The organism is Rhodococcus pseudokoreensis (assembly GCF_017068395.1).
GTDB lineage: Bacteria > Actinomycetota > Actinomycetes > Mycobacteriales > Mycobacteriaceae > Rhodococcus_F > Rhodococcus_F pseudokoreensis.
In genome coordinates this window covers 4,412,418-4,468,473 of sequence record NZ_CP070619.1, presented here as the reverse complement: position 1 = coordinate 4,468,473, position 56,056 = coordinate 4,412,418, and the positions used below count along the sequence as shown (strand labels likewise).

At 67.4% G+C, this 56,056-nt stretch carries 57 protein-coding genes and 1 pseudogene (2 of these 58 only partly in view); 26 read left to right on the top strand and 32 right to left on the bottom strand.

Annotated elements, in window-relative coordinates; genetic code table 11:
• The 7 genes from JWS13_RS25720 to JWS13_RS25690 all read left to right on the top strand — a co-directional run.
• Positions 1-1,326, top strand: the 3' portion of a protein-coding gene (locus tag JWS13_RS25720; protein WP_206008176.1) for a gamma-aminobutyraldehyde dehydrogenase. 168 nt of this gene lie to the left of the window's left edge; 1,326 of the gene's 1,494 nt are visible here — the last part of the coding sequence; its start codon lies off the left edge, out of view; the stop codon is at positions 1,324-1,326.
• 143 nt (positions 1,327-1,469) lie between these two features.
• The gene (locus JWS13_RS25715; RefSeq protein WP_206008175.1) at positions 1,470-3,395 is read left to right on the top strand and encodes an APC family permease; all 1,926 of its coding nucleotides are present in this window, start codon (positions 1,470-1,472) and stop codon (positions 3,393-3,395) included.
• Complete coding sequence (locus tag JWS13_RS25710; protein ID WP_206008174.1) at positions 3,392-3,988, top strand: short chain dehydrogenase; 597 nt, start codon at positions 3,392-3,394, stop codon at positions 3,986-3,988. The genes JWS13_RS25715 and JWS13_RS25710 overlap by 4 nt, the downstream gene beginning before the upstream one ends.
• Positions 3,989-4,310: 322 nt before the next feature.
• On the top strand, positions 4,311-5,726 hold the full coding sequence (locus JWS13_RS25705; RefSeq protein WP_241032596.1) for an amino acid permease: 1,416 nt from the start codon (positions 4,311-4,313) through the stop codon (positions 5,724-5,726).
• 142 nt (positions 5,727-5,868) lie between these two features.
• Positions 5,869-7,215, top strand: a complete 1,347-nt coding sequence (locus JWS13_RS25700) for a hypothetical protein (RefSeq protein WP_206008172.1) — start codon at positions 5,869-5,871, stop codon at positions 7,213-7,215.
• The gene (locus JWS13_RS25695; RefSeq protein ID WP_206008171.1) at positions 7,215-8,225 is read left to right on the top strand and encodes a glutamate ABC transporter substrate-binding protein; all 1,011 of its coding nucleotides are present in this window, start codon (positions 7,215-7,217) and stop codon (positions 8,223-8,225) included. Before JWS13_RS25700 ends, JWS13_RS25695 begins: the two co-directional genes overlap by 1 nt.
• Positions 8,226-8,265: 40 nt before the next feature.
• Complete coding sequence (locus JWS13_RS25690; RefSeq protein ID WP_206011722.1) at positions 8,266-10,437, top strand: serine/threonine-protein kinase; 2,172 nt, start codon at positions 8,266-8,268, stop codon at positions 10,435-10,437.
• A gap of 8 nt (positions 10,438-10,445) precedes the next feature.
• Here JWS13_RS25690 and JWS13_RS25685 read toward each other — a convergent pair whose 3' ends face one another.
• Positions 10,446-10,661, bottom strand: a complete 216-nt coding sequence (locus JWS13_RS25685) for a hypothetical protein (protein ID WP_206008170.1) — start codon at positions 10,659-10,661, stop codon at positions 10,446-10,448.
• Between the two features lie 212 nt (positions 10,662-10,873).
• On the opposite strand from JWS13_RS25685, the gene thiG reads away from it, so the two are divergent.
• Positions 10,874-11,641 (top strand): thiazole synthase, encoded by a 768-nt coding sequence (gene thiG / locus JWS13_RS25680; RefSeq protein ID WP_206008169.1) that lies wholly within the window; start codon positions 10,874-10,876, stop codon positions 11,639-11,641.
• Between the two features lie 56 nt (positions 11,642-11,697).
• Positions 11,698-12,507 carry an MBL fold metallo-hydrolase gene (locus tag JWS13_RS25675; protein ID WP_206008168.1) on the top strand — a complete coding sequence of 270 codons (810 nt, stop codon included), beginning with the start codon at positions 11,698-11,700 and terminating at the stop codon, positions 12,505-12,507.
• A gap of 1 nt (position 12,508) precedes the next feature.
• Here the strand turns inward: JWS13_RS25675 and JWS13_RS25670 are convergent, their stop codons facing one another.
• From JWS13_RS25670 to JWS13_RS25660, 3 genes are all read right to left on the bottom strand, one after another.
• Positions 12,509-13,402: a class I SAM-dependent methyltransferase gene (locus JWS13_RS25670; RefSeq protein WP_206008167.1), complete on the bottom strand. Its 894-nt coding sequence runs from the start codon at positions 13,400-13,402 to the stop codon at positions 12,509-12,511.
• A 467-nt stretch (positions 13,403-13,869) separates the two neighbouring features.
• Positions 13,870-14,175, bottom strand: a complete 306-nt coding sequence (locus tag JWS13_RS25665) for a helix-turn-helix domain-containing protein (protein ID WP_160097883.1) — start codon at positions 14,173-14,175, stop codon at positions 13,870-13,872.
• Between the two features lie 5 nt (positions 14,176-14,180).
• Complete coding sequence (locus tag JWS13_RS25660) at positions 14,181-14,537, bottom strand: type II toxin-antitoxin system RelE/ParE family toxin (RefSeq protein ID WP_206008166.1); 357 nt, start codon at positions 14,535-14,537, stop codon at positions 14,181-14,183.
• Between the two features lie 132 nt (positions 14,538-14,669).
• Between JWS13_RS25660 and JWS13_RS25655 the strand changes: the two genes are divergently transcribed.
• On the top strand, positions 14,670-14,975 hold the full coding sequence (locus JWS13_RS25655; RefSeq protein WP_206008165.1) for a type 2 periplasmic-binding domain-containing protein: 306 nt from the start codon (positions 14,670-14,672) through the stop codon (positions 14,973-14,975).
• Between the two features lie 37 nt (positions 14,976-15,012).
• Here JWS13_RS25655 and JWS13_RS25650 read toward each other — a convergent pair whose 3' ends face one another.
• Positions 15,013-16,011: a PHP domain-containing protein gene (locus tag JWS13_RS25650; RefSeq protein WP_206011721.1), complete on the bottom strand. Its 999-nt coding sequence runs from the start codon at positions 16,009-16,011 to the stop codon at positions 15,013-15,015.
• Between the two features lie 45 nt (positions 16,012-16,056).
• Complete coding sequence (locus tag JWS13_RS25645; RefSeq protein WP_206008164.1) at positions 16,057-16,932, bottom strand: LysR family transcriptional regulator ArgP; 876 nt, start codon at positions 16,930-16,932, stop codon at positions 16,057-16,059.
• A 72-nt stretch (positions 16,933-17,004) separates the two neighbouring features.
• Here JWS13_RS25645 and JWS13_RS25640 point away from each other — a divergent pair, with 72 nt between their 5' ends.
• The 5 genes from JWS13_RS25640 to JWS13_RS25620 all read left to right on the top strand — a co-directional run bounded on the left by JWS13_RS25640 (position 17,005) and on the right by JWS13_RS25620 (position 19,877).
• Complete coding sequence (locus JWS13_RS25640) at positions 17,005-17,625, top strand: LysE/ArgO family amino acid transporter (protein WP_206008163.1); 621 nt, start codon at positions 17,005-17,007, stop codon at positions 17,623-17,625.
• Positions 17,626-17,672: 47 nt separating this feature from the next.
• Complete coding sequence (locus JWS13_RS25635; RefSeq protein WP_206008162.1) at positions 17,673-18,254, top strand: hypothetical protein; 582 nt, start codon at positions 17,673-17,675, stop codon at positions 18,252-18,254.
• A complete protein-coding gene (locus JWS13_RS25630) occupies positions 18,254-18,658 on the top strand; it encodes a TIGR03668 family PPOX class F420-dependent oxidoreductase (protein ID WP_206008161.1) in 405 nt (134 codons plus the stop codon). Before JWS13_RS25635 ends, JWS13_RS25630 begins: the two co-directional genes overlap by 1 nt.
• 55 nt (positions 18,659-18,713) lie before the next feature.
• Positions 18,714-19,382, top strand: a complete 669-nt coding sequence (locus JWS13_RS25625) for an SDR family oxidoreductase (RefSeq protein ID WP_206008160.1) — start codon at positions 18,714-18,716, stop codon at positions 19,380-19,382.
• A 153-nt stretch (positions 19,383-19,535) separates the two neighbouring features.
• Positions 19,536-19,877: a hypothetical protein gene (locus tag JWS13_RS25620; RefSeq protein WP_087558615.1), complete on the top strand. Its 342-nt coding sequence runs from the start codon at positions 19,536-19,538 to the stop codon at positions 19,875-19,877.
• Positions 19,878-19,880: 3 nt separating this feature from the next.
• Here JWS13_RS25620 and JWS13_RS25615 read toward each other — a convergent pair whose 3' ends face one another.
• Complete coding sequence (locus JWS13_RS25615; RefSeq protein ID WP_206008159.1) at positions 19,881-20,531, bottom strand: maleylpyruvate isomerase family mycothiol-dependent enzyme; 651 nt, start codon at positions 20,529-20,531, stop codon at positions 19,881-19,883.
• Between the two features lie 141 nt (positions 20,532-20,672).
• Here JWS13_RS25615 and JWS13_RS25610 point away from each other — a divergent pair, with 141 nt between their 5' ends.
• From JWS13_RS25610 to JWS13_RS25600, 3 genes are read left to right on the top strand one after another with little or no spacing between them, the layout of a single operon-like run.
• The gene (locus JWS13_RS25610) at positions 20,673-21,539 is read left to right on the top strand and encodes a TIGR04222 domain-containing membrane protein (RefSeq protein ID WP_206008158.1); all 867 of its coding nucleotides are present in this window, start codon (positions 20,673-20,675) and stop codon (positions 21,537-21,539) included.
• Positions 21,536-22,381, top strand: a complete 846-nt coding sequence (locus tag JWS13_RS25605) for an MbnB/TglH/ChrH family RiPP precursor modification enzyme (protein WP_206008157.1) — start codon at positions 21,536-21,538, stop codon at positions 22,379-22,381. The genes JWS13_RS25610 and JWS13_RS25605 overlap by 4 nt, the downstream gene beginning before the upstream one ends.
• Positions 22,378-22,593: an SCO6045 C-terminal-like domain-containing protein gene (locus JWS13_RS25600; RefSeq protein ID WP_206011966.1), complete on the top strand. Its 216-nt coding sequence runs from the start codon at positions 22,378-22,380 to the stop codon at positions 22,591-22,593. The genes JWS13_RS25605 and JWS13_RS25600 overlap by 4 nt, the downstream gene beginning before the upstream one ends.
• On the opposite strand, the gene JWS13_RS25595 is transcribed toward JWS13_RS25600, so the two are convergent.
• Positions 22,565-23,536 carry an alpha/beta fold hydrolase gene (locus JWS13_RS25595; RefSeq protein ID WP_206008156.1) on the bottom strand — a complete coding sequence of 324 codons (972 nt, stop codon included), beginning with the start codon at positions 23,534-23,536 and terminating at the stop codon, positions 22,565-22,567. The genes JWS13_RS25600 and JWS13_RS25595 overlap by 29 nt on opposite strands.
• A gap of 122 nt (positions 23,537-23,658) precedes the next feature.
• On the opposite strand from JWS13_RS25595, the gene JWS13_RS25590 reads away from it, so the two are divergent.
• Positions 23,659-24,414 carry a GntR family transcriptional regulator gene (locus JWS13_RS25590; RefSeq protein WP_206008155.1) on the top strand — a complete coding sequence of 252 codons (756 nt, stop codon included), beginning with the start codon at positions 23,659-23,661 and terminating at the stop codon, positions 24,412-24,414.
• Between the two features lie 8 nt (positions 24,415-24,422).
• Here the strand turns inward: JWS13_RS25590 and JWS13_RS25585 are convergent, their stop codons facing one another.
• On the bottom strand, positions 24,423-25,124 hold the full coding sequence (locus tag JWS13_RS25585) for a phosphonatase-like hydrolase (protein ID WP_206008154.1): 702 nt from the start codon (positions 25,122-25,124) through the stop codon (positions 24,423-24,425).
• Positions 25,125-25,168: 44 nt separating this feature from the next.
• Complete coding sequence (locus JWS13_RS25580) at positions 25,169-26,311, bottom strand: TIGR03364 family FAD-dependent oxidoreductase (protein WP_206008153.1); 1,143 nt, start codon at positions 26,309-26,311, stop codon at positions 25,169-25,171.
• Between the two features lie 185 nt (positions 26,312-26,496).
• On the opposite strand from JWS13_RS25580, the gene JWS13_RS25575 reads away from it, so the two are divergent.
• Positions 26,497-27,306 carry a CPBP family intramembrane glutamic endopeptidase gene (locus JWS13_RS25575; protein ID WP_206008152.1) on the top strand — a complete coding sequence of 270 codons (810 nt, stop codon included), beginning with the start codon at positions 26,497-26,499 and terminating at the stop codon, positions 27,304-27,306.
• Positions 27,307-27,343: 37 nt separating this feature from the next.
• On the opposite strand, the gene JWS13_RS25570 is transcribed toward JWS13_RS25575, so the two are convergent.
• From JWS13_RS25570 to JWS13_RS25545, 6 genes are all read right to left on the bottom strand, one after another.
• Positions 27,344-28,453: a DUF6777 domain-containing protein gene (locus JWS13_RS25570; RefSeq protein WP_206008151.1), complete on the bottom strand. Its 1,110-nt coding sequence runs from the start codon at positions 28,451-28,453 to the stop codon at positions 27,344-27,346.
• Between the two features lie 70 nt (positions 28,454-28,523).
• Positions 28,524-28,898: a nuclear transport factor 2 family protein gene (locus tag JWS13_RS25565; protein ID WP_012690605.1), complete on the bottom strand. Its 375-nt coding sequence runs from the start codon at positions 28,896-28,898 to the stop codon at positions 28,524-28,526.
• Between the two features lie 162 nt (positions 28,899-29,060).
• The gene (locus JWS13_RS25560) at positions 29,061-30,470 is read right to left on the bottom strand and encodes an MFS transporter (protein ID WP_206008150.1); all 1,410 of its coding nucleotides are present in this window, start codon (positions 30,468-30,470) and stop codon (positions 29,061-29,063) included.
• A 74-nt stretch (positions 30,471-30,544) separates the two neighbouring features.
• On the bottom strand, positions 30,545-31,273 hold the full coding sequence (locus tag JWS13_RS25555) for an enoyl-CoA hydratase/isomerase family protein (protein WP_206008149.1): 729 nt from the start codon (positions 31,271-31,273) through the stop codon (positions 30,545-30,547).
• 4 nt (positions 31,274-31,277) lie between these two features.
• Entirely contained in the window at positions 31,278-32,477 is a 1,200-nt protein-coding gene (locus tag JWS13_RS25550; protein ID WP_206008148.1) for an acyl-CoA dehydrogenase family protein, read from the bottom strand.
• 19 nt (positions 32,478-32,496) lie between these two features.
• Complete coding sequence (locus tag JWS13_RS25545; RefSeq protein WP_241032298.1) at positions 32,497-34,068, bottom strand: acetate--CoA ligase family protein; 1,572 nt, start codon at positions 34,066-34,068, stop codon at positions 32,497-32,499.
• A gap of 326 nt (positions 34,069-34,394) precedes the next feature.
• Here JWS13_RS25545 and JWS13_RS45565 point away from each other — a divergent pair, with 326 nt between their 5' ends.
• Complete coding sequence (locus JWS13_RS45565; RefSeq protein WP_241032297.1) at positions 34,395-34,652, top strand: hypothetical protein; 258 nt, start codon at positions 34,395-34,397, stop codon at positions 34,650-34,652.
• Positions 34,625-35,668 carry an IS3 family transposase gene (locus JWS13_RS25535; protein WP_241032296.1) on the top strand — a complete coding sequence of 348 codons (1,044 nt, stop codon included), beginning with the start codon at positions 34,625-34,627 and terminating at the stop codon, positions 35,666-35,668. The genes JWS13_RS45565 and JWS13_RS25535 overlap by 28 nt, the downstream gene beginning before the upstream one ends.
• 7 nt (positions 35,669-35,675) lie before the next feature.
• Here JWS13_RS25535 and JWS13_RS25530 read toward each other — a convergent pair.
• A pseudogene (locus JWS13_RS25530) lies at positions 35,676-36,125 on the bottom strand (CoA-binding protein); the annotation flags it as partial.
• The gene (locus JWS13_RS25525; protein ID WP_206008147.1) at positions 36,122-36,955 is read right to left on the bottom strand and encodes an SDR family NAD(P)-dependent oxidoreductase; all 834 of its coding nucleotides are present in this window, start codon (positions 36,953-36,955) and stop codon (positions 36,122-36,124) included. The pseudogene JWS13_RS25530 and the gene JWS13_RS25525, both read right to left, overlap by 4 nt.
• Before the next feature lie 254 nt (positions 36,956-37,209).
• On the opposite strand from JWS13_RS25525, the gene JWS13_RS25520 reads away from it, so the two are divergent.
• Positions 37,210-37,839, top strand: a complete 630-nt coding sequence (locus JWS13_RS25520) for a TetR/AcrR family transcriptional regulator (protein ID WP_160097759.1) — start codon at positions 37,210-37,212, stop codon at positions 37,837-37,839.
• A 36-nt stretch (positions 37,840-37,875) separates the two neighbouring features.
• The gene (locus JWS13_RS25515) at positions 37,876-38,787 is read left to right on the top strand and encodes a DMT family transporter (RefSeq protein ID WP_206008146.1); all 912 of its coding nucleotides are present in this window, start codon (positions 37,876-37,878) and stop codon (positions 38,785-38,787) included.
• A gap of 505 nt (positions 38,788-39,292) precedes the next feature.
• Here JWS13_RS25515 and JWS13_RS25510 read toward each other — a convergent pair.
• The 13 genes from JWS13_RS25510 to JWS13_RS25450 all read right to left on the bottom strand — a co-directional run bounded on the left by JWS13_RS25510 (position 39,293) and on the right by JWS13_RS25450 (position 53,388).
• The gene (locus tag JWS13_RS25510) at positions 39,293-41,044 is read right to left on the bottom strand and encodes a sigma-54-dependent Fis family transcriptional regulator (RefSeq protein ID WP_206008145.1); all 1,752 of its coding nucleotides are present in this window, start codon (positions 41,042-41,044) and stop codon (positions 39,293-39,295) included.
• 190 nt (positions 41,045-41,234) lie between these two features.
• Positions 41,235-41,555, bottom strand: a complete 321-nt coding sequence (locus JWS13_RS25505) for a hypothetical protein (RefSeq protein WP_206008144.1) — start codon at positions 41,553-41,555, stop codon at positions 41,235-41,237.
• A complete protein-coding gene (locus JWS13_RS25500) occupies positions 41,552-42,922 on the bottom strand; it encodes an FAD-binding oxidoreductase (RefSeq protein ID WP_206008143.1) in 1,371 nt (456 codons plus the stop codon). The genes JWS13_RS25505 and JWS13_RS25500 overlap by 4 nt, the downstream gene beginning before the upstream one ends.
• Positions 42,923-42,969: 47 nt before the next feature.
• A complete protein-coding gene (locus JWS13_RS25495; RefSeq protein WP_206008142.1) occupies positions 42,970-43,296 on the bottom strand; it encodes a putative quinol monooxygenase in 327 nt (108 codons plus the stop codon).
• 96 nt (positions 43,297-43,392) lie between these two features.
• Complete coding sequence (groL, locus tag JWS13_RS25490) at positions 43,393-45,042, bottom strand: chaperonin GroEL (RefSeq protein WP_206008141.1); 1,650 nt, start codon at positions 45,040-45,042, stop codon at positions 43,393-43,395.
• A gap of 46 nt (positions 45,043-45,088) precedes the next feature.
• Positions 45,089-46,114, bottom strand: coding sequence for an NAD(P)-dependent alcohol dehydrogenase (locus JWS13_RS25485; protein WP_206008140.1), 1,026 nt, complete (start codon positions 46,112-46,114; stop codon positions 45,089-45,091).
• Entirely contained in the window at positions 46,111-46,854 is a 744-nt protein-coding gene (locus JWS13_RS25480) for an iron-sulfur cluster assembly protein (protein WP_206008139.1), read from the bottom strand. Before JWS13_RS25480 ends, JWS13_RS25485 begins: the two co-directional genes overlap by 4 nt.
• Positions 46,851-47,903: an amidohydrolase family protein gene (locus tag JWS13_RS25475; RefSeq protein ID WP_206008138.1), complete on the bottom strand. Its 1,053-nt coding sequence runs from the start codon at positions 47,901-47,903 to the stop codon at positions 46,851-46,853. Before JWS13_RS25475 ends, JWS13_RS25480 begins: the two co-directional genes overlap by 4 nt.
• A 65-nt stretch (positions 47,904-47,968) precedes the next feature.
• The gene (locus JWS13_RS25470) at positions 47,969-49,015 is read right to left on the bottom strand and encodes a zinc-binding dehydrogenase (RefSeq protein WP_206008137.1); all 1,047 of its coding nucleotides are present in this window, start codon (positions 49,013-49,015) and stop codon (positions 47,969-47,971) included.
• Between the two features lie 113 nt (positions 49,016-49,128).
• Positions 49,129-49,470: a propane 2-monooxygenase effector subunit MimD gene (mimD, locus tag JWS13_RS25465; protein ID WP_206008136.1), complete on the bottom strand. Its 342-nt coding sequence runs from the start codon at positions 49,468-49,470 to the stop codon at positions 49,129-49,131.
• Positions 49,467-50,573: an aromatic/alkene monooxygenase hydroxylase subunit beta gene (locus JWS13_RS25460; RefSeq protein WP_072942598.1), complete on the bottom strand. Its 1,107-nt coding sequence runs from the start codon at positions 50,571-50,573 to the stop codon at positions 49,467-49,469. Before JWS13_RS25460 ends, mimD begins: the two co-directional genes overlap by 4 nt.
• Before the next feature lie 51 nt (positions 50,574-50,624).
• Positions 50,625-51,668, bottom strand: coding sequence for an FAD-binding oxidoreductase (locus JWS13_RS25455; protein WP_206008135.1), 1,044 nt, complete (start codon positions 51,666-51,668; stop codon positions 50,625-50,627).
• 85 nt (positions 51,669-51,753) lie between these two features.
• Positions 51,754-53,388 (bottom strand): ferritin family protein, encoded by a 1,635-nt coding sequence (locus tag JWS13_RS25450; RefSeq protein WP_206008134.1) that lies wholly within the window; start codon positions 53,386-53,388, stop codon positions 51,754-51,756.
• 427 nt (positions 53,389-53,815) lie between these two features.
• Between JWS13_RS25450 and JWS13_RS25445 the strand changes: the two genes are divergently transcribed.
• Positions 53,816-55,273, top strand: a complete 1,458-nt coding sequence (locus JWS13_RS25445; protein ID WP_206008133.1) for a catalase — start codon at positions 53,816-53,818, stop codon at positions 55,271-55,273.
• A gap of 303 nt (positions 55,274-55,576) precedes the next feature.
• Positions 55,577-55,765 (top strand): hypothetical protein, encoded by a 189-nt coding sequence (locus JWS13_RS25440; protein ID WP_241032631.1) that lies wholly within the window; start codon positions 55,577-55,579, stop codon positions 55,763-55,765.
• Here JWS13_RS25440 and dmpG read toward each other — a convergent pair.
• Positions 55,748-56,056: the final stretch of a 4-hydroxy-2-oxovalerate aldolase gene (gene dmpG / locus JWS13_RS25435; RefSeq protein ID WP_206008131.1), read on the bottom strand. It continues 723 nt past the right edge of the window; 309 of the gene's 1,032 nt are visible here — the last part of the coding sequence; its start codon lies beyond the right edge, outside the window; the stop codon is at positions 55,748-55,750. The two genes, JWS13_RS25440 and dmpG, sit on opposite strands and share 18 nt — an antisense overlap.

Here is a 56,056-nt window from a genome sequence, read left to right as displayed (position 1 = left end):
CCGGGCTGGTCCCGCACCACCCCCGCCGAACGCTCGGACATCATGCTGCGCTGGGCCGAGGTCCTGCGGTCCCGCAGCACGGAGCTGACCGCCCTCGAGAGCCGCAACGGCGGCAAGGCGATCAAGCTGGCCGACGGTTTCGACATCCCCGGGGTGATCGACAACGTCACGTTCTTCGCCACCACCGCCCGCAATCTGGAGGGCAAGGCGAGCGGGGAGTACTCCGGCGATCACACGTCGTCGATCCGCCGTGAGGCGATCGGCGTCGTCGGATCGATCTCGCCATGGAACTACCCGCTGCAGATGGCGGCCTGGAAGATCCTGCCCGCGGTCGCCGCCGGCAACACCATCGTCCTCAAGCCCTCCGAACTCACCCCGCTGACCTCGCTGCTCTTCGCCGAAACCGCGAAGGAAGCCGGCGTTCCGGACGGCGTCGTCAACATCCTCACCGGGGCCGGGCGCATCGCCGGACAGGCTCTGGTCGAGCATCCCGACGTGGACATGGTCTCGTTCACCGGGTCGACGCCGGTCGGCAAGCAGGTCGCCGCGACCGCGGCCGGCAGCGTCAAGCGGGTCCATCTGGAACTCGGCGGCAAGGCACCGTTCGTGGTGTTCGACGACGCCGACATCGAGGCCGCCGCCCGCGGCGCCGTCGCCGGTTCGCTGATCAACGCGGGCCAGGACTGCACCGCCGCCACCCGCGCCTACGTCCAGCGCCCCCTCTACGAGAACTTCGTCCAGCGGGTCGCCGAACTGATGGACGAGGTGAAGGTCGGCCCCGCCGACGACACCGACACCGACATGGGCTCGCTGATCTCACTGAAGCAGCGCGACCAGGTCGCGGCGATGGTCGACCGGGCCCGCGACGCCGGCGCGAAAGTGGTTCGCGGCGGCCGCATCCCGGAACACACCCCGGCCGCGGGCGCGTACTACGAGCCGACGCTGATCGTCGACGCGACGCAGGGCTCCGAGATCGTCCAGCAGGAGATATTCGGACCCGTCCTCGTGTGCCTGCCGTTCGATACCGACGACGAGGCCGTCACCCTCGCCAACGACACCCCCTACGGTCTCGCCGCATCGGCCTGGACGCAGAACGTGTACCGGGCGCAGCGGGCCACCCGGGAAATCCAGGCCGGGTGCGTGTGGGTCAACGACCACATCCCGATCATCAGCGAGATGCCGCACGGCGGCTACAAGGCCTCCGGATTCGGCAAGGACATGTCCACCTACTCGTTCGACGAGTACACCAACGTCAAGCACGTCATGTCCGACATCACCGGAGAGGCGCACAAGGGCTGGCACGACCTCATCTTCGGCGGACACTGACCCCGAACACTTTTCAGCTACCCACCGGGGCGGGGTCGATCTCTTCTGCCGAGGAGGTCGACCCCCGGACACGATGGTCCCCGGCGCCCGCCGAAACCTCACACCAATGAGAGCGGGCACCTGAATCCCCAAGGAGGATTCACATGAGCACATTACCGGATTCACCTTCGGCGCCCGGATCCCCGGACGCTCCCGATCACAAACTGAAGAGAAGTCTCGGACTCTGGCAGCTGACGTTGCTGGGGGTCAGCACGCAGATCGGCTCCGGCTGGTTGTTCGCGGTGCTGTCGTCGGCGTCGGTCGCAGGCCCGGCCGCCATCCTGTCGTGGATCCTCGGCGCGGGCCTGTTCATCGTCGTGTCGCTGACGTGGATCGAACTGGGCACCATGTTCCCGAGATCGGGTGGGATCGTGCGCTATCCGGCGCTCTCCCACGGTGCGTTCGCCGGGTGGATCACCGGCTGGGGATACTGGATCGGCACCGTCTGCCTGCCCGCCATCGAAGCGCAGGCCGTCCTGACCTATCTCGGCGGCCGGTTCCCGCACCTCGGTCTGGTGAAGGTGGAGCAGGGCACCACCATCCTCGCCTGGCCGAACGGAATACTCTGCGGCATCGGTATTCTCGCGATCTTCTTCGCACTCAACCTGTTCGGCGTGAAGCTGCTGGCGAAGGTCAACACGTACGTGACGATCTGGAAGCTCGTCGTGCCGTGCCTGACGTTCATCCTGTTGTTCTTCGCGTTCAACTCGAGCAACCTCACCGTCGGCGGCGGCTTCCTCCCCACCGGCGCGGGCGGCATCGTGCACGCTCTCGCGATCGGCGGGATCGCGTTCGGCTACCTCGGCTCCCGGCAGGTGCTCGACTACGGCGGAGAAGCACGAAACCCCAAGCGCGACATCCCCTTGGCGATCGTGCTCTCCATCCTCATCCCGATGGTCGTGTACATCGGGCTGCAGATCGGCTTCCTCGGCGCACTCGACTGGTCCGACGCCGGAATCTCCGTCGGAGACTGGGCGGGTCTGCGGACCAGCGACTGGGCGTCGGCCCCGCTGTTCCAGGCCCTCGGTGCGGCCGGATTCGGCGCGTTCGCCACCGTCCTGCTCGTCGACGCCGCCATCTCCCCGGCGGGCAACGGCTGGGTCACCCTCGGCAGCGCCGCCCGGGCGTCGTTCGCGTTCGGCATCGACAAGTACGCCCCGAAGAGCCTCGCCAAGGTGAACCGGTACGGCATCCCGTGGGTGTCGCTCGTGGTCGCGATCGTGGTGAGCGCCCTCTTCATGCTCCCGTTCCCGAGCTGGTACCAGCTGGTGTCGGTGGTGTCGGTCTGCCTGGTGCTGAGCTACCTGATGGGCAGCGCGATCGCACCGGTGCTCCGCAAGACCGCACCCCACGCGGACCGCACCTGGCGGTTGCCTGCCATGGGGTTCTGGGCGCCCGCCGGTTACGCCGCAGGCCTGTTCATCGTCTACGCCGCCGGCTTCGCATCCCTCGCGCAGCTCCTGGTCATCGCGTTCGCCGGGGTGAGCATCTACGGCGCCTACACGTCGGTGAACCACGGCTGGGTGCGCAGGCCCGCCGGATGGTCCATCTCGGCGGTGTTCCTGGTCGCGTGGATCTACATCAGCTCCCGCGGCGGATGGTTCATGAACACCACCGAGGTGCAACGGGCAGGCAGCTGGTCGTTCCCGGTCTACTTCGCGGCGATGACCGCGGCACTGCTGGCCTTCGTGCTCGCGCTGCGGGTGGTGAGCACTCCGGCCGGCCGCCGCCACCTCGACGCCGGTGTCTGGCTGATCGCCACCCTCCTCGCGACGCTGCTCGTCTCCTACTACGGCGAATTCGGTCCCCTCGACGAACCGCCGCTCGCCGACTCCTGGGACCTGCTGGTCGTGATCGCGCTGGCCCTGGTCAGTTACGCGTGGGCCGTCCGCAGCGGTTTCCACACCGAACAACTCGACGCCGTCCTCGCCGATTCCGAATTCGCGGTCGAAGCCGCCGCACCCACCCGCACACCGGCTCACCGGGCGACACCGGTCGCCGCCGTGCACGAACAGGAGGTCAACTCGTGAAGGTTCTCGTCGTCGGAGGCACCGGCCGCATCGGCACGGCGGTGGTGGACGCCCTGACACCCCACCACGACGTCGTCGTCGCATCCCGCTCCACCGAGGTCGCGGTCGACCTCCGGGACCCCGCGTCCGTCACGGCGCTGTACGAACGGGTCGGGACGGTGGACGCGGTGGTCAGCACCGCAGGCATCACCCCGTTCCCCAGCTTCGGCGACACCACGACCGGCGACTTCCGGCAGGGTTTCGACGACAAACTGCTCGGGCAGATCGAACTGGTCCTGCGCGGCCTGCCGTTCGTCGCCGACGACGGCTCGTTCACCCTGGTCACGGGGGTGCTCGCCCGTGAACCGATCCGCTCGGGTGTGGTCGCGTCGACCGTCAACGGGGCCCTGGAGGCGTTCGTGCGTGCGGCCGCCGCCGAACTTCCGCGCGGCATCCGGATCAACGCGGTCAGCCCGAGCGTCGTCACCGAAGCACTCGACGTCTACGGCGACTTCTTCCCCGGATTCGCGCCCGTTCCCGCCGCCGAAGTCGCGCGCGCGTTCGTCAAATCGGTGGCCGGGATCCACACCGGCCGCGTCTACGAACTGGGGTAACTCCGGCAACCGTCAAACCTCACAATCTGGACCTCAGAGGCGCTCCGGAACTGGCACTGTGCTCCCCACCGCACCCTCCATACAGTGTTGTGCATCACATCAACAGTTCAGTTCGGTGGACCGTCCCCCCTTTCTCCGCCGGCACTGTTCTCCGTTCCAACCGCCGGTGATCCGACCCGGATCGCGATGGCGACCTGACGTTCCCGGTCAGCGCACAGTGGAGGAAAACGTGACTGCAACACCACCCCCGGCCCAATCCCAGGACTCCGACCAAGAGAATGGCACGGACTCCGGGCTCGGAAAGGGCCTGAAGAAGCGGCACATGAATCTCATCGCCCTGGGCGGCGTGATCGGTGCCGGATTGTTCGTCGGCAGCGGTGTCGTCATCGAGAGCGCGGGCCCGGCGGCGATCGTGTCGTTTCTCATCGCGGGGGTCATCACGCTCCTGATCATGCGGATGCTGGCGGAGATGGCCGTGGCCAGGCCGGTGGTCGGATCGTTCTACGTGTACGCCAGGGAAGCGCTCGGCAATCGCGCCGGATTCTCCGTCGGCTGGATGTACTGGTACTTCTTCGTCATCGTGGTCGCCGTCGAGGCCATCGCCGGCGGCCGAATACTCCAGCTCTACTTGCCGTCCGCGCCGCTGTGGATTCTCAGCCTCGGTCTTCTCGTGCTCCTGACCTGTACCAATCTCGTGTCGGCACGATCGTTCGGCGAGTTCGAGTACTGGTTCTCGTCGATCAAGGTGATCGCGATCGTCCTCTTCCTCGGTCTGGGCGCCCTGTGGATCACCGGGCTGTGGCCGGACTCGACCCCCGGAGTGGCGAACCTCGTCGATCACGGCGGATTCGCTCCGCTCGGCTGGGGCGCGGTGCTCGCCGCGGTCGTTCCCTGCGTCGCCTTCTTCACCGGCGCCGAGATCGTGACCATCGCGGCCGCCGAGTCCGCGGAACCCAAGAAGGCCGTCGCCCGGGCGATGCGCTCCATCGTGGTCCGGATCATCACGTTCTACGTCGGATCCATCTTCGTGGTCGTCGCCGTGGTGCCGTGGAGCGCCGAAGCCGTCGGCGTCAGCCCCTACGCGGCGGCCCTGTCCGCCCTGCACATTCCCGGGGTGGCCACGATCATGAACGTCGTCATCCTCACCGCGGTGCTGTCCTGCCTGAACTCCGCCCTGTACACGTCCTCGCGGATGCTGTTCGCCCTCACCCGCAACGGCGACGCCCCGCACATGTTCACCCGACTGTCGGGCGGCGGAGTGCCCCGCCGCGCCATCCTCGCCGGGACGGTGATCGGATACGCCTCGGTGATCGCGGCATTCGTCTCGCCGGATCTCGTGTTCTCGTTCCTCGTCAACTCGTACGGCGCCGTGGCGCTGTTCGTCTACCTCATGATCGCGATCTCCCAGGTCGCGCTCCGCCGGAAACTGGAGGCGCAGGATCCCGGCGCCCTCAGCCTGAAGATGTGGCTGTTCCCCTGGCTCAGCTACGCGACCATCGCGCTGATGGGAACCGTGATCGCGGCGATGGCCGTGCTCCCCACCACCCGTTCGCAGTTCTGGCTGAGTGTGGTGACGCTGGCCTTCATCCTGATCGGCTACGAGTTCCGCCGGCGCAGCCGCACCAGCGCCGAACGTCTCGACACCGTCACCCCGGTCGCGGAACCGGCCACGGACCCGGCCGACACGGGTGCGGAGGCGGAACAACTCGTCGGAGTCGTGACGCGCGAGCAACACTGACACACTGCTTCACCGAAGGGGCAGGGACCGCACCGGCGGTCCCTGCCCCTCTTTGTGCCCCCGATGCCACATCGGCTTTTTCCGGCACGACCCGCCGCGAATCGGGGCACACTTGCAGAAGACCTCGGCGGAGGAGGACACCGTGTTCCACCGCGGAGACGACGTCGTCACCGAAGAACACTCGCTCGACGAGTCGCTGCTCGTCGAGCCCGATTCCCGGCGGCGGCCGTGGCGGGAATTCCTCGTCTCGACGCCGGGACGGCTGTCCGTACTGGGAATCGCGCTCGTGGTCGCGGCGCTGGCGACCGGGGCGGTCACGTCGGCGGCGATCGGCGCCCGGCAACAACGCATCGATACGCTGCGGACGCACACCGAACCCCTCACCTACGCGGCCGAACGGCTCTACAGTTCGCTGTCCATCGCCGACGCCGCGGCGGCCACGTCGTTCATCTCGGGCGGCGTCGAGCCGATCGCCGTCCGCAATCGGTACAACCAGGCGATCGGGGACGCGTCGAATGCGCTGGTCACCGCGTCGAACGGGGTCGACTCGACCGACGCCGCCGCCCTCGGCCAGTTGTCCGAGGTGTCCCGGAACCTCGCCGCATACACCACGCTGGTCGCGACGGCCCGCGCCAACAATCGCTCGGGCAATCCGGTCGGCGTCGCATACCTCAGCGACGCCTCCTCGATGATGCAGGACACGATCCTGCCCGCCGCCGAGCGTCTGTACTCGGAGCAGTCGAGGGCAGTCGCCGACACCCAGGTCCTCACCGGACGGCTCCCCAGAGTCGCGTTCGCCGCCACCGTCGCCCTGCTCGTCGCGCTCGTCCTCGCGCAGGTGTATCTGGCGCGCAAGAGCAAACGCCGCATCAACCCCGGCCTGGTCGTCGCGTCGCTGCTCGCCGCCACCCTCCTGATCTGGCTGGCCGGCGCCGCCCTGGTCTCCACCGCGGCCACGGACCGCGCGAGAACCGAAGGGGCGCAACCACTCGCGACGATCACCCAGGCGCGGATCCTCGCCCAGCAGGCCCGGGCGGACGAGACCCTCGCGCTGCTGCAGCGTGGCTCCGACGAACAGTCCGAGATCGACTACGCCCGCCGTTCCGCCGACCTGGCCGACGTCCTCGCGGGGCTGCAGGGCGGTTCCCACGGACCGGGAGTCGCACAGCCGATCGACGAGGCGGTGACGGCACTCGGCGATTGGCGGCACGCGCACGAGATGCTGGAGCAGCGGCTGGAGGTGGGGGACTACCCGGGGGCGACGGCCATCGCGATCGGCCCCGCGGACTCCGCGTCCCCGGCCACGTTCGCGGCCCTCGACGAGGCGCTGCAGCACGGGATCGACAGCTTCCGCGGCGAGGAAGTCGACGGAATGACCGAGTCCTTTCGCTCGTTGTCGCTGCTCGCGGTCGGTAGCATGGTGATCGGCGTACTCTGCGGGTTCGCCGTCGGTGGGGGGATCTGGCCCAGACTGAACGAGTACCACTGATGACGCGGGTGAGGCGACCGAGACGACGGACGTGCCCGCGCGCCCTCCTGCTCTCCGCTGCCGTGGCCACCGTTCTGGCGGCCGGATGTGCCGCCCCGCAACCCCTCACCCCCATCGCCAGCGGCGACTACTCCGACCAGCCCCTGACGAACGGGCTTCAGATCCATCCGCCGACCGGCGACGTGCCCGCGGAGCCACCCGAACCCGACTCCTGCGGCGCGCTCGCGAGTCTGCGCCCGGTCACCGCGCCGGACCTGCGGGCGCCGGGAAGCGCGCTGGCCGAGATCACCGCACGCGGCAGGCTCGTCGTCGGGATCGACCAGAACACCAACCTGTTCAGCTTCCGGGACCCGACCACCGGCATGCTGATGGGATTCGACGTCGACGTCGCAAGTGAGATGGCGCGGGACCTGTTCGGCGACCCCTCCAGGGTCGAGTTCCGCCTGCTCACGTCCGGCGACCGTTTCGACGCCCTCGAGAAGAAGGCCGTGGATCTCGTGGTCAAGAGCACGACGATCACATGTGAACGGTCCGAACGCGTCGCCTTCTCCACCGTGTACTTCCAGGCGTACCAGCGACTGCTGGTGCCGAAGGTCTCCGGTATCTCCGGCCCGGAGGATCTGGCGGGCAAGCGTGTCTGCACCGTCGCCGACACCACCTCACTGGACACCGTTCGCCGGGTGCAGCCCGCGGCGACGATCGTGACGGTGCCCGACTGGGACGACTGCCTCGTGGCGCTCCAGCAGCGCCGGGCCGACGCCGCGAGCACCGACGACTCCATCCTGGCCGGGCTCGCCGAGCAGGACCCGAATCTGGAGATCGTCGGCCCGCCGCTGCAGTCGGAGCCGTACGGTATCGGGGTCAACAAGGGCAACGAGGATCTGGTGCGCTTCGTGAACGGGACGCTGGATCGGATGCGCGCAGACGGAACGTGGATGAGGCTCTACGACAGCTGGCTGACGGTCCTCGGACCCGTCACGGGACCGCCGACCGCCACCTACCGGGACTGAGGTGTCACCGAACGTGAGCGACGAGACCAGGCGAACCCCGATGGACGAACCGGAATCCACGCGGGGAGTGCGGTTCGACCCGTTCGCCGACGACGACGAGGACGAAGTCCCCTCGTCCCGCACGGAGCCGGATGCCGCCCACACCTCCGACCTGTCGATGCTGCTGACCAATCCCGTTCTCGCCGAGCACAAACGGTACTGCGACCGGTGCAAGCGGCCCGTCGGACGGTCCACCGCAGCCCGGCCGGGTGACACGGAGGGGGTGTGCACGCACTGCGGGACCGTGTTCTCCTTCGCCCCCCAGTTGGAGGCGGGCGAGTTGGTGGCGGGACAGTACGAGGTCCTCGGGTGCCTCGCCCACGGCGGCGTCGGCTGGATCTACCTCGCGCTCGATCACAACGTCAGCGACCGCTGGGTGGTCCTCAAGGGCCTGCTGCATTCGGGCGACCCGCAGGCTCAGGAGGTGGCTCTCGCCGAGCGCCGGTTCCTCGCCGAGGTGACGCACCCGAGCATCGTGAAGATCTACAACTTCGTCGAACATCCCGGGATGGACGGCAATCCCGTCGGCTACATCGTCATGGAGTACGTCCGGGGCCGGACGCTGCGGGACGTGCTCACCGAACTGAAGGAGGACGCGGCGCCCGACGACCCGAAGCCGAGGCTGCCGGTGGAGCATGCCATCCGCTACCTCCTCGAGGTCACGCCTGCGCTCGGCTACCTGCACTCGATGGGGTTGGTGTACAACGACCTCAAACCCGAGAACATCATGATCGGCGACGACTACGACCAGCTCAAGCTCATCGACATGGGCGCGGTCGCCCGGATCGGCGATCACGGATACATCTACGGCACACAGGGTTACCAAGCTCCCGAGATCGCCACCACCGGGCCCACCGTCGCGTCCGACATCTACACCGTCGGGCGCACGCTCGCCGTGCTGACCCTCGACATGCCCACCGCCGGGGGCTGTTACGTCGACGGCCTGCCGACCCCGGAGGCGGCGCCGCTGCTGGCGGAATACGAGTTCTACCAGCGGCTGCTGCTGCGTTCCATCCACCCCGACCCGGCCAAGCGTTTCGCGTCGGCCGACGAGATGTCGACACAACTCGAGGGTGTGCTGCGCGAGGTGCGGGCGCAGCGGACCGGAAACCCGCAGCCGGGACTGTCCCACCGCTTCAGCCCGCAGCGCACGACGTTCGGGACCGACCTCACGATCAGCCGCACCGACGTCTACGTCGACGGGCATCGCCGGAACGAGTGCATCAGCGCGATGAGCATCGTTCGGGCACTGCCGATTCCGCTGGTCGACCCCGACGATCCGGCCGCCCCGCTGTTGTCCGTCGTGCACAGCCGGCCACGGGAACTCCTCGATTCGCTGCACCGGGCGAAGGAGGTGGCGGCGAAGGAGGGCGTGAAGTCCACGAGCATCGAGATCCCGCTCGCCGAGGTGCGCGCGCACCTCGACCTCGGGCAGCCGCGTGACGCCGCCATCATCCTCGAATCCCTCGACCACGAACTCGAGGACACATGGCGCGTCGACTGGCACACCGGGCTGTGCGCCCTGGTGGGCGGCGACTTCGAGGAGGCATTCACCCGCTTCGATTCCGTCCTGACGGCGCTGCCGGGCGAGGAGGCCCCGAAACTCGCACTCGCGGCGACGTCCGAGATGTGGTGCGAATACCGCGCCGGCGAGAACCTCGGGCGGTGGCGCGGGACCGCCGAGAAGTACTACCGCACGGTGTGGCGCACCGATCACGGCGCGGTCAGTGCCGCGTTCGGCCTGGCACGCCAACTCGAGCACCGCGACGACCGGGTCAACGCGGTGGAGGCGCTCGACGAAGTGCCGCCGACGTCCCGGCACTACGCCGAGGCGCGGTTGACGAGTGTGCTGATGCTCGTCCACGATCGGCCCCTCGCCGAGGTGAGCGAACGGGATCTGCAGGAGGCGGCCCGCCGGGTCGAACTGCTCGCCCACGACGAGCGTCGCGCACTCCAGACCCGGGTGCTCGTTCTCGGCGTGGCCGTGGACTGGCTACATGCCGGCGGTGTTCCCGAGGCGACGAGGATCCTCGGTGTGCCGTTCACCGAGCGCGGCCTGCGGACCGGGGCGGAAGCGGCGCTCCGGGCCCTCGCCCGCAAGGCGCCCGAGCGCAGGCATCGGTACACGCTGGTGGATCTCGCGAATCTGATCCGCCCGACCACGTGGCTGTAGCGCCCGGATCAGAGTCCGCCGAATCCGACGGGCTCGCGGCCCCACCGGGCATTCCACGCCATCACCTGCATCCGGTCACTCAAAGCGTCACGGCTGCGCACCGTTTCGGCGAGCTGGCCCATGAGTTCGATGATGCGGCGCCGGGCATCCTCCAGTTCCGCGGCCAGGCGCTCCTCCTCCCTCGACCTCGCGATGCGGTTCCTGCCGGCGACCAACGTGTTCATGTCTGCTCCGATCGTGACGTCGCGGCATGTGCCACTCAGCTCATCTGACCGACAACTCTGCGGCATCTGGTACGGGTCCAGAAGATCCAGAAGAACGGCGAATCAGGGGTCCAATCTGGACCTATGACGCAGCACACAAGTGGCTCTGACGCCGGGGACGGTTCGACCGTAGGGTTCGGATATCCACTGAGATTCCGATCGGAGAGGTACCTATGCGCAATCAGACGGACGCACTCACGATCGCGGGCCGGGACTTCTCGTCGCGACTGGTCATGGGCACCGGGGGTGCGGCCAACCTGGCGGTTCTCGAAGAGGCGCTGATCGCGTCCGGCACCGAACTGACGACGGTCGCGATGCGCCGGGTGGATGCCGTGGGGAGAACCGGTCTGCTCGAACTGCTGGATCGGCTGGGCATCGCGTTGTTGCCGAACACCGCGGGGTGCCGCGGCGCCGCGGAGGCGGTACTGACGGCGCAGCTGGCCCGGGAGGCACTGGGCACCAACTGGGTCAAGCTCGAGGTGATCGCCGACGAACGCACGCTCCTCCCCGACGGGATCGAACTCGTCTCGGCAGCAGAACAACTCGTGGACGACGGCTTCGTCGTGCTGCCGTACACCAACGACGATCCGGTGCTCGCGCAGCGCCTGGTCGATGCCGGGTGCGCCGCCGTGATGCCACTCGGGTCGCCGATCGGGACCGGGCTCGGCATCTCCAATCCCCGCAACATCGAGATGATCGTCGCGCGCACGGACATCCCGGTCATTCTCGACGCCGGAATCGGCACCGCGAGCGATGCGGCGCTGGCGATGGAACTCGGCTGCGACGCCGTCCTGCTCGCCTCCGCGGTGACGAGGGCGTCGGACCCGCCGCTGATGGCGGCGGCGATGGCCGGGGCCGTCACGGCCGGACGCCGTGCCCGGGCCGCCGGGCGGATACCGAAACGGTTCTGGGCGCAGGCCTCGTCCCCGGTCGCCGTGTAATCGGGCGCGGTGTAATCGGGCGCGCGCGAACACCGACTCGGCTAGCGTGAACGCCCATGCGGGTACACCACCTCAATTGCGGCTCGTTCTCGTCGGCGCTCATGGGGCGGTTGGTGTGCCACGTGCTGGCATGCGAGACCGACGCGGGCATCGTGCTGGTCGACTCCGGTTTCGGACTGGCGGATGTCGCCGACCCCACCGGTCGCGTCGGCAAGTACGCGAAGCTGACCGGCGCCCGGTTCCGCGAGTCGGAGACGGCGGTCCGCCAACTCGAGAAGCTGGGGCTGAATCCCTCGGACGTGACCCACATCGTCGCGACGCACCTCGACTTCGACCACATCGGCGGGGTCGCCGACTTCCCGGATGCCACCCTGCACACCACCGCCGCGGAACAGGCTGCGTCGGAGCGGCGTTCGTCGTTCCGGGAGAGGGTGCGGTACCGTCCCGCCCAGCTCACCCCGCGCCCGGCGACGCACACCTATTCGGGGCCGGGCGAATCCGTGCTCGGTTTCTCCGGCGCCCACCCGATCGACGGGGTCGGCAACCGCATCGTGCTCGTCCCGATGCCCGGGCACACCCGGGGTCACGCGGCGGTGGCCGTCGACACCGGCGACCGCGGCTGGCTGCTGCATGCGGGCGACGCGTTCTACCACCGCAGCACCGTTGCCGCCCCCGGGCAGGTGCCGCCGGGAACGGCGGGTCGCGCGCTGCGGGTAATGGAAGAGCTGATCGCGGTGGACCGTTCGAAGATCCGCGACAATCACCGCCGGCTGCGGGAACTGAACAATCAGGTGGCCCCGCGGGTCCGGGTGTTCTCCGCCCACGATCCGACGTTGTTCGAGGAACTGGCCGCCGAGCGGGGCTGACTCAGCCGCCGTTCTTCACTGCCGTCAGGTAGGTCGCGCGGTCGGCGAGGTCCGCGAGTTCCTCGGGGAGTTCCGGCGCGGGCCTGCCGTACGACTCGGCCAGCGCGAACGGAGAATAACTCCGCACCGACCAGCCGTGCTCGGTCAGCCAGTGTTCCGGGTCGGCGCGCTCGTCGCCGTAGAACAACTGGGTGATGTCGAGGTCGCCGAACGGGTCCTTGTCGAAATACTTCTTCCTGATCTCGTCGAAACGTTTCGCGTCGGTGCCCGGCGCGAAGTTGTCCACGGCGAGGTGGCTACCCGGACTCGACAGTTCGTCGATCCGCTCGAACAACGCGTCGTGTGCCGCGCCCGGGAGATACGCCAGCAGTCCCTCGGCCGACCACGCGGTGGGCTCGGCCGGGTCGAGGCCTGCGGCGTCGAGCGCGGCGGGCCAATCGTCCCGGAGATCGACCGGCACCGCTCGGCGATCGGCCTTCGGCCGCGCGTCGTGCTCGGACAGCACTTCGCCCTTGAACTCCAGCACCTTCGGCTGATCGACCTCGAACACCGTCGTGCCCGCCGGCCAGTCGAGGCGATACGCCCGCGCATCCAACCCGGCCGCGAGGATCACCGCCTGCGACACGCCGTCCGCCGCGGCCGACAGGAAGAATTCGTCGAAGAACCGGGTCCGGAATCCCATGAAACCGGAGAACGGTGCGTCTCCCAGCGAGGACGGGTCGGCCAGCAGCCCGGTGAAATGCGGTTCGCCCGCGGCCTCCACGAACCACGGCGCGTAGTCGTCGCGGATCAGCGCATCGGGACGGCCGGTTTCCAGCGCCCGGAACGTCGCCACTCCCAGGGCCGTGAGCCCCACGCTGCTGACGATGTCCCAGGAATCCCCGTCGGTGCGCATGAATACCTCCCGATCGTGCCGAAGGGTCGGCCGTGACGACCGACCAGGCTCCCCGGCGATTCTACGCCGCAGCGCGCATTGCCTCTATCATGCTGCTGTGCAGCAGATTTCGCCGCCTATCTCCTTAGAAGCGCACGTATGGCGTCGACGACGTCCCCGGGCGCTTCCTCCGCCATGAAGTGGCCGGCGGTGACGGGTTCCGCGCTCCAGGCGACCAACGCACGGTCCGAGTGCTGACGTGGCAACGACACCGATCTTCTGCAGGATTCCACTGCAGTCGGTCCGAGTTGCTGCGTCAGCTGTACTGGCGCGCAGGAAGCCAGCGCCGGTGCAGCTATTGGTGGACGATGCACTGCGAGACGCCAGCTCTTGATCCTGCCGGAATAAACTGTTCACAGACAGCTTTCGGCGTGGCCGCGCCATATAGTCGTGACCCGGCACTGCTCCCTTCAAGGAGCCCTCTGTTATTACGCGATCTGGAAGCGCTCGTCGCCAAGTTCGACCTCGACGCGCAGCGCGCCGCCGACGGCTTCGACATACCGGCGCAACGTGTCAATCTGCACACGCTCGAGGTCACCGTGCTCGATGTTGGACACTCGGTTCTGCCCGACTCCGAGGCGCTCAGCCAGCTGCTTCTGCGTCATCGCCACCGATTCGCGCAGCTCCTGAAGTCGATACGCACGCACCTCGTCGATCATGCGGGCCTTATGCGCATCGACCGCGCCACGATCGACAGGTCGCTCGGCGAGCATCTGCTCGAGACTCTTTGCCATCGTGTTCACCTTCCTTCCAACTCCTCCAGATGAGCCGCGAAGCGGTCATCGGCAATCGGGATGTTGACCTTGTACCAGCTCTTCCACCGACCCGCCTTGTTGCCGGCAACCAGCAGAATCGCCTTCCGTTCCGGGTCGAACGCGAACAGCACCCGCAGCTCCGAGCGACCACTCGACCCCGGCCGCAGTTCCTTCATGTTCTTGTGCCGTGACGCCTTCACCGTGTCGACCAGAGGTCGGCCGAGCTGCGGTCCGCGGTCCGCGAGTAACTCGAGTGCGGCCACCACCTGCTCATACGACGACTGATCCAGTGCCAACAGCCACTCTTCGACCAACCCCACCTCTACGGTCCACTGCCCCACCGCACAAAATTATCATACAGGAGTGATATCACTTGAATATGATCCCAGCAGCTCGAAGGCGTGGGCAGAGGGTCGTGTCCGCGACACCGACATCCTGCGCCGCGACGACCACCTCGAACTCGACCCGGCCGGATGTGTGAGCGCGCGGCCGCCCGGGAATCCGAGGAGATCGCCCGCGCGCTCGACGACCCGGCGCTGCCCGCGTCCGCGCTCAACGGCGTCTTCATGCACACGTTCCACCGCTCGGGCCTCGCCCCCGAGCGAGAGGCGATCAGCCGGGAACTGATCACGCTGTCAGCGCGACACGGGTTCGTGAACTTCGTGGTACTCGGCTCGTCCGGCTGCAGGCGCTCGTGGCCGTATTCACGACGTGGTGCCGGGCGATGCGCGCGGCCGCGACGGGTGTGTCCGACGCGGACGCCTGCTGCCCGTGCGTGAGTAGCGAGTCCCTGGACTCCCTACTCACGCACGGGTGCTACTTGGCCCACTCCAGCAGGTCGTCGGCGGACCACGTGTTCACGACGCGGTCGGCGTCGACCCCGCACCGCATCGCGCGCTCGCATCCGTAACCCTGCCAGGCGAGTTGACCCGGGGCGTGCGCGTCGGTGTCGATGGAGAACAGGCACCCCAGGTCCATAGCCAGGTCGATGAGCCGGCTCGGGGGGTCGCGGCGCTCGGGACGGCTGTTGATCTCGACGGCGGTGCCGTGATCGCGGCAGGCGGTGAACACCTGCTCGGCGTCGAACGTCGACTCCGGCCTGGTCCCGCGCCCGCCCTCGACGAGCCGCCCTGTGCAGTGACCCAGCACGTCCACCAGCGGATTCTCGACGGCTCTGACCATCCGCCTGGTCATCGCGCCGCGTTCCGCCCGCAACTTGGAGTGCACGCTCGCGACCACGATGTCGAGTTCGTCGAGCAGATCCGGATCCTGGTCGAGCGAACCGTCGTCGAGGATGTCGACCTCGATGCCGGTGAGGATGCGGAACGGCGCGAGTTCCTCGTTCAGCTCGGCGATCACCTCCAGCTGGGACCGCAGCCGCTCCGCCGACAGCCCGTTCGCGACCGTCAGCCGCGGGGAATGATCTGTCAGAGCGCAGTATTCGTGGCCGATGAGCGCCGCACTGCGCATCATCTCGTCGATCGGACTGCCGCCGTCCGACCAGTCCGAGTGGGTGTGCAGGTCGCCCTTGAGCGCCTGACGCAGCGCGCCGCCGCCGATCGGCTCCGCGTTCTCCCGCAGTTCCGCCAGATAGACGGGCACCCCGTCGAGCGACTCCCGGATCACCGTCGCCGTCTTCGGCCCGATGCCCGGCAGGTCCTTCCAGCTGTCGGTGCGCCCGCGGACGTCCCGCTGCTCGTCGGACAGTTCGGCCACCACGTCGGCCGCCCGCCGATACGCCTTCACGCGGTGCGTCTCCGCCCGCGACCGTTCGAGCCAGAACGCTGTCTCGCGCAGGGCCTGCACCGGGTCCATCGGGCTGTCGGCGTCCATGACTCCAGTGTTGCGCCCACCCGGACGTCACCGCAACGCTTCGCGCGCCCCGTCCCGGACCGCCGTGGTGAGCGCCGCGAGAATGGGCGAATCCAGCTTCCACCGCTGCCAGTACAGCGGGACGTCGATCGGACGGGACGGGTCGAGTTCCACGAGACCGTGGTCGTCGCCGGTGTGCAATTCCGGCAGCAGTCCCCAGCCCAGTCCGTAGCGGACGGCGTCGGAGAACGCCGAGGACCCGGGCACGAAATGTCGCGGCGGCTGCAACCGGCGCCGCGTGAATCCGCGCAGGAACCGGGCCTGCAGTTCGTCCTTGCGATCGAAGTCGAGCATCGGCGCCACCGCGAGGGCATCCGCGGTCGGGCCGTCGGGGAGCCAGCGTTCGGCGTAGTCGCGGCTGCACAGTGCGCGGTACCGCATCGACCCCAGCTTCTCGACGGTGCAGCCCTGCACCGCCTCGGGGACGGACGTCACGGCGGCCATCACCGTGCCCTCCCGCAGCAGGGTGGTCGAGTGGAATTCGTCCTCCCGGTGCAGATGGAACAACGCCCGGTACTCCGGCGCCAGGCGGGCGAGAGCCGGAATCATCCACGTGGACAGCGAATCCGCATTGACGACGAGAGGCAGCGTGCTCGTCGCCGCCACTTCGGGATTGAGGGAAGACATGGCCTCACGCTCGAGGTGCGCCATCTGGCGGGCGAGTGTGAGCACGACGTGTCCGGAGTCGGTGGCCCGGACCGGCTTGGCCCGCTGCACCAGGACGCGTCCCACCTGCTGCTCGAGCGCCTTGATCCGCTGGCTCACCGCGGACGGCGTGATGTGCAGTACGCGGGCGGCGGCGTCGAACGTGCCTTCGTCGATCACGGCAGCGAAGGTGCGGAGAGCGGCCAGGTCCAAGTCCATATGAAGCGATGCTAATGGTAATGAAGGATAATTAGCTGGATTGATGACGATGGGGTTCGTAGCGTGGTTTCCATGCACCTCACCCCTGCCCTGCTCACGGCGGCCGCCGGCTTCGGCACCGGCCTGTCGCTGATCGTCGCGATCGGCGCGCAGAATGCGTTCGTCCTGCGACAGGGGATCGTCCGTAGGCACGTCCTGCCGGTGGTCGTGCTGTGCGCGGTGTCGGACGTCGCGCTCATCGCCGTCGGGATCAGCGGCATCGGGGCGGTGCTCGCCCACGCTCCGGCCGCGATCACCGTGATCCGTTGGGCGGGAGCGGCATTCCTCGTCTCCTACGCCGTGCTCGCCGCCCGCCGCGCTCTGCGGCCAGGAACGCTGGACGCCGCGATGGAAGTCGGATCGGCGACCCTCGCGACGTCGATCCTCACCTGCCTCGCGCTCACATGGCTGAACCCGCACGTCTACCTCGACACGGTGCTGATGCTCGGTTCGGTGGCCAACAACCAGGGCGATTCGGGGCGGTGGCTGTTCGGCCTCGGCGCCGCCACCGCGAGCATCACCTGGTTCCTCGCGCTCGGCTACGGCGCCCAGTTCCTGCATCGCGTGTTCGCCCGCCCCAACGCGTGGCGCGTACTCGACGCGGGGATCGCCGCGCTGATGCTCGCCCTCGGCATCACCCTCGTCACCAGCTAGTCAACATTTTGTTGACAGTACCCATCCTGTCAACCAATACTTGACACATGTCGGATGCCGCGCTCACCCAGCTGCTGTCGGACGCGATCGCCAAGGCGGACCCCGAGATCGACCCGGGGCTCGACCACGACCCCGCCGCCTACCTCGCGCTCGTCCGGCTCACGGCGCAGGCGCGGGAATCGGTCGACGAACTGCTGGTCTCCGCGATCGCCGCCGCCCGCTCCGCCGGCCACAGCTGGGACACGGTCGGCACCGCCCTCGGCATGTCGCGGCAGGCGGCGCAACAACGCTTCGGCAAACGCATCGGCGACGCCCCCGACCCGGACCCGGACGGCCGCACCCGCCGGCTCACCCCACTGACCGCGTTCAACGAGATGCGCATCCTCAACCACGCCGGCTCCTACGGCTGGCACTCCGTCGGATTCGGCACCCTGTTCCACACCGTCCGGAAGTCCGACGAACAGTGGGAGCACACCCGCGCGTCGGCTCTCGCCAGCCGCGAGAAACTCGAGGCCGACGGCTGGCAGAAGGTCGGGACGCTGTGGTTCCCGTGGGCGTACTTCAAGCGCCCGCTCGGCGTCCCCGCGCTCCCCGAACCGGTCAGCGGCGACTACCTGATGGAACCGTGATGGACGCCGTCGCACGATTCGCCGCCGCCCGCGTCGCCCGGCTCGCCACGGTCGGGGCGGACGGGGTGCCGCACCTCGTCCCGCTCGTCTTCGCGCTCGACTCCGACGCCATCTACTCGTGCGTCGATCACAAGCCCAAACGCACCACCGCCCTGCGGCGCCTGAAGAACATCTCCGGCAACCCGGCCGTCACCCTGCTGGTGGATCACTACGACGAGAACTGGGACCACCTGTGGTGGGTCCGGGTCGACGGCCGGGCCCGGATCCTCGACCCGGACTCCGAAGAGGGCACCGCCGCACTCGACATTCTGGCCGCGAAGTATCCGCAGTACGTCGACCGGCGCCCGGACGGACCGGTGATCGCGATCCACGACCTGAGGTGGCATCACTGGTCCGCCCTGTGAGTACTTGTTAACCGCCGGCGGTTAATAAGTACTCACGGGCGATAGCCTCGTGCGCATGCCCACAGCCCTGATCACCGGCGCCAGCCGTGGCCTCGGAGCCGCCATCGCCCGCGAACTCGCACCGACCCACGACCTTCTGCTCGGCGCCCGGTCGGCCGGGTCGCTGACCGGGATCCTCGACGAACTGCCGGCCGCCACCCCCTGGCCGGTCGAACTGACCGACTACGACGCGGTGGCGGCGGCGTGCGCACCGATCGACCGGCTCGACGTCCTCGTCCACAACGCCGGCGTCGCCGACCTCGCGACCGTCGCGGAGTCGACCGTCGAACAGTGGCGGCACACGCTCGAGGCGAACGTGATCGCGGTGGCCGAACTGACGCGACTGCTGCTGCCCGCCCTGCGCGCCGCAGGCGGCCACGTGGTGCTCATCAACTCGGGTGCCGGCATCCGCGCGAACGCCGGCTGGGCGTCGTATGCGGCGAGCAAATTCGCGCTGCGGGCGTTCGGGGATGCACTGCGCCTGGAAGAGCCGTTACTGCGCGTCACATCTGTTCACCCCGGTCGGATCGACACCGATATGCAGCGTGCCATCGTGGCCGGCGAGGGCGACGAATACCGGCCGGAGAAATACCTGCAGCCGTCGACGGTCGCAAAAGCCGTGCGTACGGCGGTGGAGACGCCGCGTGACGCGCACCCCACAGAAGTCGTGCTGAGGGTGCGCTGACAGCTGAGAAACCTGCGTGAGATACATCACAGATTGATCTCACACAAAGGCCTTAAGCTGCTCACAATTAGTCGCCCTACAGTTCTACTCATCAGCAGAAGTCCCAAACGCGAGTCGGGTCCAGCGAACCGACTCCCAGGAGGTATCCCCACGATGAACACCGAACAGCGTATGCACAGCGACACCGCCGTCGCGGTCGACGGCGACGTCTTCGCGACGATGTTCACTCTCGATCTCGGTGACGGCGAGGTCGATCGGGACGCAGTCGAGCGGATTCATGGCGGCGACTTCGACGAGTGGATCGAGGCGGCAGCGCGGTCCGGTCTGTTCACGCCGCAGGCGGTCGCGGCCCTCGTGCAGTCGTGGCAAGAGAACCCGAAGGCTCTGTTCGACGCCCTCCTCGTCGATGCCGACGAGATGACCCACAAGCGCTACGCGATCATCTGGGACGCGCTCGACGACGCCGACACGTTCGAGAGCGTCGAATACGCCTGACGGTCAGAACGGCCACGCGGGGACGGGCGGCAGGCCCTCCCGCGTGGGGCGTCCGATGACCCAGGCCAGCAGTTCGGTGCGTGGAAGTTCCGGCGCCCGGACCTCCGGATGCCCAGCCGCCAGCGCGGGCAGCTCCGATTCCAAGGTGTGCTCCACGAAAAGTTCCGGCCAGTCGGCCGCCGTGTAGTCGAGGCCGAGGTCCACGTGGTGGATCTCGAGTTCACGCCATCGCAGCACCGGCACCTGACGCGCCGGGACCTGCTGACGCCAGTTCACCGGCGTCTCGTACAGATCTTCGGTGATCCCGCGCAGCGACTCGATCACCCGCCGTCCCGCGAAGCGGAAATCGGCCACCAGTAGTTCCGCCGGACGTCCGGCCCCCTCCTCGATCGCCGCTGCCCGTGCGGCCGGACCGCCCGGGTACATCTCGGGCGCCGCCTCGCCGGTGAGCACCCCGACGGCGAATCGGTTGAGCGCATCCGCGTTCCTCGCGAGGTGTGTGACGACGTGTCCCCGGCTCCACCCCGGTAGCAGCGACGGCCCCCGCGCCTGATCGTCGGTCAAGCCCGCGAGCGCCGCCTCCACCGTTCGCTGCGATTCGGCAACAGCATCGAGCAGTTCGACATACGACAGTGCGGCACCCGGTGACGTCATGCAGACGATGTTCCCACAGTCCACCCCGCGCCGATTCTCGGTAACGGTACGGTGACGATCGGCTTCCGGCGGGTGCATGTGGGACAATCGTACTGATACTGAGATCGACTGTTGGACAACATGGTTGAAAGGTGGTGTGTGATGTACAACGAATCCGCTACGTGGGGGATACCGAGCGAGACCTTCCTGGTGATCTACGTGGCCGCCGCCGTACTCTCGGTCGGGATTGCCGTGTTCCTCCGTTCCAGCTTCACCCCCTCCGCCGCGACCGCCTACGTCCGCCTCGATCCGGTGCAGACCGGCATGCTGACCAGCGACGATCGCGCCATCGCCGCATCCCTGACGCTGTTGCGGGGAGCCGGCATCATCTCCGACGACGGCACGATCCTGCGGGCGTGGGGTGTCCCCGACAACACCCTCGGGTGGTTCACGCGCGCCGTCTACGACGAACTCGCCTCCGGGCGCGGCGCCCTCGGCAACCTCGGGCTCCCGGGCCGGTTGCGGGCCCCACTCGACGAATTGCGGTTCACCCTGGTCGCGCAGGGACTGCTCACCGGACCCGAGCAGAAGACGTGGAACCGCCGGGCGACGATCCCGATCCTCGTCGTCATGGCCATCGGCGTCGCACGCCTCGTCGCCGGGTTCGCCGCGGGCAAGCCGATCGGATTCCTGCTGGTCGCGGTGGTGCTGCTCTCGGCCTCCCGCGAACTGGTTCGACGGACCGGCCGCCGGACGCGACAGGGGACGGCGGAATTGCAGCGACTGCGCCGCGAACACTCGTACCTGTCGCCGCGGATGCGCCCGTCCCTGACCGCATACGGTCCGACGCCGATCGCGCTGTCGGCGGCACTGTTCGGAATGGGGTCCGTCGCCCTGTTCTCGCCGGGGTTCGCGAGCGCGGCCGGCATCTCCGACAGCAGCAGCAACGGCGACGGTGGCAGCGGCGGCGATAGCTCTTCCTCCTGCGGCGGCGGAGGTGGCTGCGGCGGCGGCGGGTGCGGGGGATGACCACACTGATCGAGCCGGGCCTCGGCATCGGCTGGCGGCCGGAGATCTGCGGGATCATCAACCGACTCGACGGCCTGCGGTTCTGCGAGGTGATCGCCGAATCGCTGCCCGCCCGCCGACGCCGGGTCGACGTTCCCGACGAACTGCGGTCGCTGGGGGTTCCCGTCGTCCCGCACGGCATTTCACTCTCGCTGGGTGGTGCCGAGCCCGTCGAGCAGCGCCGGATCGACCACCTCGCGCGGTGCGCCGACGCGCTCGGTGCGCCACTCGTCAGCGAGCACGTCGCGTTCGTGCGCGCGGGTGGCCTCGAGGCCGGACACCTGCTGCCGGTGCCGCGCTCTGCAGAGGCCCTGGACGTGTTGGTGCGCAACGTCCGGCGCACGCAGGAGTGTCTGCCGGTGCCCCTGGCCGTCGAGAACATCGCGGCCCTGTTCGATTGGCCGGACGACGAGTACACCGAGGGCAAGTTCCTGGCCGAACTGGTCGAACGCACCGGGGTCCACCTGCTGCTGGACGTCGCGAACGTCTACGCGAACGCCCGCAACCGCGGCCGCGACGCCGCCGAGGAACTCCGTCGACTGCCCCTCGAACGCGTGGCGTACTGCCACGTCGCCGGTGGGTCCGAACGGGACGGCGCGTACCACGACACCCACACCGACCCGGTGCCCGTCGAGGTGCTGGACCTGGTCCGGCAGTGGGCAACCGGGGGCGCGCCCGCGATCATGCTCGAGCGCGACGGCAATTACCCGCCCGCCTCGGAATTGTTCGGCGAACTGGATGCGATAGCGGACGCGGCCGGCTTCGAGCGGATCACCCGGGGCGCCGAATGGAGCTGGCCGTGACAGGGCTGGCCGATCGGCAGGCGGCGCTGGTGCGAGCCCTCGTCGCGTCGGGGGAACCACCCGAGGGATTCGACCGCGACGCACTAGAAACCGCATCGAAGGCATTGCTGCGCAAGCGGTCCGGTGGGGCCGGGGAGTCCGGCACACTGCCCGCACCGATGCGGCGGCGCCTGCTCAGCCTGCTCAGCCTGCTCGGCCCGCGACGAAGCTGAGCAGCAACTCGTTCACCTCTTCGGCCCGTTCCTGCTGGACGAAGTGACCGGCGCCATCGAGGAGGTGGATGCCGCGCAGGTCGGGAACGGTGTCGCGCATCCGGTCGAGGGCCTGCGCACCACTCATCGCGAGGACGGGATCGCGTGCACCGGCCACGAACAGCGTCGGCACCTCGATCTGGGCAACCCGGACTCTCGCGGCGCGTTCCCAATTGGCGTCGTATGCCCGGTACCAGTTCAGGCCGCCGGTGAATCCCGTCCGGGTGAAGACCTCCACGTAGTGCTCGAACTCGTCCTCCGTCAGCCACGACCACGGCAGGGGTGGGGCGTCGGGCAGCACGTCCAGGTACCCGTTGCCCTCCGACGGGTGCTGCCAGATGTCCAGGTAGCGGTAGTCGCCCGACAAGGCGTAGAACAGCCGCTGGAGGAAGCCGCGGGGGTCGCCGTCGAGTTCGCGGTCGGCGACACCCGGTTCCTGGAAGTAGTGGATGTGCAGGAAGTGCTTGCGCGCCAGCGACGCATAGAGCTCCGACGGGCGCAGCGGGAACCGGTCGGGCATGTAGGGAACGGCCAGCAGCACCAGCCCGGACACACGTTCGCGGTGTCGCAGCGCGACGGTCCAGGCCACCGGAGCGCCGAAGTCGTGGCCGACGAACACGGCACGGCCGAGTCCGAGGGCGTCGAGCAGGCCGATCAGTGCGTCCGACACCCGCTCGTTGGTGTAGTCGTCGATGTCGCGGGGCACGTCGGTGCCGCCGTAACCGGGCATGTCCGGGGCGATCGCGCGGTACCCGGACGCCGCGAGGGCCAGCATCTGGTGCCGGAAGCTGTAGCCGAGGCCCGGGAACCCGTGGCACAGGATCACGGGCGGACCGTCACCCAGTTCGCTGATCTGCCAACGGAATCCGTCGACCGTGACCGATCGCTCCGTCGACGTCGCCATGCTCCGAATCCCTCCACCGGCTGGAACGCGTTCTCGCAGTGTACCGTAACGGCGACGCCACTAGAATGCACCTGATTCGCAGTGGTAACCGTCGACCGACCGGGGAAGTGGGGTGATGCGCAATGGTGGAAGCACGCTCCCGTCACGAGTTCGTCGCGGTTCAGCTCCGGAAGCGCATCATGCAGCGGCAGTACGCGGTGGGCGAGTCGCTGCCGAGCGAGAGCATGCTGTGCGCAGAATTCGAGGTGTCGCGCGGCCCGGTGCGCCAAGCCCTTGCGACGTTGAAGAACGAGGGGCTCATCCAGCTGTCCCAGGGCAAGCCGGCCGTGGTCCGCAGCCACGACATCACGCAGACCCTGGACACGTTCACGCCGTTCACCCAGTGGGCGCACCGCACCGGACGCACCGCGGGCAGCCGCACACTCGAGATCGCCCGACGCCGGGTGTCCGAGCCTGCCGCCCGCGCACTGGGAGTGGCACCGGACGACTTCGTCGTCGAGGTTCTCCGCGTCCGCCTGCTCGACGGCGAACCGACCATGCTCGAGCGGAGCACGTTCACCGACCGCGTCGGTTCCCTGCTGTTCGAGTTCGACATCGACTCCGGGTCGATCACCGACTACCTCACCTCCCGCGGCGTCCGATTCGAATCGATGGAGCACGTGCTCGACGCCGTCGCCGCCGCCCAGGCCGAGGCCGAACATCTCGGCATCGCCCCCGGCAGCCCCTTGCTGCGGGAACGCCGGACGTCGCGGGACCAGCACGGCGACACTTTCGAGTACGCCGACGACCGGTACCGGCCCGACCTCGTCGCCTTCAGCATCGTGAACGCCCGGACCGTCGACCCGCGGAGTCCGTCGGGCGACAGCAACGGTCTCTGATCGGCGGATCAGGCGCTGCGCAGTCGGTCGAACAGACCGGGCAGGTCCGCGACGCTGTCGAGGACGTGGGTGGCCCCGGCCTCGGACAGTTGGGGGGCGTCGTGGGCGCCGGTGAGGACGCCGACGGAGGCGAGCGCTCCGGCGCGCAGGCCGGTGGTGATGTCCGACGTGGTGTCGCCGAGCACCACCATGGACTGCACGGATGGGGCGCCGGCGCGAATCAGCGCGGTCAGCGGCATATCAGGGAAGGGGCGGCCGCGGACGCCGTCACCGGGGCAGAGCACGACGTCGGCGACGTTCTCCCAGCCGAGCGCGCGGATGATCGACATCTGCGTCTCGTGGGCGAACCCGGTGGTGAGCGCCGTCTTGATGCCCTGCTCTCGGAGTGAGCGGAGGAGTTCCTCGGCGCCGGGAACGGGGCTGCACCGGCCGTCGTCGACGAGTTGCGCGTAGCAGCGTTCGAATTCCTTGTTCGCCGCCTGCGCCTGCTCCTCGTTTCCGCCGCTGAGGTGGCGGAAGACGACGATCTTGGATTGGCCCATGGTGTCGGAGACGTACTCGAGCATCCGCTGCCGGTCGTCGTCCGTCTTCGACAACCCGGCGTGTGCGTCGGCTGCGAGGAAGGACTGCTGCACCAGCCCGCTGTCCTCCACGGTGGTGCCTGCCATGTCGAAGACGACGAGACTGATGTCCCGGTGATGTGTTCCCATTGTCGTGTTCCTCTCGGTGTTCGGTGAATGTATGTGTGGGATAGCTAGTTCGCTGGTACGGACTCGCGACCGAAGACGTGGTCGATCCGGTCCTTCGCCAGACCCATGCCGGTCGTCATGCCGATGCCGGTGGTGACGGTGACGATGTGCACCCCGTCGATGGGCTCCTCGATCAGGAACTCGAAATCGGGGGCCGAGCCGTACACGCCCTGCCAGCGCTCGATGACGGTGACGTCCGGGATGCCGAACAGGGCGGCGGCTTCGCGGATCAGTACCTCGAACCCCTGCTCCGACTGGAACGGCTCCGCCGAGACATCACGGATGTGGGTGTCGCCCAGCAGGATCGAGCCGTCGGGCTGCGGGGTGTACATCTGGTGGAGGTCGAGGTCGGCGTAGTCGGGGTGTTCGTCGCGCAACCGCACCGCGAGTGCCGCCGTCGCGGGCAGATCCGCGAAACCGCGGTACCGCACGAGCGACCATCCGGTGAACAGCGGTCCGGGCAACGGTGCGGTCAGCGGCATCCTCGCGCGCAGCATGTGCAGTCGGCACCGCAGGAGCCCCCGGCGCTCGGCCTGCTCCGGGAACAGTCGGTCGATGTCGTGGTTGACGGTGACGAACACCGTCCCCGCGCGGAGTTCACCCCGTGAGGTGCGGACCACTCCGGGATCGAATCCGGTTGCGGCGGTGCGCCAGAAGAAGTCGACGCCAGACGCCTCGAGCCAGCGTGCGACGGCGGGCGCCGCTTCCCTCGGGTCCACCTGGAGGTCGCCGGACAGGTACATGCCGCCGACGACGCGACTGCCGGAGACGGGGAGCGCGGCGAGGATCCGGTCGCGCGGCAGCAGTTCCACCTCGGCCGGTCCGCGCCTGTCCGAGAACTTGGTCATGACGGCCATTTCGTCGTCGTGCCGTGCCACACAATAGGTTCCGGACTCGGAGATCCAGAACCCCGCCTTGCGTGACAGATCGAGCCAGTGCTCCCGGCCGGCCAGCGCGTAGTCGCGGGCGACACCCGACTGGGCGGTGATGCAGACGTGGCCGAAGTTCTGAACGGATGCGCCCGCGACGCGGTCGGCATGATCGATCACCGCCACCGACAGTCCGCGATCGAGCGCGTGGTAGGCGTGCGCGAGACCGAGGATTCCGGCACCGACCACCACCACGTCGTAGCGTCGTTGATGTGTCATGAATTCCACCTTGGCCTCCGAATGCTCAACTTGTCAATACAAGTAGTTCGAATTCACGACAGGTATATATAAGTTCTCTCCGTTCACCATCCGTTGCCGGCCCGTGCGGGCGCGCCGGGTGGCACCGGCAGGCAGTTGCTGCGAAAATTGCCTCTCGCGTCCACCCACCGCAGAGGGGCGAATTGATGAGTGGTGCTTCCGGATCCAGTTCCGTTCCCGTCTACGAACCGGAGTCGCCCGGCGACCGCTTCGGACCCCTGATCGAGCGCCGCGACGACGCCGACTTCCCGTTCTACGACGGGACCCCCACCGCGCTCTCGGCGCGGCAGTGGATCCTGATGTGGGCGTCGGTCGCCGTCGGTTTCGCGGCCCTGGTCCTCATCCCGCAACCCGGTAACCTGGTGGCGCTGATTCCGCGGATCCTGTTCGTCGGCATCCCGCTCGCCGTGCTGGCGATGGTGACGCGCGAACATTGGACCGCGCTGTTCCGCAGGGTGCGCGGCCGCGACATCCTCACGATGATCGGGTTCGCGCTGCTGAACCTGGCCGTCACGTTCGCACTGGCGTTGGTCGTGCAGGCCCTGTTCGGGGTGGCGTCCAACAAGGCCGTCGACAGCGCGGGCGAGGGCGGTGCGCTCGACACGGTCGCGTTCTACGTGGGAACCGGAATCCAGTTGGTCGGTGAGGAAGTCTTCACCGTCATCCCGTTCCTCGCACTGATGTACTTCCTGGTCACCAGGGCGAAGCTGTCCCGGAAGACGGCGATCGTCCTGGCCTGGCTGATCAGCGCAGTCTGGTTCGGCGCCGCACATCTGCAGACCTACGACTGGAACTTCGCGCAGGCGTTCATCGTGATCGGCGGGGCCCGGCTGGTGCTCACGCTCGCGTACATCCGCACCAAGAACCTGTGGGTCTCGACGGGCGCGCACATCATCAACGACTGGACGCTGTTCACCCAGGCGGTCGTGGCGCACGCAGCCCTTCTCGCCCTCTAGCGGAGCGCGGGCCTCGCCCTCTAGCCGAACGCGGGCGTCAGTTCGGAATCGGGATGACGATCGGCGGCAGACCCGGTATCTGCACCTGAATCTGTTGCGGTGGAGCGGGCACCGGCGCGGGCGGCGGGTTGTACACCGGCGGCTCGGGTGCGGGCGGCGGCACGGCGACGGGTGCCGGCGGCGGGGGCGGTGGTGGTGGCGGCGGAGGCGGCGGCGGCGGCGCGGGTTCCGGGGAGGGGACGGGCGCGGGCCGGGGAGCGGCCTGCTGCACCACGGCGGGCGGCGAATCGACAACCGGCACCGGCGCCTGGGCTTCCACGGGAGCTACCGGATTCGGGCGCTCCGCGGGCTGCTGTGGGCCGGAGCCGATCGGCACCGTCGACAGCCCCCCGGTCATCAGGTCGACCACGGCCACTTCGGTCATCGCCAGGTTGGAGGGTTGGACGACGTACAGCCGGTCCTGCTGGAATGTCGGCCACGGATCGCCCTCGACTTCGGCGTCCTGGTTCACCACCGGGGACAGCAACGGGCTGCCGCGCATGCACCGGACACGGGGAACGCCGTGGTCGTCGATCAGCACGATGGTCCCGGCCTGGAGCACCGACTGGAATGCCGTCGCGTGGCCGTCGTCGAAGCCGTGATTGGTGACGCGGGTGTCCGCGCGGAGCAGGACGGGGGTGAGGGTCCGGACGTAATTGCGCACGTCGTCGACCTGGAACACACTCGACCAGGCGTCCAACCTCGCCGGATCCCCCTCGAGGTCGTCGACGAGACGCTGCCGGTCGCAGAGCACGCGGTCGGGGCTTCCGCCGTAGAGTCCGGCGCGGTCGCCGACCACCCGGATACCGGCGGCTCGGGGCTCGCCCGGCAGGTCGGTTCCGGGTGGGCCGAACGGAACCGTCGTCGGCGTCTGCGGTGGAAGAAGCACTTCCGTCCACGGAAGTTGTCCCTGGTCGGTGGCCCGATCGAGGTCGACCGGGTCGGGGTTGCCCCCGGAACCGGAGGAGCACGCCACGGTCACCGCCGCGGTCAGGGCTCCGAGAACCGCCAGCCAGCTACGCGGTGCGCGCCCGGGGCGCGTACCGGCACGAACGACTCGTCTGCGTCGGGCACGCCGTGCAGCCCGCCCGGCGTCGTCGGTGGCCACCCCGCCATCGTAGGCACAGTCGCCGATCGGCCGGGCCGTATTGCGGTGTGGTTGCCGGCCCGGCTTTCGGTCAGCTGGTGATCATGTCCTCCTGCGACCAGAACGCCCGCATCGACGTGATCTTGCCGTCGTCGTCGAAGGTCATGACGTCGATCGGCGCGATCTCGAGCTTCTGCTCACCGAGGTCGGTGACGAGGGAGAAGTGGAACGCCGCCGAGTTGCCGGCGATCTTCAGCGTCAGGAGTTCGCCGGTCTGCTTCAGCGGTTCGATCACCCCGTAGAACTCGCGCAGCGATTCCACCGAGGTCCGCGGCTCGGTGCCCACCGGGTCCTCCACGGTGGCGCCCTCGGCGTACAGCGCGACGACGTCGTCGGCGGTCCCGGTGGCCACCGCCTCGATATACCTCTCGACGGTCTTGCGGATGTCTTCTGCGGACGGTGCCATGATGCGACTCCTCAGTCGAATAGAACGTGTTCTAGCCGTGAGAGTAGCGCAGCACGCCGCCGGCGGGGAGCCCCTTCTCCCAGGCAGCGGGACATGGTCGCACAGGGGTCCGCCCCTGCCGACGGAAGCAAAAGTCGGCAGGGGCGGAGGAAAGGCGATCTCTCAGGTTCGCGGCGCGGACGCCTCCTCCAGCTTCTCCAGCCGCGGAGTGCTCGTCCCCGTCACCGGCGCCGCGGACACGGACGACACCTCTTCCAGCGACTTGCCCTTGGTCTCGGGCGACATGAAGAAGCAGATCACGAACGCGACCGCCGTCAGGACCGCACCGAACAGCATCGTGGTGCCGGTGCCCAGCGAGGACATGCTCAGCGGCAGCAGGTAGGTGCCGGTCGCGGCGCCGAACCGGCTGACGGCGGTGGCGATTCCCACGGCCGTGGCCCGGAACTCGGTGGGGAAGAGTTCGTTGGGGTAGATCCACACCAGGATGCTCGGACCGCCGGAGATGAACGCGTACGCGCAGAACGCGGCGACGATGAACCAGAGCGGCCCGTCCGCCCACAACCACAACCCGGCCAACGGAATCACCATCAGCGCCAACGGAATCACCGCGATCGGGCGCCTGCCCCACTTCTCGACCAGGAACAGCGCGGGAATGGATCCGGCGACGATGAGTCCGATGATGACGGTCTCCACGATCAGTCCCGCGGAACCGTCGCCGGAGATCGAGAATCCGGACAGGATCGTGGGCAGGAACGTCAGCAGCGCGTAGAGCGGGGTGACGACCGCCAGATACAGGGCGCTGCACATGATCAGCCGCGCGAGGTACTGACCCCGGAAGTAGATCCTGATGTCCGCCTTCGGTTTGTCGGCGGTGTCTTCGACGGTGACCGTGCTCAGATCGAGCTTTTCGCCGTAGATCTGCTCGACCACGGCCTCGGCGTCCGCCACCCGGCCGTTCTTCAGGAGCCACCGCGGCGACTCCGGGATTCCGCGCCGCACGAGGATCACGATCAGACCCAGAACCGCACTCGACGCGAGCAGCAGGCGCCAGTGGTCGTTGCCGCCGGAGATGCCGACGACGAGTGCACCGACCACGTAGGCGGCGACGGCGCCCGCCGACCATGCGACGGCGGACATCCCGACCATCGCGCCGCGCTTCTTGGTGGGGGTGAACTCGGTGAGGAGCGAGGTGGCGATGGGGTAGTCCGCACCGATGGCCGCGCCGATGACGAAGCGCAGCACGATCAGCTGCCACGGCAACTGGACGAACACCGACAGCACGCACGCGACGACCAGCACCACCAGGTCGAGGGCGTACATCTTCTCCCTGCCCACCCGGTCGGTGAGGAATCCGAACACGGTGGCGCCGAAAAAGATACCGATCAGCGATGCCGCGCCGATCAACCCTGCCTCGGCAGTCGTCGGATGTAGCTGCTCGTGCACGCCGAGCAGGGCCACGCCGATGATGCTCATGACGTACCCGTCCAGGAATGGTCCGCCACAGCACGCGATCAGGAGCTTGGTGTGGAACCCGCGTTTGGCGGGTCTGTCCATCACGTCGAAGGAACTCATGTCGTCTCCACTACGTAGATTGGTGCCGTCACCCTCGGGGTGGCGGTCGAGTCGGCCACACTCGGCCGGTACCGCTAAGGGGTTGTCTTGTTCAGCGCCGAGTAGGCGAGTTGCTCGAGCAGCAGCGAAGCGTGGTGCGGGGCGTCTGCGCTGACGTCCAGCACCTGCTTGGTGATGCTCAGCGCCAGAGGCGAATACGCCGCGAGTTCGTGCGCGATGCTCAGCGCCTGCTTCACGTGCTCTGCCGGAGGGGCGATCTCGCTGACGACGCCCCAGCGTTCGGCGTCCGTGTGATCGAAGCGCCGACCGCGCAACACGAGGTCGCGGGCACGGCCGGCCCCGGCGATGCGGGTGATGCGGGTGACGCCGCCGGAGCTGGGGAGGATTCCGATGCCGATCTCCGGGAAGCCGAAGACCGCGGCGGGGTCGGCGACCCGGATGTCGGTGGCGAGGGCCAGTTCGAGGCCGCCGCCGAGGCAGTAGCCGGTGATCGCGGACACGGTGGGTTGCGGGAGCGCCGCGAGCGCCTCGTACACCGACCCGGAGGTCCGGTAGTACTCGGCGATCGCCTCCGGCGTCATCTCCCGCAGTTCGGTGACGTCCGCGCCGGCCGAGAACACCGAGTCGCCCCCGGTGACGACCACGGCCCGACTGGATTTCACCTCGGGCGAGCCCAGCGCGGCGAGCAGTGCGGCTTCCATGTGCGTGGACAGCGCGTTCCGCTTCTGTTCGCGCCGCAGGGTGACGACGGCGACGTCGCCGTCCCGGCGCACGTCGACGGTTCCGGTGTTCTCGGTCAGCATCGTGCTACAACTCCCCGGCCTCGTAGCGGAAGGACAGCAGGTTCTCGAGACCCCGCTTGTTGGCCTCGTTCGCGATGACCAGGCGCTGGATCTCCGACGTGCCCTCCCAGATGCGGTCGACGCGCAGTTCGCGCCACAGCCGCTCGACGGGGTAGTCGCGGATGTAGCCGCGGCCGCCGAAGATCTGGACGGCCCGGTCCACCACCCGGTTCGATGCCTCGGACGCGGCCAGCTTCACCGTCGCGGCCTTGGCGTGCAGAGTCTTTCGCAGGTCGGCATCATTCGGGTCGGCCTGGTCGAACTCCCACGCCACCTGGTGGGTGAGCGCCCGGTTGGTGGTGATGTCCACGACGGAATCGGCGATCATGCCCTGGATCAGCTGACGGTTGATCAGCGGCTCGCCGCCCTGCACCCGCTCCCGTGCCCAGTCGACGGCCAGGGTCAGCGCCCGCTCCGCCGCACCGATCGTGCGTGCGCCGATCATCAGCCGCTCCTCCGTGAACCAGTCGCGGGTGAGGTCGTGGCCCTGCCCGATGCCGCCGAGCACGGCGTCCGCGCCGACACGCACGTTCTCGAACGTGAACTCGGGGTGCTCGTAGACGAACGTGTGCGTGTAGCGGGGGATGTGCTTGATCTTCACGCCCGGGGTGTCGACGTCGATCAGGAAGATCGTCGCGGCGTGATCGGGTTCGACGTTGGCCAGCACGATGAGGTAGTCGGCGACGTCACCGACCGTGACGAACCACTTCTCGCCGTTGATGATGTAGCCGCCGTTGCCGTCGGGGGTCGCGGTGGTGCTCGCCGCGGAGAAGTCCGAACCGGCGTTGGCCTCGGAGATCGCGACGGCGTCGCGGCGGTCGCCGCGGGCACCGGGGATCAGGTAGCGCTCCCGCTGTTCGGGGGTCGCGTGGGTCAGCGGGTTCGCCGGCCGCCACACCGTGTCCCACAGCGCATTGGTGAGCTTGCCGAGTTCGTCCTGCACGACGGCCTGCTCGAGTACCGTCAGTCCGGCTCCGCCGTATTCGACGGGGGTGTTGATCGCCTGCAGTCCCGATGCGAGGACGGCCGCCTTGATGGTGGCGTGGGATTCGTCGGAGATCCCGTTGTTGCGTTCGCACTCGTCCTCGAACTGCATGATCGTGTCGGTCAGGGCGCGGGCGCGCTCCTTGAGGTCGGCGAGGCGGGGGCTGTATGCGAATTCCATGGTTCAGAACTTCCTTGTGTCAGTTGGTGTTCGATGAGTTCAGGACGATGCGCGCGTCGAGTCCGAGGGCTTGTTTCGGGGTGACGAGCAGGGGGTTGATCTCGAGTTCCGCGATCTCGGGGTGTGCGGTGGCCACGGCGGTGATCGCGGCAATGGCGTCCGCGGCGGCGTCGATGTCGATCGGCGGCCTGCCCCGCACCCCTCTGAGTAGGGCGGACGCCCGCAAGTTGTCGAGCAGGCCGCGGGCGGTCTCCGCGTCGACCGGCGCCAGTGCGAAGGACACGTCGGCGAGGACCTCGGTGAAAATGCCGCCGAGACCGACCATGGCGACGGGACCGAACCGCGGGTCGGTCTGGACCCCGACGATGAGTTCGACCCCCTCACTGAGGTCGGCCATCGCCTCGACGCAGTAGGCGGACGCGCCGAGCGAGGCGTCCATGCGGGTGAACGCATCGGCGAGTTGTTCCGCCGACCCCAGACCCAGTGTGACCCCGCCGGAGTCGGACTTGTGCAGCAGGCCCATCGCTTTCAGGACCACCGGGTATCCGACGGTTTCGGCCGCCGCCACCGCCTCGGCGCAATTCTGCACCAGGCGTGCCGCGGGGAATTCGACGCCGGCGTCGCGGAACAGTTCACGCGAATCCCAGTACGCGTCGGTGGTGACCGGTGCGGACGGCAGGCCGTCCGAGCTCACCTGATGTTGCGGCGCAGCGGTTTCGGCGATGACGCCGAGCGCTCCGGCCGCGTCCTCCACCGCGCGGAAGACCGGGACCCCGCTGTCGGCGAGCACCCTCGCCGCGGCGCTGTCGGGATGCATCGTGTGCACGACGACGGGTTTGCCGTGGGCGCGGGCCGTTTCCGCCATCGCACGGGCGGTCTCGATCTCCTTGCGCGCCAGGTTCTCGCCGTAACTGCCGTAGCCGCCGAAATATCCGGTGAGAAGGACGGAATCGACCGCCGGACTCTGCAGGATGGTGTCGAGGACCGAGACGAACGAGGTGATGTCCTGTTCCCCGGCGCCCGCGAGGTCGACCGGGTTGGTCACTCCGGCGGACGGCGGCAACAGGTCGCGCAGTGCGCCGCTGATGGCGGCGGGGAACTCCGGAACCGTGAGTCCGGCGGTCTCCACAACGTCGGACGCGACGCCCGCGTGACCGCCGCCGTCGGCGACGACACCGACCCGGCGCACCTCCGCGGGTCCGTACCCGAGGAGTGTCGCGGCGACGTCCGCGAGTTGGCGCGGACTCGACACCCGGTACACCCCGGACGCGCGGCAGGCCGCGTCGATGACCGCGCTGTCGGACGTCAGCGATCCCGTGTGCGACTGCGCCCCGCGGATGGAGGCCTCGCTGCCACCCACCGTCAGCAGCAGCACCGGCTTCCCGGCGCGGGACGCCTGCGCGGCGGCATCGACGAACGCCCGCCCGTCACCGAAGTCCTCGCAGTACACGGCGATGAGTTCGGTGTCGTCGTGCTCGACGCACGACCGGATGAGGTCGGCGGCGCCGAGGTCCGCCTGGTTCCCCAGCGAGGCGAATCGGGAGAACCCGTGTCCGCGGGCCTCGAGGAACTGGCTGAGTTCGAGTGCCATGTTGCCGCTCTGCGAGAGCAGCGCGACGCGTCCGGCGGGCAGCGGGTTCGACGCCAGCGTTGGCTGTCAGCATGGTCGTGAGACACCTGGCAGTCGGCGTGGGGAGCGGAGTTCCCTGTGACCGATATCGACAGCTTTCCGATCGGGCGTGGTCCGACGGGTAGGCGTTCGTTTCCGATCGCGTTTCGGATCGAGGTGCTGCGCCGGTGGGACGAGTGCACCGAGCACGGCGCCAAGACACGACTGCTACGTGAGTTGAACCTGAGCAAGAACCACGTCACCGCGTGGCTTCGCGGGCGCGGGAGAGCGGACAATACACACAGGCGATGGTCGCCGCTGCAGAGAAGTCGAGGAACTGGATGGACAGTCGGGATCGGGCCGAGCTGGCGCGGCTGCGCCGGGAGAACACACGACTCAAGGCCCAGGTGGAACAGGCGGAGACCGCCCAGGAGATCCTGGGAAAAGCGTTCGAGCTCTTGCAGGGGATCACCAAGCGCTCGAACGAGGACCCCTCTGCGATCCCACCGGCGTTGATGAGCGCGAGCGAGTACGCGCAGTGGCTCGAGCGGGAGAAGCTGTCCTGATCGACACCGTCGGCGCGTTGCACCGGGACGCGGCGATACCGGTCACGGCGGCGTGTGCCCTGCTCGGTGTGCCGCGGTCGAGTTACTACCGGCGCACCCGCGGTTACCGGCACTACGTTCCGGTCACCGACCCGGTCCCGCACGTTCAGCGGCACCAGCCCGCCGCGTTGTCCGACGACGAGCGAGCTCGGATCATCGAGTTGATCCTGGCCGAGGAAAACACGGATCTGTCTGTGGTGCAAGTGTATTGGCGTTCTTTCGACGCCGGGCTCGTCGCGTGTTCGGAGTCGACGTTCTACCGGGTGGCGCGTGCGCAGAAGTTGACCGGGGACCGTCGCCGCACCCGGCGGACCACGACCGCGGCCCGCCGGGCACCGGTCGCCCAGGCCGGTCGGGCCGGGCAGTTGTGGTCGTGGGACATCACGATGTTGCACGGTCCCCGCAAGCAGGACCGGTATCTGCTGTACCTGGTGATGGACGTGTTCTCACGGTTCCCGGTGGCCTGGCGGATCGAGTACGCCGAGGTTCCCGAGTTGGCGGTGCGGATGTTCGCCGAGGCGTTCGAGACGTTCGGGGTGCCCGAGGTGGTGCATGCCGACAATGGTCCGTCGATGCGCTCGAATGCCCTGATCGACGCCCTCGACGAGGCGGGCGCGTGCCGCACCTACTCACGGCCGAGGGTCAGCGATGACAACCCGTTCTCCGAGTCGCTGTTCAAGACCATCAAGTACGACCTGTCGTGCCCGCTCCGGTTCGACGACATCGACCACGCGCGGCGATGGACCGAAACGTTCATGACCCGCTACGCGCTCGAACACCGTCACAGTGCCCTGGGCCGGCACACCCCCGTAGCGGTGTTCCTCGGCCTCGACACCGAGGAACACCGCCGCCGACAGCACCGGCTGGACCAGATCTGGGCCGAACACCCCGAACGGTTCCGCCGCCGACCCCTGGCACCACCCCCGCCACAACCGACAGGCATCAACATCAACCAGAACCTGTCTCAGACAGGTTGACAACTACCGCCAGCGTCAGCGCGGTGCTCGAGTCCAGCACACCCAGGCAGTTCGGCCCGAGGAGGACCGCTCCGGCCGCCCGCACCCGCGCCACGACCCGGTCCTGCACCGCCTTGCCGGCAGCGCCGAGTTCGGCGAAGCCGGCGGTGACACCGACGATCGCGGTGGCGCCCGCTGCGAGGGCGTCGTCGACGGCCTCCTCGAATCCCTGTGCCGGAACGGTGATGACCACGAGGTCGACTCGTTCGTCGAGTTCCGACAGGCTGCGGAGCGACGGCTGACCGAGGATGCGCTCGCCGCGCCGGTTGACGAGGTGGACCGACCGGTGGCCCGTCATCCGGAGCGCCTGGACGCTGATCCAGTTGCCGTACTTGGTCTCGTCGTTGCTCGCACCGAGGACCGCGACCGAACGCGGATCGAACAGTGCCGTGAGGTCGCGGTCCGCGATCGCGCTCATCGGGTCTCCTCGACCTTCGGTGCGGGATGGCCCGTGCCCCAGGCGTCGGCGCCGCCGTCGATCACCAGCGTGGTCCCGGTGACGTAACTGCCTGCGGGCGAGGCGAGGAACGTGACGACCCCGGAGACGTCCTCGGCCGTGCCCAGCCGTCCGAGCGGCACCGCGGACGTCCACTGCGCGCGGGCCTCTTCCGTGTAGTTGTCCTCCATGCCCTCCGTCGCGATGGTGCCGGGGGCGATGCAGATCGACCGGATTCCGTACCGGCTCCACTCCAGCGACAGTCCGGACGCGAGGTTTTCGAGGGCCGCACGGGCCGAGGTCGCGTGGACCATCGATGCGATTCCCCGGCGCGGGGAGAACGCCATGAAGAAGATGCATCCGGACCGCTGCGGAATCATCGCGCGAACGGCGACCTCCCGGGTGACCGCCCACGTGGCGTCGACGGCGAGACGGTGAACGGCGCGCCATCCCTTGCTCGTGATGTCCTCGGCCGGCGCCGCGAACTGGCCGCCGGCGTTGTTGACCAGAATATCGATGCGGCCGAACCGCTCCAGGGCCCGATCGACCAGGGCGGTCACCTGCTCTTCTTCGCGAATGTCCGCGGGCACGGCGAGCGCCCGTCCGCCCAGCGCCTCGATCTCGGCGACGGTCTTCTCGAGGGGCTCGGGCCTGCGGCCGCTGATGACGACGTCGGCTCCGCACCGCGCCATGTCCAGTGCGATCGCGCGCCCTATCCCGGTGCCTCCACCGGTGATCAGTGCCACCCGCCCGCGATGGACGTCGGGGCGCAGCACCTGTCCGGCGCCTCCACCTGGGTTCTCACATTCCATCGAGCGTTCGCCTCTCGTCGCTACCGTTCCGACCAATGGGGTCTGACTGATGCATCAGTTATACCGTGATCCAGCCCACAGATGTCAAGGGATTCGCCGAAACTGACTCGACGCTCAGATGTGGGGCCGGCTTGTTTCGTGGCTTTTAGCTGCTGTTATGTGCGCCAAGATCGGCCGTTGACGATTTTCTGGTCCGAAATCCGACGTCTGACTGATGCGTCAGTTTGCAGCGTATGATTTGATGGATCAGTCAGATGACAATCGAAGGAGGGACAGTGACCGCTCAACTCACCGAGGACGCGCGCCGAACGGCGATACTCGATGCTGCGGCTCAACTGATCGCCGAGCGCGGATACCACTCGGTCCGCATCTCCGACATCGCCCAGGTCGTCGGCACCAGCACCGGGGCGGTGCACTACTACTTCCCCGGCAAGAGCGACGTCCTGACCGCGGCCCTCCGCCACGCCATCGACAACGCCTTCGACCGGCAGAGCCGCGAACTGAAGGCGATCGACAACGCCCACGAACGGCTGCTCCGCCTGATCGACATGCAGTTGCCCCGAGTCGGGCCGCTGCGCGACGAGTGGTCCATCTGGTTGCAGTTCTGGGCCGAGGCAACGCTCCGGCCCGAACTCCGCCCTTTCCACAACACGTATTACGCGCGCTGGCACGAGACGGTCGTCAAGATCGTCCGGCGCGGACAACGGCAGGAGATCTTCCGCACCGACGTCGACCCGGAGACGATCGCGCAGCGGCTGACCGCGCTCACCGACGGGACCGCCATCCAGGTCCTCACCGGCGCACCGAACATGACCGTCGCCGCGATGAAAGAGGTACTCGTGCAGTTCGTCCACGACGAACTCGTCGCGCCGCGCAAATGGTGACCCGGCCTTCGCGGGCCGCCCGGCTCGTTCGGGCCGATGGTCGCTAGCTCCACGGAACGGCGGACGCGCGGCGGCAGTGCGGTCGCCTGGGGATGCGGTGCGGCCTCCGCGATCGCCTACGGACTCACCCCCACGTTCGCCGCGATCGGCTACGCCGGCGGCGTGTCACCGGCTGTCCTCGTCTGCCTCCGTAGCCTCGTCGGTGCCGCACTGCTGTTCCTTCTCGCCTGGTCCACCGGACGGCTGAAAGGCGTGACGTGGAAGTCCGCTGTCGGACTGTGCTGCGTCTGCGGCCCGCTGTTCGGCATCCAGTTGCTGTGTTTCTTCGCGGCGGTACGGGTCACCGGTGCCCAGATCGCGGTCGTGATCGTCCACATCTACCCGCTGTTCGTGATGGCACTCGTCTGGATGGTCACCCGGAACAGGATCAACCGCGGTCAGCTGATCCTGGCCGTCGCGATGTCCGGCGGCATCGCCCTCGTCGCGGGCGCCGGCACCTCCGCGGTCGCACTGAACGGGGCCGTGCTCGCCCTCCTCAGCGCCGCCGGGTACGCCCTGTACCTGGTGGTCGGGGAACGATGGGTGCACCAGGTCAGCCCCGTCGCCGCGGGCGCACTGGCATCACTCGGCGCCGGAATCGCCACCGGCGCGATCGCCGTCGTCGACGGACAGTCCTGGACGTTCGCACCCAGCGGGTGGGGGTCCATCCTGTTCCAGGGACTCCTCCTGATGCCCATCGGAATCGGCTGCTCCTTCATCGCCGTGCGCGCACTCGGATCCGCGTCCGTCGCCCTCCTCGGACTGCTCGAACCGGTGGTCGGGGTGCTCGCCGCACAGGTCCTGCTGGGCGAGCAACTGTCGCCGCCGCAGTGGGCGGGGATGGCCGTCGTCCTGCTCGCGTCGGCGGCTCTGCCCTTCTTGCGCTCCGCGCCCGTGAGTACTTATTAACCGCCCGTAGTTAATAAGTACTCACGGGGGCGAAGCCCATCCCGTCGTGCGGTCATCCGGGGATGGTGCGCGGTAGGCCGGATCGCGCAGGTGGTTGTCATGGGGTCACCTCCACGAGATCGAACCGGGAGTGCAGTCGCCCACGTCGTGCGACGGCGGCCGTCGGGAGTGCGGTAACCGCTGCCCGGCTCCGGAACCCAGGTTCGCATGAGATCGTCACGGACGGCGGGCCGGTCGACGGGTTCGGACGTGTGCGCCAGCCCGGCGACCAACCACACCCGAGCGGTCCTGCTGCGGTGCGCTTCCGAGCGGGTCATTGCGCCAAGCGGATTCGTGTTCATGGGTCGTCCTCGTCCAGTCCGGCCGCGGATCCGTGCTCGAAAGGGATTGCTCCTCAGCGAGTTGATGATTCGCGTGGGATTTTCTGTCTGACCTCATGTTCCGCCGACTGCGGCGCGGCGGGTGTCTCATTTTCTGACACGAAAGAAGGAGGACGAAGGGCGCGTCACACGTCGATGCCGAATTCCTTGATCTTGCGGTAGATCGTGGCCCGTGAGATGCCGAGAGCTGTTGCCGCGGCTTTCTTGTTGCCGTGGTTCTCTTCGAGGCTGCGCACGATGGCATCGCGTTCGAGAGCTTCGATCTGGGTGAGGGTGTGCCGGCTCAGGGCCCGGCACATCGGGGGTAGCTGCTCGACTTCGACGACACCGGAGCGCTGCCGTTGGACGACCTCGTGCAGGACCTGCCGGAGTTCGGTGACGTTTCCCGGCCAGCTGTACTTGCAGAGTTGGCGCATTGCCGCAGGCGAGAGGGACAGCTCCGCGCCGCGACCGAGTTGTCGTAGCAGATGCGGTACCAGACTGTGCAGGTCGTCGATGCGATGCCGCAGGGCCGGCATCGTGACGGTGTGGCTGAAGTGGGGAAGGAGCAGCGCATCGAGATCGGTGTTGTGACCGGTGCCGCCGATGGTCGCGCCGATCCATCCGGCGTGTTCGCGCCCTTGGATCAGGTCGGCGACGACCCGCTGCTGTGACTCGCCGAGCAGGTCGATGTCGCGCAGGATCACGCTGAATCGTTCCTGGTCGAGTTCCTGCTCGAGGGCCGGCAGCGCGGTGCTGTCGTCGGAGAGTTCGGCGGCCGTGAAGATCCGGGTTCGAATGGGAATATGTTCGACAGCAACAGCTTTGAGAGCGGATCCGCGGCCGCTGCCGGGCTCACCCGACACGATGACCCACTGCTGCTCGCGTGCGCAGCGAGTGATCTGCTGGCAGGTGCGGCGCCAGGACGCGCTGGTGCCGGTGATGCCGGGCAACACGCCGGTGCTCGCCGGTGCAGGGGCTAGAGATGATGTGGGGACATCGTGGAGATGCACGTAGAACAAGGCCATCGGCCTGCGGGCTCCGAGCCCGAAGTCCTCGATCGAGGACAACCTGGCCGTCTGACCGCTGGGCAGGGCGACGATATGCCGATAGGTGGCGTTCACGCTGCTCAGGTCGACGGCGTGTTCGAGTAACGCTGCCTGATCCTGGGCGTCCAGCGCCACGCGCAGTCGCCGGTTGACGAGGACGACGTCGTCTCCGAGCGCCAGCACCCCGGCCTGCGGCGATCGGCGACACGCCTTGAGATACGCATTGAGCAACGACGTCTGGTCGGCACTGGCCTGCGCCAGGAGACGGCCTTCGATCTGAGCAGTGGCGGATTTGGCGAGAGTGGCGAGCAACGGACCCCCGTCCTCTACCCAGCCGGTGAGATCGAGTGCCCCCACGAGGGTGCCGGACATCGGATGGGTGATCGGGACACCCGCGCAGGCCAATTGCCCGAGACAGTCGGCGTAGTGTTCGGCGCCCGTCACGAGGGTGGGCTGGCGGGTTTCCAGGGTCGTGCCGATGCCGTTGGTGCCGGCGAACTCTTCCGAGTAGCTGTACCCGGGTATCAGCTGGACGTCGTCGAGGGTGCGATTGAGTCTTCGGCTGGCGGCGATCCTGGTCAGGATCACTCCGTCAGCGGACGTCAGGATCACGCTGACCGGTTCGTCGACAAGGCCGTCCGCGAGCTGCCGCAATACGGGTTCGGCGGCCGCGACCAGGGGACAGTCCAGATTCGGCTCTCGGACGAACGGGAGGTCGAGTTGATCAGGGCTCACCTTGAGCGACTTCGATCGTTGCCAGGAGAACGAGATGGGTTGGCGAACGGAGCTGTCGAGATCGTTGTCGGCGAGAAACAGCTCTCGCGCCTTCTGCAGGTTCTTGGTGGTCATGCCGTGTTTACGCCCCGTTTCTCCACAGGTCTATGAACCTGAGCGTACGTCGTCTCGATGTGAGACGCGTCTCAATATGAGACGGTCCGTCGGAGGGTGTTCGACCGTCGCCCGGGTACCGGTCAGTACTTCGAGGACGCTGGCGAGGTCGGCCGGCGTGAGGGTGCCCGGCGCCGGAGAAGGTCCGGGTTCAGTATGGGGACGGCCGCGCCGCCGTCCGGGGTGCGCTGTCATGGTCGGGGCCTTTCGTCGCAGGGTGGGGAGGATGATCGATCTGCTGTAGCCGCTCGGCGCATACGGCGAGCAAACGGTGCCGGAGTGAGGCGTCGAGGGGTGAGAATCGGCGCCCGGCCAGGACCTGCAGTCGTTGGAAGTACCGCGACTCGGTCCAGCCGAAGGTCATGAAGATGTCTTCGGCGCTGCCGCCGCCGAACACCGCCCACCGGGTGCCGAATTCCAGGACGAGGTCGTCGTCCGGCGTCGAGTGGGCATGCAGGGTCGTCGCCGTCATATCGCGCGGCCCGGGTTCAGAATTCCGGTCGGGTCGAATGCCGCCTTGATCCCTGTCATCAGGGATCTCTCGACCGAGCCGATCATGGGTTCGAGGTAGCGGCGTTTGAGGCTGCCGACGCCGTGCTCGCCCGTGATCGATCCGCCCAGCGCCAGACATCGGGTCACCATCTCGTCGAAGGCCCGATTGGCCCGGTCGGCGGCGTCGGGGTCGGCCGCGTCGAAGACGATCGTGGGGTGGAGGTTCCCGTCGGCGGCGTGGCCGAACGTGCCGATGAGCAGGCGGTGGCGGTCGGCGATCCGGGCAATGGCATCGAGCATGTGCGGTAGCCGGGGAACCGGCACGGCCAGGTCGTCGAGCAGGGTGCTGCCGCGGCGTTCCAGGGCGGTCAGCGCCACGCGGCGCGCCTGCATGAGGGCGTCGCCTTCGGCGGCGTCGGTGCTCACGTACAACTCGGTGGCCGCGGCGGCGCGGCATGCGTCCGCGCTGCGCTGGGCTTCGGCCTCGGCGGCGTCACCGTCGCACTGGATCAGCAGCAGCGCGCCTGCCGTCTCGTCGAGACCCATATGGGTCATGTCGTTGACGGCCGCGATGGTGGTGCGGTCCATGAGTTCGACCAGGCTCGGGTCGGCCACCGCCTGAATCGCCAGCACCGCGTCGACGGCCTGGACGGTATCGGAGAACGCGGCGACGACGGTGGCCGTGTGGGCCGGGGCCCGGCGCAGCCGCACCGTCGCCTCGACGATCACCGCCAGGGCGCCCTCGGACCCGACCAGCAGTCGAGTCAGGTTCAAACCGGCCACATTCTTGCGGGTGACGGCCCCGGTGTGGATGATCCGGCCGTCCGCGAGGACCGCCTTGATCCGGGCGACGTGGTCGCCGGTGACCCCGTACTTTGCGCAGCAGGCGCCGCCCGCGTCGGTCGCGAGGTTCCCGCCGATCGTGGAGATGGCGCGACTGCCGGGGTCGGGGACGTACCACAGTCCGCGCGCCGCCACCGCGGTCGCGAGGTCGCCGTTGATCACGCCCGCCTCGACCGTGGCGGTGCGGGACTGTTCGTCGACGGCGAGGATGCGGTCGAGTTTCTCGGTACTCAGCACGATGCAGCCGTCGATCGCGTTGGCTCCGCCGGCCAGACCGGTGCCCGCACCTCTCGTCACGACCGGAATACCGTGTCGGTGCGCGGTTTTCAGAGTCGCGACGACATGATCGACGGTCCGGGCGCGGACGACGGCGAGCGGACGCCCGGCCGGGCAGAGCAACGCCTGATCGCGGGTGTAGGCGATCATGGTGTCGCTGTCGATTACCGCGGCATCGCCCAGTTCCGCGACCAGATCCGCGACGGGGCCGCTCGTCACGACCGTCATACCTTGTCCTTCCCTGCCGACCTGATGTGATGTGCCGCCCGGATCGATTACGAGGCGATTTCCAGTTCGCCCATGCGGGACCAGTCGGTGCCGGGTAGGTCGGTGTGGATGATGCGCGGCGTCTCACTCAGCGCGGGACGCATCGCGTCCAGTCCCTTCCGGAAGTGGTCGGCGACGACGTGGTCGGAACCGGCCTGCCCGTCCCGGAACGCCTCGATCAGCACGAATTCGGCGGGATCGTCGGCGCTGCGGTGCCACTCGAACCAGAGATTGCCCGGTTCGGATCGGGTCGCGTCGGTGAACTCCTTCGTGACGAGCAGCCAGTCGTTCTGATGCTTGTCGAGGACCTTGAACTTCACCACGATGAAAATCACTATGCTTCACTTTCTTTCGAGGCGCCCGAAGGCTGGGTTGGCGCACGAGCAGGGGAGAGCGGGTCACCGCTCGCGGCGGTGACCCACTCGACTGCGTCAGTAGATGTTCGACGGGCGGATCATGCCTTCGGCGAGATCGCCGAAGCCGGGAGCCATGATCGCCCCGGGATTGCCGATGATCTCCTCCACCACAGCGGTTTCGGTGGTGATCAGCAGTGCCGCGATCGAGGCCGCGCTTTCGAGTGCGGCGCGGGTGACCTTGAACGGGTCGATCACACCGTCGTCGAACATGTCTCCGTATTCACCGGTGAGGGCATTGAATCCGTGCCCGAGCGGGAGACCGGCGACCACCTCGACGACTTCGTCGCCGTCGAATCCGGCGTTGATCGCGATCCAGCGCAGCGGTTCGGCGAGGGCGCGGCGTACGACGTCGCACCCGATGGCCTCGTCTCCGGACAGGTCGAGGTCGGCGAGTGCCCGGTGTGACTGTGCCAGCGCGGTGCCGCCGCCGGACACGATGCCCGCCTCCACCGCCGCGCGGGTCGCGGCCAGGGCGTCCTCGACGCGCAGCATCCGTTCCTTGAGTTCGACACTGGTCGCGCCGCCGACGCGGATGACGGCGACCCGCCCGGTGAGCCGGGCGATGCGCAGTTCGAGGCTTTCCTGGTCTGCCTCGATCTTGGCGCGCTCGAGCTGGGACTCCAGCTGGGCGATGCGGGCGTCGAGCAGGCGCTGGTCGCCGTGCCCGCCGACGATCGTGGTCTCGTTCTCGGTCACCGTGATCCGGTCACACGAACCGAGATGCTCCATGCTGACCTCGGACAGTTCGATGCCGGTGTCCTTGGCGATGACGTGCCCACCGAGTGCCACCGCGAGGTCTTCGAGCTCGGCGACCCGACGATGCCCGAAACCGGGGGCCCGGACAACCACCGACTGCATCGTCTTGTGCATGTTGCCGCCGACAAGCAGTTGCAGGGCCGGCCCGTCGACCTCCTCGGCGAGCACCACCAGCGGCCGGTCGGCGCGCTTGGCGACCTCGACGGCCGGCATGATCTCCTGGACCTGGGTGATCTTCTTGTTGGTCAGCAGGATCAGCGGATTGGCATGCACCGCTTCCATCCGCTCCGGGTCGGTGACCATGTACCCCGAGGTGTAGCCGTGGTCGAACTCGATGCCGTCGACGATGTCGACGGACAACCCGAGCGTGTCGCTCTCCTCGGTGGTGACGACTCCGGACTTGCCGACGTAGTCGACGGCCTTCGAGATGGCGTGTCCGATCACGTCGTCGTCGCTGGCGGCGAGCGTCGCAATGCGTTGCAGATCGCTCTGGCCCCCGATCTGGGAGGCCTGCTCGCGGAGAGAGTCGACGACCACGGACACGGCCCGTTCGATACCGCGTCGGACCCGCATGGGGTTGGCTCCGGCCTCGACGGAGCGCAGCCCCTCACGGACCATGGCCTGGGCGAGCACGGTTGCGGTGGTGGTGCCGTCGCCGACGACACCGTTGGTCTTCATCGCCACCTCCTTCACCAGCTGGGCGCCCATGTTCGCGAACGGCTCGCGGAGCTGGATCTCGCGGGCGATGGTCACGCCGTCGTTGGTGATGGTCGGCGGTCCGGTGAGTTTCTCGAGCACCGCGTTGCGCCCCTTGGGGCCGAGGGTCACCTTGACCGCGTCGGCGAGGGCGTTGACGCCCTGCTCGAGTCGGGCTCGGGCGTCCGTGTTGTACCGCAGCTCTTTTGCCATGGCTGATGGTCCTTTCGTGCTTTTCTTGTGCGGAGTATGCGGCGTATTACGGGACGAGAATCGCCCGGCCGCGGACCCGCCCGGCATCGAGATCGTCGAGGGCCTGCTGGAAGTCCTCGAGCCGGTACCGGGTGGTGTGCAACGTGACCTTGCCCTGGGCGGCAAGGGTCATGAGCTCCTGAAGATCGTTGTAGGAGCCGACGAGATTTCCGATGAAGTTGATCTCGGTGGAGATCACATCGATGGTCGGAACGTCGATGTTCTCGCCGTATCCGACGACGTAGTAGTTCCCGGCGCGGCGCAGCATCGCGATGCCTTCCCGGGTGGCGCCGCCTTCGCCGACGAAGTCGACGACAGCCTCGGCTCCGTGTCCGCCGGTCAGGTCGAGTACCTGCTGGATGTGGGTGCCGTCGGCGACGATGCCGTGGTCGGCGCCGATCTTCACGGCCAGTTCCACGGCTGCCGGGTTGCGATCGAGCACGACCACCGTCACGCCGGAGATGGCCTTGAGGACCTGAATTCCGATGTGGCCCAGGCCGCCGGCACCGATCACCACACAGACGTCCCCGGGGCGGGTTGTCTTCGCGGCCTTGGCGACCGCGTGGTATGCGGTCAGTCCGGCGTCGGCGAGTGCGGCGACGTCCGCCGGCTCGAGCGAGTCGTCGATCTTCACGACGCTGCGGGCGGTGGTGCGCAGATATTCGGCGTAGCCACCGTTGACGTCGATGCCCGGGAACTGACTGTTCTCGCAGTGGACGTCGTCACCGAATCGGCATGCCCGGCACAGCCCGCACGTGATCAGGGGGTGCAGGATCACCTTGTCGCCGACCGCGACGTTGGTGACGGCATCGCCCACGGCGTGCACCCAGCCGGCGTTCTCGTGGCCGATCGTGTACGGCAACGCGACGCCGGTCTTCTCCTCCCACTGCCCCTCCAGGATGTGCAGGTCGGTGCGGCACACGCCTGCCCCGCCGATGCGCACGACGACGTCGAGGGGGCCCTCGACCGTGGGTTCGGGAATGTCGGTGAGCTGCAGTTTGGTGTGGTATCCCACCACTTGCACGGCCTTCATCGCGGGCTCCTGGTTCTGAGGTTGGTGATTCGCGGTGTGGCGCCGACGGATTCGCTGTCGGCGTAGCGGGTGGCGAGCAGGCCGCGGCAGAAGTGGGCGTTGCCTTCCATCGAGATGCGCACCGACTTGGCGAAGCGCAGCCGCATCGGCACCGACTCCGGGGGGATGCGCTTGCCGTCGTCGTCGACGAACACCCGACTGGCCGGGCAGATACTCAACCCGATGCCGATCCGGCGACGCAGCAACGCGGCCTTCGCCTTTCCCGAGGCGAGATCGCTGAGGGTGAGCCGGTAGATCTCGTTCACACCCAGGTCGGTGGTCTTCAGGTGTGCCTCGACGCAGCGTTCCATCGCGGCGGCGTGCGCCTTGGACCGGAACATTCGACGCAACTCGTGCAGACTGTCCTCCGCCTCGGAGCCGAACGTCCCGACGTATCCGGCGTCGGCGGCGAGGCCGGCATTGATCTTGTCGCTGTCGTGATGATCGTCGAGCAGCACCCGCACCTCACCGATGTCCTCGATCAGGCGCAGCGCGTCGAGGGAATCGGATGCCATCAGGTAGGCGAAGTTCGGCGAGCAGAACGCGGTGGGCAGCCGCAGGTGCACGGTGACCCCGTCGTCGTCGAGGGTGACCGACCGGACGAACCCGAGATCGGTGATGGATTCGTCCAGTTCCGGATCGGTGACCGTCGACAGGGCCGTCAGAACGTCCTGTTCGGTGCAGACGACGACGGCGGTCATGACGGCACGGATTCCGGCTCGCGCGCCCCGGCAGCGACCTCCACACCTTCCTGTCCGGCCGGCTCGGCCAGTTGCAGGTCGGCGGGAACGTCGATGTCGTACAGCGCTGCCGCGTTGAGGCCCAGGATCTTCTGCTTCTGCTCCACGGTGATCGGGGCGTACTCGCTCTGCATGTCCTCGGGGATCTGGAAGTCGACGAACTTCTCGATCAGCCACTTCGGGGTCCACAATGCGTAGTCGCTGCCGAACAGGATCTTGTCCTCGCCGATCCAGTAGAGCAGTTCACCGATGATCTGGGCGAAATAGCGGGGCCGGGTGTGGATGAACGGCAACGCGACTGCCAGACCGCCGTACACGTTCGACTCCTGGGTGGCGATCCAGCAGAAGTCCTCGAGCCGCGGCAGACCCACGTGCTCGACGACGAATCGCAGGTCCAGGTAGTCGGTGGCGACCTTGTCGACGTCGGAGACGTCGAACGCGTCGCGGTCGAGGGGACGGATCGTCGGACCCTTGTGAACGTGAATGTTCTTGATTCCCAGCTTGATGCATTCTTCGAGGTAGCGCCGCGACCACGGTTCGTCGAGTTTGTAGCCGCGGGAGTCGCCGTGCCATTCGGCGGTGTAGAGCTTGACGCCCTGCAGGTTCATCCGGTCCGCGTCCTTGCGGAGCTGTTCGAGGCCGGCTTCCTCGTGACGCGGGTCGTAGGCGTGGTTGTAGGTGAGCTTGCCGGGATTCTTGGCGACCAGGGCGAGCGCTTCGTCCGTCTGCCCGAATCCGGTGTGGTAGAAGTCGCTCAGCAGGGTGGCCTGGAAGATCGCGTGGTCGACGTACCCGTCCACGAAGAGGTCGCGCTCGAAGCGTTCGCTGCCGTAGTACGTGTAGGTGTCGTAGTCCCACACGACCTCCTCCGGGCTGAGGTTCTTGTGGTAGTCGTAGAAGCAGTCGATGAACTGCTTGCCGTGCACGTTCTTCTGGTTCGACGCGCGGCCGTCCCAGATGTGCACGTGCCCGTCTACGATGAAGTACTTTTCGCCGTTCTTCTCATACATGCTGGATGCTCCAATACTCGGGAACTATTGGTACAGAACTGACTACGGATGTCGCGTAGCGACATTCATCGGCTGATGGTCACCTTCAAGGCATCGTGTGAGTCCGCGTGCGCGAAGACGTCGTACGCATCGATCATCTGGTCGAGACCGAAGGAATGAGTGCTGAAGGCACCGGCGTCGAGTTTGCCGTGGGCCAGAAGGTCCAGCAGGGTCGGGATGGTGGTGCAGTTGACGAGTCCGGTGGTGATCGTGATGTTGTTGATCCACAGGTCTTCGAGATGTAGGTCGACGGACTTGCCGTGCACTCCGACATTGGCGATGCGACCTCCGGGACGCACCAGCGTCGTGCACAGTTCGAAGGTCGCGGGAATTCCGACCGCTTCGACCACCACATGTGCGCCCAGACCATCGGTGAGTTCGAGAACACGGGCGCGGACGTCCTCGGTGCCGCTGTTGATCGTCTCGTCCGCACCGAAACTCAGTGACCGCTTCAGTCTCGCCTCGGAGAGATCGACTGCTACGACGGTTGCGGCGCCATAGAGACCAGCGGTACGGATCGAGGCGAGCCCGACCGGTCCGACACCGACGACAACGACGGTGTCGCCGGGTTGTACGTGGCCGTTCTGCACACCGATCTCGAATCCGGTGGGCAGAATGTCCGCCAGGAAGATGGCCTGCTCGTTGGTGACGGCATCGGGCAGCACATGGACGCTGGTCTCGGCGTAGGGCACCCGAACGTACTCGGCCTGAGTTCCGTCGATGAGGTGCCCGAAGATCCACCCGATACCACCGACCGAGGCGCAGTGCGAGGGCATGGCGGTCTTGCAGGGACCGCACTTACCGCAGGAAGTGATGGCCGGCACCAGCACTCGGTCGCCGACCACGAGCGACGTCACCGCCGACCCGACCTCGGTGATGACCCCGACCGCCTCGTGCCCGAGAACGCGGCCGGGGGTGACGGCGGGCACATCCCCCTTGAGAATGTGCAGGTCGGTGCCGCAGATCGTGGTGGTATCGACGCGGACCACCACGTCAGTGGGGTCGATCAGGCGTGCGTCGGGAACATCGGTCCACGACATCGCGCCAGTACCTTGGAACACAAGTGCTTTCACAGTGATCTCATTCTCTGAGGGGTGGCGGAGCAGCCGCCGCTTCCCGGGTTGCCTCTCGGTCGACCGGCGCCGCCCACCACTGTTCGGTCGGCGGCGTCGGCCCCAGACATGCCCTAGTGCTCCGTGAGGTCGAATCCGATGTACTCGGCGGCATCCTCGGGGCTTGCGAACAGCAGGGTCTTCTCGTCGAGGTGGACCATGCGCCCGTAGTGGGTGGAGCTGATCTCCTCGAAGATCGAGCCGTCGAAATCCTGACCCAGGGCGTCGGTCAGTTCGTCGTAGTCGAAGTCGAGCAGCTTCTGGCCGTCGACGCGGATCATCGACGGGTACTCGGTCAGCTCCACACCGTCCTTCGCGCCCATCACCTCCGCGACGACCCGGCCGATCGGGGTGTTCATCAACGTGACACCGCACATGTTGGAGAACTCGGTGGACGATCCGAATTGCATGGTCACTGGTCCAACTCCTTGGGGATGTCGAGCCCGATCTCCTCGAGCAGGGAACGGAACTTCGCCGTGGCGGCGTCGAGGCTGTCGGCGAAGGTGACGGCCTTGTCGGCGGGCTGCGACCAGATCGGCTGCAGCGCGCGGGCCGCGTCGAGGCACCGTGGCACCCACGTGGCCAGCCACGTGCCGAACAGTTCCTTGTTCGACTCGCCGTGCTCGGGGTCGCGGGTGAGCAACCGGAACAGGTTGCGGGTGTACGCGAGGTCGCGGTCGTAGTCGTGCTCACCGGTGCCGACGATCGTGGGGGTGATGTAGTCGCCGTTGCCTGCGGCGATCTGCATGACCAGTTCGGTGCGGAACAGCGAACCGACCAGCTGTTCGAAGACGATGTTGGAGCCGAACAGCAGCTCACACCAGTCCGGCACGGCGGTGAGCCGCTCGACGACCTCCCGGGTGGGCTGCCACTCGGGCGCGGACTGCCACACCGCCTTGTGCGCGTCTCCGTCGAAATCCTCGGTGGCCTCGGACAGGTCCAGGTTGAACAGCGCCAGGTCCTGGGCGAAGCGCATCTTGTGTGCGGCGTTCACCGCGACGGCCGTGTTGATCATGTTGGTCGGCCCGGAACGCTGAATGGACGTGAACACGTGCAACGCCAAACCGTTCTCGGCATGCATCCACGCGCCGAGGTTGCGGGAGATGAACGTCAACCAGGGGGTGTTCCAGGCGTCGTAGACGCGGGCGCGCTTGGCGTTGGAGAGGCACAGTTCGACCTGGTGGACGACCTTGGAGTTGTTGCGGAAGATCGTCTGGTCCCACTCCTCGTTCGGGTCGAGGAAGGCATGCCAGTTCGACGACTTCGCGACGGTCCAGTCCTGCGGATATCCGCCCGGTCCGTTACCGAATCCGTAGATCCAGCCCTGGGAGAGGTGGCGGTCCGGGTCGGGTTGGACGTCGACGGTCACGTCCTCGTACATCGTCGACCGCTTCTTGGCCGGCGTGTAGTAGTTGAAAGTGCGGCTGCGGGAGCTGGGGAACTCCAGCGCACCGGCTTCGGAGTCGGTGAACTCGATCTTCGGAAAGCTCCGCTGCTTGGGCTCGGAGGTTGCGGTCATCTCGTTTCTCAGTTCTGTCGGTGAAAGAGGGCTGTGATTTCCTGTGGTGGGCTACTCGAAGGCGGGGCTGGTGAACTTGTCGTAGAAGATCTGATCGCTCGGGGTGCCGGTGGCCTCGAGCAGGGCGAGCGCCGCGTCGACCATCGGCGGTGGTCCGCAGAGGTAGACCTCGGTCCTGCCGATGTCCGGTTCGCGGCGGCTCACGACGTCGGTGACGTTGCCTTCTTCGACGACGATCGATCCCGCCGGCTGCGGGACCATCGATTCCGACAGGCAGGCCACGAACGTGAAATCCGTGAGCCCTTCTCCGAGTCGGAGAATCTCGTCGACGTAGAACAGGTCGGCGGGCGTCCGGGCACCGTAGTAGAAGTGCACCGAGCGGGTGTTGCCCGTCTCGCTCATGTGCCGCAGGAGGGAGAGGACGGGGGCCATTCCGGCTCCGCCGCCGATCAACACGATCGGCAGGACGTGACCTTCCTTGAGAGTGAACGACCCGTAGGGGCCGGTCAAGCTGATCTCGTCGCCGACCGAGATGGCATCGTCGAGCAGCCCGGCGAACTTTCCGCCCGGATACTTCTTGATGAGGAATTCGATGTGGCCGGGTGTCGACTGTGTCGTCGCCATCGAGAAGGACCGATGTTCCTCGGTCCCAGGGATCTTCAGGTCCGCGTACTGGCCGGGCCTGAACTCGTAGGCGGCGGGTTCGACGGGCTGCAATCGCAGCGAGACGATGTCCTTGGTCATCGACTCGATCCCGGTCACCTGGGTGCGTACATCCTGGATGGGGACACCGCCGAGGAGTTCGTCCTCGTCGAAGTTGAGCAGTTCGATCGTGCAGTCGCTGTATGCGGTTGAGCGGCAGAGCAATACCATCCCTTCGTCGACCTCGGATTCGTTGCACGCAAATGTCGAGTAGTTCTCCATCTGGATATCGCCGTCCAGGACGAACGACTTGCAGGCCGAGCACCGCCCCTCGCGGCAGCCGTGCATCAGGTGGATGCCTTGCCGGAATGCGGCGTCGAGGATGTACTCGTCTTCGCCGACTTCCATCTCGATGTCGACGGGCTCGAAGTTGATACGGTGCTTGTCGGCCACGGGGGATTCTCCTGGGCTTGTGAAGTGAATGGTGAAGCGGTGGGTGGCGCCGGAAGTGGCCGCGGCGCCACCCACCGAGCCTGGATCAGGCAGGTACGGTGCCGCCGGCGCGATAGGCGGCGATGTGAGCGTTGCGTTCGGCGTCGGACATCTGGTTCAAGAGCACGTTCGGGCTCTGGAAGGTGTTGCCCCGCACGTCGTCGAGGGTCCACATCTTCTTCGGGTCGTCCAGATCGAGGTGCGGCTGACCGACGAGGGTCTTGCCGTCGTCGCGGACGTAACCGAGATCGGAGACGATGTCGGCGAGGTCCTTACCGTGGTGCAGGGTCTCCCATTCACGGAAGCCGGTGAGCCGTCCCATATTCGGGGTGGCCTTACCCTGGTATTCCTCGCGGAATGCGACGGCGTCGGTCCAGTAGCAGGTTTCCGAGCAGTAGGTCCGCCACTGGTTGTCCACCTTCTCGACGACCATGTCTTCGCGGATGAGGGCGGGCACCATGCAGGTCCAGCACCGGTGCGGGTACTGGTACCCGACCTCTTCGAACGCGATCGGCTTGTTGCGACCGGGGTAGGCGAGCCGGTTGTACTCCTCCCACCACTTGCCGTACTTCGAGTACCAGCCCGGGTACTTGTGCTCGAACCACTCGAAGTCCTTGTCGGTCATGGCATCGATACGCCAGTAGTTGACCGGCCAACCGGTGGCGAAGAACCGGGCCACCTCGTGGACGTAACCCTTGTCGGTGATGCGCTTCCACGCCTCTTCGACCAGGTCGTGCGGAATCGTCAGGCCGTACTTCTCGAGCGGGATGAGGTAACTGCGGTAGTAGTCGTCGTAGATCCAGCGACGCCACATCTCGGCGTAGCTCTCCCGGTCCTTGCGGCGGTCCTTGGTGCCGTATTCGATGAAGGTGCCGATTGCGGCGTCGACGACGCAGTGGTTGTTCCACCATGCGTACCGCAGATCGCGTTCGAGCAGTGGACGATTCCGCTCGTCGGCGAGGGCCATCAGCAGGATCGAGTAGCCGTTGGAGATGTGCCGCGACTCGTCGGACTGCACCGAGTGGAAGACGGTCGGCAACAGGTAGTCGCCGTTGGCGGCGGCCTCGTCGGGCATGGCCACGAACAGGGTGTTCGTGAACGCGGTCTCGGCGACCACGGTCAGATAGATGTTCGCGGAGGTGATCGCGTCACCGGTGATGAATCCTTCGCCGAACTGCCGGCCGATGGTGCCCGCGTAGTTGTTCGCGAACGCCTTCTCCGTCATGTCGAACCCGGCCGGGTCGATGTAGTTGTTCATGTACAGCTTCTTGAGGTTCATCTGAATCGTCGAGTGACGAACCTCGTCGATCATCTGCACCGCGAGCCCGTTGTGAATTTCCGGGTTGGGCACGGCATCGATGGCCATCGGCATCGCCCGGGCAGCCGAGATCTCGGGGAACGGAATGATCGACAGGAACAGCTTCTGCCATTCGAGCCACCGCTGCTGCACCTGACGGAACATGTTGCCGCGGATGGCACCGTCCATGGCGCCGTACACACGGTTGTCCTTCTCCTCCTCCATCGGGAAGTAGGACCGCATGATCTGCTTGAGAGGATCCTTCTTCGGAGCCTTCTCGAAGGTGTAGTCGGTGCCGAACCGAGTGGCCGGGGTTGCGAATGTCGGATCCCAGGACAGTTCGGTGATCTTCGCGTGGGCCTTTGTCAGGCTTTGCCTACTCAATGTGCGCCTCCTGGATCAAGAGCCGGCCGGGTGCCGGCTGTGGGGGACGTTGTGCGATTCATTGAACCGTGTGACCCAGCTCTCGACCGTCTCAGTGTGAGACGACTGTCACATCCAGGCGTGCGCTCCGCGCCCGTGAGTACTTATTAACCGCCCGTGGTTAACAAGTACTCACGGGTGGGCGGGGCCGGTACAGCTCCCTGCGGCAGCAGCACGACGGTGCCGCGATCGGCGTCAGCGCCGGATCCGAGGGGTTGCAAAACACGAGTTTGCACCAGCTGGTGAGACCGTCCCGAAAGATCCGGTGAGCGTGACTCTTGACGACCGCGGGATGTCAAATTGAGACACCATCGCGCTCGATCCTGAGGGATGCTCTCGCCGAACCGCATTCACCCGACCAGGTCCGGGTGACAGACAGGAGAAATCGATGACCAACCCGAACGGACTCACCACCGTCGCCGGTGCACCGGTACCCGACAACCAGAACAGTCTCACCGCCGGCGCGCGCGGTCCGATGCTCTTGCAGGACGTCTGGTTCCTCGAGAAACTCGCGCACTTCGACCGCGAAGTCATCCCCGAACGCCGAATGCACGCCAAAGGGTCCGCCGCCTTCGGCACCTTCCGCGTCACCCACGACATCACCGCGCACACCAGCGCCGACGTCTTCTCCGAAGTCGGCAAACAGACCGAAATCTTCCTGCGATTCTCCACCGTCGCGGGCGAGCGCGGCGCCGCCGACGCCGAACGCGACATCCGCGGCTTCGCCGTCCGCTTCTACACCGCACAGGGCAACTGGGACGTCGTCGGCAACAACACCCCCGTCTTCTTCTTCCGCGACCCCCTCAAGTTCCCCGATCTCAACCACGCGGTCAAGCGCGACCCGAAGTCCAACCTTCGTTCCGCGCAGAACAACTGGGACTTCTGGACCAATCTCCCCGAGGCCCTGCACCAGATCACCATCGTGATGTCCGACCGCGGCATCCCCGACGGTTACCGGCACATGCACGGATTCGGCTCACACACCTACTCGTTCGTCAACGACGCCGGGGAACGCTCGTGGGTGAAATTCCACTTCCGCACCCAGCAGGGCATCAAGAACCTCACCGACGAAGAAGCCGCCGTCGTCGTCGCCGGCGACCGCGAGTCGGCGCAGCGGGACCTCTTCAACGCGATCGAGGAGGGCAACTACCCGAAGTGGACCCTCTCCGTCCAGATCATGCCCGAAGCCGACGCCCAGACGTACCGCTACCATCCCTTCGACCTCACCAAGGTGTGGTCGAAGAAGGACTACCCCCTCATCGAGGTCGGTGAACTCGAACTGAACCGCAACCCGGAGAACTACCACGCCGACGTCGAACAGGCGGCGTTCTCCCCGGCGAACATCGTTCCCGGCATCGGATTCTCCCCGGACCGCATGCTCCAAGGCCGACTGTTCTCGTACGGCGACGCCGCCCGCTACCGACTCGGCGTCAACCACCACCAGATCCCGGTCAACTGCCCGAGAGGCGCAGCGCACGTCAATTCCTTCCACCGTGACGGCGCGATGCGAGTGGACGGCAACCAGGGCAGCATCCCGAGCATCGAACCCAATTCCCACGGCCGGTTCGCCGATCAGCCCAGCTACGCCGAACCGCCACTCGGAGTGGGAGCCGTCGCCGACCGGTTCGACTATCGGGCAGACGACGACAACTACTTCGAACAGCCCGGCAACCTCTTCCGCAGCATGAACGCCGAGCAGCAGACCGTGCTGTTCGAGAACACCGCCCGCGCCATAACCGGAGCGTCGGTCGCCGTCATCGAACGCCACATCGCCAACTGCACCCAGGCCGATCCCGCCTACGGCGAAGGTGTGCGCAAGGCCTGTGAGGCGCTCGGCGCCTTGTAGATCGAGCACCTGCCAACAGACCGGCGGCGCGCCTGCCACGACTCTGGACTGGGAACAGGGTCCGCGCGTCGCCTGCGGGCGTGCCGTTCACCACGCGGCGGAGGTGGTGGGCGGCACGCCATGCGCTCCGCACCCGTGAGTACTTGTTAACCGCCCGACGTTAACAAGTACTCACGGGGGGCGGAGCCCCCAGCGGTGGTGGTTTCGTCGACGTAGAGGATCGAGCCGTCGCGCGAACCGTCCTCGGTGTGCAGATCGATCAGGCTCACCGCGCCGCTCGGCAGCTCGCGGATTGCCGTGGTAATGCTGATTCTGATCGGAACGGCCCTCGGACTCGGCGCGGGCCTGGTGTGCACCGGGGTGTTCGCGTGGTGGCTGTCCTACCCGGTGCACTTCTACGCGGGCAGCTACGAACCGCTCGGCGCCGACGGGACCACCGGCCGGCGCCGTGCGCTCCGCGCCCGTGAGTACTTATTAACCGCCCGTGGTTAACAAGTACTCACGGGTGCGAAGCACATCGAGGGCGATGTCGGTGATCATGTCTTCCTGTCCGCCGACGAGGCCGCGGTTGCCGACTTCCTGGAGGATGGTGCGGACGTCGATGCCGTAGTTCTTCGAGGCGGTTTCGGCGTGCCGGAGGAAGCTGGAGTAGACGCCGGCGTAGCCGAGGGTGAGGGTTTCCCGGTCGACGCGGACGGGCCGGTCCTGCAGGGGCCGGACGAGGTCGTCGGCGGCGTCCTGCAGGGCGAACAGGTCGGAGCCGTGTTCCCAGTCGTGGAGGTT

Coding starts and splice junctions, on each gene's coding strand:
- JWS13_RS25715 (WP_206008175.1), top strand. CDS start 1,470: ATGAGCACATTACCGGATTCACCTTCGGCGCCCGGATCCCCGGACGCT.
- JWS13_RS25705 (WP_241032596.1), top strand. CDS start 4,311: ATGAATCTCATCGCCCTGGGCGGCGTGATCGGTGCCGGATTGTTCGTC.
- JWS13_RS25695 (WP_206008171.1), top strand. CDS start 7,215: ATGACGCGGGTGAGGCGACCGAGACGACGGACGTGCCCGCGCGCCCTC.
- JWS13_RS25690 (WP_206011722.1), top strand. CDS start 8,266: ATGGACGAACCGGAATCCACGCGGGGAGTGCGGTTCGACCCGTTCGCC.
- JWS13_RS25685 (WP_206008170.1), bottom strand. CDS start 10,661: ATGAACACGTTGGTCGCCGGCAGGAACCGCATCGCGAGGTCGAGGGAG.
- thiG (WP_206008169.1), top strand. CDS start 10,874: ATGCGCAATCAGACGGACGCACTCACGATCGCGGGCCGGGACTTCTCG.
- JWS13_RS25675 (WP_206008168.1), top strand. CDS start 11,698: ATGCGGGTACACCACCTCAATTGCGGCTCGTTCTCGTCGGCGCTCATG.
- JWS13_RS25670 (WP_206008167.1), bottom strand. CDS start 13,402: ATGCGCACCGACGGGGATTCCTGGGACATCGTCAGCAGCGTGGGGCTC.
- JWS13_RS25665 (WP_160097883.1), bottom strand. CDS start 14,175: ATGGCAAAGAGTCTCGAGCAGATGCTCGCCGAGCGACCTGTCGATCGT.
- JWS13_RS25655 (WP_206008165.1), top strand. CDS start 14,670: ATGTGTGAGCGCGCGGCCGCCCGGGAATCCGAGGAGATCGCCCGCGCG.
- JWS13_RS25650 (WP_206011721.1), bottom strand. CDS start 16,011: ATGGACCCGGTGCAGGCCCTGCGCGAGACAGCGTTCTGGCTCGAACGG.
- JWS13_RS25645 (WP_206008164.1), bottom strand. CDS start 16,932: ATGGACTTGGACCTGGCCGCTCTCCGCACCTTCGCTGCCGTGATCGAC.
- JWS13_RS25640 (WP_206008163.1), top strand. CDS start 17,005: ATGCACCTCACCCCTGCCCTGCTCACGGCGGCCGCCGGCTTCGGCACC.
- JWS13_RS25635 (WP_206008162.1), top strand. CDS start 17,673: ATGTCGGATGCCGCGCTCACCCAGCTGCTGTCGGACGCGATCGCCAAG.
- JWS13_RS25630 (WP_206008161.1), top strand. CDS start 18,254: ATGGACGCCGTCGCACGATTCGCCGCCGCCCGCGTCGCCCGGCTCGCC.
- JWS13_RS25625 (WP_206008160.1), top strand. CDS start 18,714: ATGCCCACAGCCCTGATCACCGGCGCCAGCCGTGGCCTCGGAGCCGCC.
- JWS13_RS25620 (WP_087558615.1), top strand. CDS start 19,536: ATGAACACCGAACAGCGTATGCACAGCGACACCGCCGTCGCGGTCGAC.
- JWS13_RS25615 (WP_206008159.1), bottom strand. CDS start 20,531: ATGACGTCACCGGGTGCCGCACTGTCGTATGTCGAACTGCTCGATGCT.
- JWS13_RS25610 (WP_206008158.1), top strand. CDS start 20,673: ATGTACAACGAATCCGCTACGTGGGGGATACCGAGCGAGACCTTCCTG.
- JWS13_RS25605 (WP_206008157.1), top strand. CDS start 21,536: ATGACCACACTGATCGAGCCGGGCCTCGGCATCGGCTGGCGGCCGGAG.
- JWS13_RS25595 (WP_206008156.1), bottom strand. CDS start 23,536: ATGGCGACGTCGACGGAGCGATCGGTCACGGTCGACGGATTCCGTTGG.
- JWS13_RS25590 (WP_206008155.1), top strand. CDS start 23,659: ATGGTGGAAGCACGCTCCCGTCACGAGTTCGTCGCGGTTCAGCTCCGG.
- JWS13_RS25585 (WP_206008154.1), bottom strand. CDS start 25,124: ATGGGAACACATCACCGGGACATCAGTCTCGTCGTCTTCGACATGGCA.
- JWS13_RS25580 (WP_206008153.1), bottom strand. CDS start 26,311: ATGACACATCAACGACGCTACGACGTGGTGGTGGTCGGTGCCGGAATC.
- JWS13_RS25575 (WP_206008152.1), top strand. CDS start 26,497: ATGAGTGGTGCTTCCGGATCCAGTTCCGTTCCCGTCTACGAACCGGAG.
- JWS13_RS25565 (WP_012690605.1), bottom strand. CDS start 28,898: ATGGCACCGTCCGCAGAAGACATCCGCAAGACCGTCGAGAGGTATATC.
- JWS13_RS25560 (WP_206008150.1), bottom strand. CDS start 30,470: ATGAGTTCCTTCGACGTGATGGACAGACCCGCCAAACGCGGGTTCCAC.
- JWS13_RS25555 (WP_206008149.1), bottom strand. CDS start 31,273: ATGCTGACCGAGAACACCGGAACCGTCGACGTGCGCCGGGACGGCGAC.
- JWS13_RS25550 (WP_206008148.1), bottom strand. CDS start 32,477: ATGGAATTCGCATACAGCCCCCGCCTCGCCGACCTCAAGGAGCGCGCC.
- JWS13_RS25545 (WP_241032298.1), bottom strand. CDS start 34,068: ATGGCACTCGAACTCAGCCAGTTCCTCGAGGCCCGCGGACACGGGTTC.
- JWS13_RS45565 (WP_241032297.1), top strand. CDS start 34,395: ATGGTCGCCGCTGCAGAGAAGTCGAGGAACTGGATGGACAGTCGGGAT.
- JWS13_RS25525 (WP_206008147.1), bottom strand. CDS start 36,955: ATGGAATGTGAGAACCCAGGTGGAGGCGCCGGACAGGTGCTGCGCCCC.
- JWS13_RS25520 (WP_160097759.1), top strand. CDS start 37,210: ATGACAATCGAAGGAGGGACAGTGACCGCTCAACTCACCGAGGACGCG.
- JWS13_RS25515 (WP_206008146.1), top strand. CDS start 37,876: ATGGTCGCTAGCTCCACGGAACGGCGGACGCGCGGCGGCAGTGCGGTC.
- JWS13_RS25510 (WP_206008145.1), bottom strand. CDS start 41,044: ATGACCACCAAGAACCTGCAGAAGGCGCGAGAGCTGTTTCTCGCCGAC.
- JWS13_RS25505 (WP_206008144.1), bottom strand. CDS start 41,555: ATGACGGCGACGACCCTGCATGCCCACTCGACGCCGGACGACGACCTC.
- JWS13_RS25500 (WP_206008143.1), bottom strand. CDS start 42,922: ATGACGGTCGTGACGAGCGGCCCCGTCGCGGATCTGGTCGCGGAACTG.
- groL (WP_206008141.1), bottom strand. CDS start 45,042: ATGGCAAAAGAGCTGCGGTACAACACGGACGCCCGAGCCCGACTCGAG.
- JWS13_RS25485 (WP_206008140.1), bottom strand. CDS start 46,114: ATGAAGGCCGTGCAAGTGGTGGGATACCACACCAAACTGCAGCTCACC.
- JWS13_RS25480 (WP_206008139.1), bottom strand. CDS start 46,854: ATGACCGCCGTCGTCGTCTGCACCGAACAGGACGTTCTGACGGCCCTG.
- JWS13_RS25475 (WP_206008138.1), bottom strand. CDS start 47,903: ATGTATGAGAAGAACGGCGAAAAGTACTTCATCGTAGACGGGCACGTG.
- JWS13_RS25460 (WP_072942598.1), bottom strand. CDS start 50,573: ATGACCGCAACCTCCGAGCCCAAGCAGCGGAGCTTTCCGAAGATCGAG.
- JWS13_RS25445 (WP_206008133.1), top strand. CDS start 53,816: ATGACCAACCCGAACGGACTCACCACCGTCGCCGGTGCACCGGTACCC.
- JWS13_RS25440 (WP_241032631.1), top strand. CDS start 55,577: ATGCTGATTCTGATCGGAACGGCCCTCGGACTCGGCGCGGGCCTGGTG.